Origin of the sequence: Confluentibacter flavum (assembly GCF_002843175.1) — a bacterium.
Taxonomy (GTDB): Bacteria; Bacteroidota; Bacteroidia; order Flavobacteriales; family Flavobacteriaceae; genus Confluentibacter; species Confluentibacter flavum.
In genome coordinates, this window is record NZ_PJEO01000016.1 from 57,672 (window position 1) to 115,342 (window position 57,671).

Consider the following 57,671-nt stretch of genomic DNA (forward strand, 5'->3'; position numbering starts at 1 on the left):
TGACATAAGATGCTGGAAGTGCCATAAAGACAAATGAAATATAAGAAGCAGATGCCACTAAATACGATTGAGCATCGGTTAATTCATTAATGGTTTTCATGAATGGAATTAATGCTCCATTAATCCAGGTTACAAATCCGAAAATCAAAAATAATCCTGCTATAATGATAATGGGAATAAATGTGTTGTTTTTTTGTGGCAGTGTTTGGTTTATTTCTGACATATATTAAGGTTGATTACACTTTTTTTATCACGTTGGTAACAATGCCCCAAATAATAAAATCATTGTCTTTCGTGATTTTTATAATGGGATAATTAGGGTTTTCTGGTTGTAACCAAACCTCATCTTTATCAACCTTTAAACGTTTTACCGTGAACTCTCCGTCCAAAAAGCAAACGGCTATTCTATTGTTTTTGGGCTGTAAACTCCTATCAATAACCAATAAATCATTATCATCTAGTCCTGCGCCAATCATAGATTGACCACTTACGCGTGCAAAAAAAGTAGCTTCTTTGTTTTTAATAAGTTCTTTATCCAAAGACAAACGCTCTTCTTTAAAATCTTCGGCTGGTGATGGAAATCCCGCAGAAATTCCAGTATCAAAAAACAAAGCTCCTAAATGGTTGGTTTCATCAGGAGTGAAAAATGCTAGCGGTTGAGCGTTGTGTAATATCATCTTTTATCATTCCTGCGAAAGCAGGAATCTAATTTATAATTAATTCTATATTTTCTGGATTCCGGCCTTCGCAGGAAATCAAAGATTCGACGAAGTCAATGACAATACTATTTCACTTTAATAATATCATTAATATTCGTTGTATATCTTGGCGATAAACGTTCTTGACGCATTTTCCAAGTTCGTTTTAAATCTTGATTTCCCAATTTCACTTTATAATCTGCATACTTTTTATTTAAACCATCAATAGCATGCATAAGTGGTTTGTGCTTTGGGTTTTCGCTTTCAAATAAATCTATTTGATGATTATTTGTAGGCACCAAACCCATAACTATAACGCCTGCCCGTTTATATTTAATCCCTTCTTTAAAAATTGTTGCTACGGCACTCACTGCTTGTTGACTAATAATCAATGTGGAATCCGTTGGAAAAGGTAAGCTTATTATTTTACTTGCTCTGTGTTGTTCTAAATCTTTTTTATGCCTATCGCTACTTAAGGTCACATAAATAACATGGCAGCTGGATTTTTGTTTTCTTAGCTTTTCGGCGCAACTTGTCGCAAATGTTGAAATGCGTTCTTTTATATTCTCTAAATCCGAAAATGTATATTCAAAACTTCTGGTGGTGGCAATGGCATGTTTTGCCTTTATTTCATCTAGTTTAATTTCTGAAACACCTTCTAAATCCTTCTTTAATTTCCACTCGGTGATTGAAAAAGTTTTACGAACCCAATCATCTGAAAGTTGTACAAAATCGAATGCTGTATGACAGTTTTTCGCTTTTAATCGCTTTTGAAGATTCCAACCAATGCCCCAAACATCTTCTATTTTAGTCCATTTTAAAGCTTTCATTCTTTTTTCTTCAGAATCAATCACATAAACCCCATGGGTTTGATCTGGAAATTTACGCGCAATTTTATTGGCTACCTTGCTCAAGGCTTTTGTTGGCGCGATACCCACACAGGTTGGAATGCCCGTCCATTGTAAAATACGTTGCCGTATTTGATTACCATAATCATTAAAATCATAATCCTTAAACCCTCTAAATTCCAAAAAAGCTTCGTCTATACTATACACCTCAACATCTGGTGTGAAGTGTTCTAATATTTTCATAACACGATTACTCATATCACCATATAACGGATAATTTGATGAAAGTACGTGGATATTTTTTTCTTTACAAAACGTTTCCCATTTAAAGATGGGTGCGCCCATGGGCAATCCTACAACTTTAGCTTCATCACTTCGTGAAATAACACACCCATCATTATTACTTAAAATAGCAATGGGTTTATGGCGTAAATTAGGATTAAAAACGCGTTCGCAAGACGCATAAAAATTGTTACAATCTACTAGGGCATACATAAAAGTAAATATACGAGAAAGACCTTAAAAAAATAGAGTGTAACTATTAAAGAAAACTTAATAATTAAAGAAATTGTCCCTTCTTCACAACAGTATGTCCGTTCCGCTTATAAGACACTTTCGTGCCATTAGCACAAAAATCGTAGGCTCCTTTGGCTTTATCTTCTGTTGCAGATAATAATACCACATCTTCTACCTCACATTTATATTCCTTAGCCACTTTTTTCTTTATGTCTTCCATAGTCGCTCGTCCTCTTTTTAATTGTATTTGAATGTTTTTATCTAACTCAGGCTCTACAAAATCTTGAGCTAAATTACATCCACTACTTTCAGCAGGTTGCAATTTTTCTTTAACGACACTATTTAACACAGGAGATTCTGCATCAATATATTCCCATGTATAATCTGTTTTTAGCAAAACACGTCTGCCATCCTCTGTTTTTACAATGTAATTATTTTGTGAAAAACCAATAAACGAGATAAAAAACAATAAGATTAAAAGATGTGTTTTCATATGTAGATATTTATTTAGTTCACTAAGTTGATATTTATGAGCTGTGTTCACTGATGTGCTTCGCAGTTGTTTTTTAATTGTCATATGGTATCGCTATTATTTTCATTGGTTTTTTTGCAAAAAACTTGTTGCTAATGGCGATTTCATAATAGATATTATATTGAATGAAATCAAAAGTACAAATTTTGCATACATTTGTTCTATGGAATTCCCTAAAAAGTTACAGCAAAAACTTGAGGACCGCCAAGAGGCAAATGCTTTACGACATCTTGCGTCACATAACTGTACAATAGATTTTTCGTCCAATGATTATTTAGGTTTTTCGAAAAATGAAACTATTTTTAACAATTCCCGTGATTTTTTAATAGGTCATAATATCAAACAAAATGGGGCTACTGGCTCTAGATTACTCTCAGGAAACCATTCTTTGTTTCCTATTATTGAAAGCATTATATCAAATGTCCACAAGGCTGAATCGGCATTGATTTTTAACTCAGGATACGATGCCAATGTTGGCTTTTTTTCTAGTGTGCCACAGCGTGGTGATATTATTTTATACGATGAATATGTGCATGCTTCTATAAGAGATGGTATTGCCATGAACCATGCAAAAGCGTATAAGTTTAAGCATAATGATTTAGAGAGTCTTGATGAGATGCTGAAACGAGTTCAGCATGACAGCACTATTTATATTGTTACAGAATCTGTATTCTCCATGGATGGTGATTCTCCCGACTTAAAAAAACTAGTAGACATCAGTAAAACCCATAAAGCCCATTTGGTGATAGACGAAGCTCACGCTATAGGTGTTTTTGGGAACCGTGGCGAAGGCCTTGTTCAAAATTTGGGCTTAGAACAGGATGTGTTTACACGTATGATTACCTTTGGAAAAGCCATGGGATGTCATGGTGCCGCCATTTTAGGAAGTGATACCTTAAAACAATATTTAATTAATTTTTCACGAAGTTTTATTTACACCACGGCCTTACCGCCCCACTCGTTGGCAAGTATCCATTCAAGCTACAATGAGCTATTTGTAACTAATAATCGTCGTCTTTTACATGAAAATATTCAATTTTTTAAATCTGAAATCAAACGATTAGGTTTAGAATATTTCTCTTTTGGGGAAACATCCGAAGGACAAATGGGATTTATTGAAAGTTATTCGGCCATCCATTGTTGTGTTATTTCAGGAAATGAAAACTTAAAAACCATAGCGCAAAAGCTTCAAGAACAAAGCTTTGATGTAAAACCAATTTTATCGCCGACAGTTCCTAAAGGCCAAGAACGTTTACGCTTTTGTATGCATGCTTACAATACCAAAGAAGAAATTTCGGAAGTCTTAAAACTACTTGCAATTTTTGTTGATATATGAATGACACATTTATAACCATAGCAAGATTTCAATATTCATCTGAAGCGGAAATCGTTAAAGGAAGATTAGAAGCTGATGGCATTCAAGTCTTTCTATTAGATAATCTAACTATTGACTCAAATCCTTTATATAGCAATGCTATTGGAGGAATAAAACTCAAAGTGTTATCCATTCAAGCTGAAGAAGCGGAACACATTCTTAAATTCATTAAAAAATACTCCATTGATGATAAAGGAGATACCATAAAATGTCCAAATTGTAACAGTGAAAAAATAGACCTTTTTTCAACAATTAAAGATGTAAAATCATTATTCTGGTTCATATTCGGAATATTGTTTTCTGTTTTTCCCTTTTATACAAAGCACAAATATAGATGTGAAGATTGTAAAACTGAATTTGATTTAAAATGAAAACATACTTCATAACAGGAATCTCTACGGATGTTGGCAAAACCATCGCTTCAGCCATTATTACGGAAGCTTTGGAAGCTGACTATTGGAAACCCATTCAAGCTGGGGATATTGATAATAGCGATACACATAAAGTCAAAAAATTGGTATCTAATAAAAAGTCTGAATTTCATCGAAGTTCTTATATATTGAATTCCCCTATGAGTCCGCATGCAGCGGCCGAAATTGATGGTATTTCTATAGATATTTTAAAAATAAATTTACCTAAAACAAAAAATAACTTGGTTATTGAAGGAGCTGGCGGTTTATTAGTGCCTTTAAATGACACACACACTGTTTTAGATATCATAAAACCAACTTATAAAGTTATTGTGGTTTCTAGACATTATTTAGGAAGCATCAACCACACACTTTTAACCGTAAACACGTTGAAAGAAAAGGGTTTTGATGTGTCTATTATTTTTAGTGGGAATGAACATAAAACAACCGAAGATATTATTAAAAAAATGACAAACGTTCCCATTATTGGGCGTATTGATGAAGAACCGTATTTTGATAAAAATGTGGTTAAGGAATATGCTGATGAATTCCTGCAAAAGCAGGAATCTCATAATTTTTTTAAAGAATGAACTATCGACGCAAAGCATAAGAGGTCTCAAAGTGGAATCTATTTTCATTTGACGCAGAGCGTCGGGGATTAAAACCCTACTTTGATTAAATTTAACGTATAACAAAAATGAGATTTCCGCCTTCGCGGAAATAAAAATTATGACATTAAAAGACCGCGATAAAAAACATCTTTGGCATCCATTAACGCAACACAAATTGCATCCAAATACTATTGCCATAACCAAAGCAAAAGGATGTGTGTTGACCGATGAGGATGGCAACGACTATATAGATGCCATTGCCTCTTGGTACACCAGTATGTTCGGACATTGCAATCCGTTTATCACCAACCGTGTTGCTGCGCAAATGCAGCAGTTAGACCAAATTGTTTTTAGTGGATTTACACACGAACCAGCTATAAAATTGTCTGAAACCCTCATCACAATCCTTCCTGAAAATCAAAATAAAATTTTCTTTAGTGATAATGGCTCAACGGCTGTTGATGTTGCCATTAAAATGGCATTGCAATTTCATTTCAACCAAGGTGAAAAACGCAATACACTCATTGCCTTTGAAGATGGTTTTCATGGTGACACATTTGGTGCCATGAGTGTTTCAGGATTATCAGTTTACAATGGTCCTTTTGAAGATTTCTTTTTAGACGTAAAACGTATTCCCACACCTAACGGAGACAATCATGAATACATTCTAAAAACTCTAAAAACTATTACAGCCAACCATAAAATAGCAGGATTTATTTACGAACCCTTGGTGCAAGGTGCTGCCGCCATGAAAATGCATGATGCCTCTGGTTTAGAAATGATCTTGCAATTCTGTAAAACCCATAACATTGTTACCATTGCCGATGAAGTCATGACTGGCTTTGGTAAAACAGGAAAACACTTTGCATCACTGTATTTAAAAACAAAACCAGACATTATGTGCTTGAGCAAAGCCCTAACAGCTGGTTTAATGCCTATGGCAATAACCTCTTGTGTACAAAAAATCTATGATGCTTTTTATAGTGACGACATTAGTAAAGGGCTGTTCCACGGGCATACCTATTCTGCAAATCCGTTAGCGTGTACGGCGGCTTTAGCAAGTATCGAGTTGCTACAATTGGAAGAAACACAAAACAATATCCTGCGGGTTATAAGCGCTCATAATGATTTTAATGAAAGAATTAAGCACCACCCAAAAGTAAAATCTACACGGCAATTGGGCATAATTTTCGCTCTCGATTTAAATGTAGATATGGAACGTTATGGCAATTTACGTGACCGATTATTTAAGTTCTTTATGTCTAAAGGCGTGTTTTTACGTCCGCTTGGTAATACTATTTATATTCAAGCACCTTACGTCATTACGCAAGAACAGTTGGAAAAAATTTATAAAACCATCGAAGAATCTTTAGCAATCATCTAAATTTGCGGTAAAACTAAACTATTGCAAAAACCAATCTCCATAACTGCTATTGTGTCCATTTCTCCTTTAGGAACATCGTTGGAAGATGCTTGGAAAATGTATCAAAACAACCAGCATTGCATTACTAAAAAACAATTTGGTGATGCCATAGCTTTCGTTGCTGAAATTACAAAAGAAGCAAAAGAAACCATTGAGGTTTTAAGACAATCAGACACTAAATATAAATCGTTAGATGATACCGTTTTATATGCCATATATGCTTCAAGAAAAGCGATAACTTTAGCTGAATGGAATGGTTCAGACAATTTCGGCATTAACATAGGCTCTTCCCGGGGAGCAACACGTCTTTTTGAAATCTATTATGATGATTTCTTAAAAAATAATAAGGCAGAAACGTTAACATCGCCCACCACCACCTTGGGTAATATATCTTCTTGGGTGGCTCACGATTTACAAACACAAGGCCCCGAAATTAGCCATTCCATTACCTGTTCTACAGCATTACATGCTATGTTAAATGGTATTGCTTGGATTAATTCTGGCATGAGCAACAAATTTCTAGTGGGTGGTAGCGAAGCTCCTTTAACAGGGTTTACCATAGCGCAAATGCAGGCTTTAAAAGTATACGCTAGAGAAGATAATCCATACCCTTGCCGTGCGTTAGACCTCGATAAAAAACAAAACACCATGGTTTTGGGCGAAGGCGCTTCCATGGCATGTTTAGAATCTGGAGAAATAACCAATGCTTTAGCCATTATAAAAGGATTTGGTTATGCCACCGAAATTTTAGAACACAATATTTCCATTTCAAGTGAAGCCAAGTGTTTTCAAAAATCCATGACAATGGCTTTAGGTGAGACGAATCCAGACGATATTGATGTGATTGTCATGCATGCACCTGGTACCATAAAAGGTGATATATCTGAATATCGTGCTATTGAAAAAGTATTTTGCAACAAAATGCCCGCATTAACTACCAATAAATGGAAGATAGGACATAGTTTTGGTGCTTCTGGGATGTTAAATATTGAAATGGCCATTTTGATGCTGCAGCATCAAGAATTTATTAGCGTTCCATTTTTAGAACATCAAAAAACACCTGAAAAAATTCAAAACGTCATGATCAATGCTGTTGGATTTGGGGGAAATGCCGTAAGTATTTTATTGAGCAAAAATAATATTTAACTTTTTAATTAGTATTTTTGAATTTGAACAACCCATAGATACATGAGCGAGACAAGACACAATTGGACAAAAGAAGACATTTTAGAGATATACAATAAACCTTTTATGGAACTGCTTTACGAAGCAGCTACCATCCATAGGCTACATCACGACCCTAATACCGTGCAAGTATCTACATTGTTATCCATAAAAACAGGAGGTTGCCCAGAAGATTGTGGGTATTGTCCGCAAGCAGCTCGTTACCACACCAATATTGAGGGTAACGATTTAATGAGTGTCCAGCAAGTAAAAGCCCAAGCTTTACGTGCCAAAGCCAGTGGAAGTTCTCGTGTTTGCATGGGTGCTGCATGGCGAAATGTAAAAGATGGTGAAGAATTCGACCAAGTATTGGAAATGGTACGTACCATCAACAAACTAGATATGGAAGTGTGTTGTACTCTAGGTATGATTACTGAAAACCAAGCACAGCGTTTGGCTGAGGCTGGATTATATGCCTATAACCATAATTTAGATTCTTCGGAAGAATATTATAAAAAAGTAATTTCTACACGTGGGTTTGAAGATCGCTTACAAACCATTGATAACGTTCGTAAAACCAATGTGACCGTTTGTAGTGGTGGTATTATTGGCATGGGCGAAAAAATTGAAGACAGAGCTGGCATGTTGGTGGCACTTTCAACATTAAATCCACAACCAGAATCGGTGCCCATTAATGCGTTGGTTGCCGTGGAAGGTACACCGCTTGAAGACCAAGAGCCCATTTCTATTTGGGACATGGTTCGTATGGTAGCTACAACGCGTATTGTGATGCCCGAAACCCAAGTACGATTAAGTGCAGGGCGTACGCAAATGACCCGCGAAGGACAAGCCATGTGCTTTTTTGCAGGTGCTAACTCAATTTTTGCAGGTGATAAATTATTGACTACACCAAACCCAGACGTGAATGAGGACATGAAAATGTTTGAATTACTAGGGCTACATCCGCAAAAGCCATTTATTAAAAAAATGCAGCCTCAAACGGTGGAAGCTACAGATTCTCAATACCAAGCCTTGGGCGAGAAACCTAAATGGAGCCGTCCAGAACATACTATTGAGCGAAATGTCGCTGCTAAAGAAAAAGCTAAGGTTGTAAAGTAGACGTCATTGCGAACGCAGTGAAGCAATCTGTATTATTAGTAGTTTAGAATTATGCAATGCTTCTAACTCTATTCTGTGCTTCTAACTATACTTCCGATAGCCCAAAACATCTTAAAACTATCTGTTTTTATTAAGCGGTTTGCCTGTATTTTAGTACCTTTGCAGGCGTAAAAACCAACCTCATGTTTAAAGTAAGATGCTTTATTTTTGCCTCGTTTTTGATGGCGAATTTTATATACTCACAAGATTCCCTTACGGTTCAAAATATTGATGAAATTGAAATTACTTCTACAAGAATTCATTTGCCTTTTAAAAAAAATTCGAGAACCATTTCCATAATATCTGCTATAGACATTAAAAATAGTGCAGCTACCAATCTTGCCGATTTATTACAACAAGAAGCTGGTATTGATATACGTCGAAGAGGAACGTCTGGCATGCAAGCCGATTTATATATTCGTGGCGGTAGTTTTGACCAAACCTTGTTGCTTATTGATGGTATAAAAATGGACGATGCACAAACTGGCCACCACACCATGAATGCCGCTTTACCTATGGAGGTTATAGAACGCATAGAAATTATAAAAGGTCCTGCCGCTAGGGTTTTTGGACAAAATGCCTTTACTGGCGCTATTAATATTGTTACTAAAAAAGTGACGGAAAATGAGGTTTCCGCAAACTTAGAAGCAGGCTCGTACAACCAGCTAAATACGTCTGTTACTGTGGCTTCAAGCCTTGAAAATTCATCACATTTGGTGCATGTAAGTCGGTTAACATCGGATGGATACCGCTATAACACAGATTATGACAACAGTAATTATTTTATTAAAAGTACCTTCAATAAAAAGGGGCAAGCTTTTGACATGATTACCAATTTTTCTGAACGTAAATTTGGTGCCAATGGATTTTATGCAAGTCCAACGGCCACCAATCAATACGAGGAAACCCAAAATAGTTTAATAGGTTTTTCAACGCAGTTTTCTTCGGAAAAGTGGCTGATTAAACCACGAGTTTATTGGAAACGTAATCAAGATGAATATGTTTTTGTTCGTCAAGATCCATCTATTTACAGAAATTTACATATTACTGATAAAATAGGCGCCGAAGTTAATGCCTCTTACACTTCAAGCCTAGGTGTCACTGGTTTTGGTATTGATATGTCTAAAATATACCTGAGAAGTAATAATTTAGGTAATAGAAATCGATTTATGACGACCTTCTTTTTGGAACATCAATTTAAATTAGCCGATAATAAATTGGATATTACGCCCGGTGTGGCTGTTACTTATTTCTCAGATTTTAAATTTCATGCCTTTCCAGGAATTGATATTGGATACCGCTTGAATGACAATTTAAAAGCTTACGGAAACATAGGCTATACCTATAGAATCCCAACCTATACCGATTTATATTACAGAGACCCAACCACCAATGGAGACGAAAATTTAAAACCAGAAGAAGCACTTTCAGAAGAAATTGGTATTAAATATTTTACGCCAACGTTTACCGCTTCGGCAGCTATTTTTAATAGAAATGCCAGTAAGTTGATAGACTTTGTAAAAGACAATGCACCAGATTTATGGCAGGCAACCAATATTAGGGATTTAAACACTAAAGGCTTTGAAATCAATACGTCTTACTACTTTAAAATAAACACATTTAACCAAAATCTTTCGTTAGGTTATACCTTTTTGGAAGATGAAGTTAAAGCCCTTAACGTCAACTTTTCCAGATACGCCATAAACTCGTTAAGGCATCAATTTACAAGTCGTTTAAGCACCCAATTGTTTAAAAATGTAAGTCAGAATATTGTTTATAAATATGCGGAAAGAACTTCGGGCGAGAGTTATAATGTTTGGGATGCGTCCATCATAGTAAGTTTAAAACAGTTTGAAATTACGGCCACAGCAAGCAATATATTTAATGCCGAATATTACGAAACAAACTTAGTGCCCATGCCCAAAGGCAATATGCTTTTTGGCCTGCGATATCATTTTAATTAAATCTCGCACATACAATAAGCGAGAGATCGATAACGTTTTCTTAACTTTGGCTCACTAAACTATTTTGGCCTTGGCACTAAACTTATCGGAGATTCCTCGTGTAAAAACCATTACAAAAGAGGATTTTTTAAAACATTACTTTAAACCACAAAAGCCCGTGGTTATTGAGCGTTTTATAAACCATTGGCCGGCGTATAGTAAATGGAATTTAGACTATATGAAAACCATTGGGGGCAATATTACCATTCCGCTTTATGATGATAGACGTGTAGATTATAAAGATGGTTTTAACGAACCGCATGCCAAAATGAAATTGGGGGACTATATCGATTTACTTAAGCGTGAGCCTACAAAATATCGTATTTTTTTATGGAATGCCATTAAGGAAATTCCGCAATTGCAACAAGATTTCTCGTTTCCGGATTTTGGGTTGAAACTTATGAAAGGGGTTCCTATGCTGTTTTTTGGTGGACAGGATTCTTATACCTTTATGCATTACGATATCGATTTGGCGAATATTTTTCATTTTCATTTTGAAGGTAAAAAACAAATTATTTTGTTCGACCAAAAACAGAATGACTTTTTATATAAAGTACCACATTCATTAATTACTAGGGAAGACATAAATTTTGCAAACCCCGATTTTGAAAAATGGCCGATACTTAAAAAAGCTCAAGGTTATAAAACCGAACTCAACCACGGCGAAGTGTTATATATGCCCGAAGGTTACTGGCACTATATGCGCTACATAACCCCAGGATTTTCCATGAGTTTAAGAGCTGTAGCGAGAAATCCTAAAAATTTTAGTAAAGCTGTTTACAATTTACTCATCATGCGCTATTTTGATAATGCCATGAGGCAATTAAAAGGTCAGAATTGGATTGATTGGAAAAATGAGCAAGCCATTGTACGAACACATAGAAAAAATGGTGTTGCCGTTTAAAGCTTTATTGCGAGGCACGAAGCAATCTCATCATCGGAACTAATCAAGAAACAGATTGCTTCGTCGTGCCTCCCCGCAATGACGATTACTTTATCAATTCATTGGCCTTATCGTAAACCAAATACGATTCCCACCCAAGACGGATGAAATAATCTACAAATTTCTTTTTTTTCTTCCATTTATCCGATTCTTTGATCAAATCAACCTTTTTATTAGCCAAACTGTTAAAAACATCGATGTATTGCTTGTCGGAAATTCCATCAATAGCGAGATTTATATTACATTTGCTTACGCCTTTTTGTTTAAGTTGATAGGCTAAACGGCTTTTACCCCATTTCTTAATATTAAACTTACCACTTACATATGCTTTGGCAAAACGTTCTTCATTAAGAAAGTTGTGTTCGAAAAGATGTATGGTAATCACATCGATAGCTTCGGGTATCATGTACATGTCCATTAATTTTTGCCTGACTTCTTGATGACTACGTTCTTGGTACGCACAATAATGCTCCAGTTTTTTGGTAGCTTCTTGTAACGTATATGTTTTTTTGGGTGGCTGCATGGTTTTCCAAAAATAATAACTAAAAATTTTAAAAGACCAAATCTAATCAGATTTTAAAATATTAATGCAATGGTATATAAAACGACTTTAAAATCATTATTTGCTTTTTTAATAACTTTCCTGTTTTTTGTAGGGTTTGGATTTGGGCAAAGTATATTTGACAATCCAATAACAGGATCTGACCCTAGCGCTGATAATCCTTATATAATCAATCAATATAAAAACCCAAATATTACAGTTTCCGGAATTGGTAGAGGCTCTGGTTTGATTACATTGGCAACTCCTCCAGTCAATAGGTATGCTGCAAGAACTTGGAGCACAGGCAGTTTGGATGTGAATGATTTTTTTGAATTTAAAATTACACCTAACTCGGGGTACAAAATTGATTTTGTAAGTTTTGTTTATACTGGACAGGCTTCCAGTACAGGCCCGATAAACTTTGCTTTTAGAAGCAGTCTCGATAGCTACACAGCTAATATAGGATCCCCAACTGCTACCGGTACAACAATAGATTTATCTGGGGTTGATTATCAGAATATATCAACTTCCGTGACATTTAGGCTTTATGGGTGGGGAGGCAGTTCTGGTCAAGGTAGTTTTAGTATCAATGATTTTACTTTCAATGGAGTTGTTTCAGCGTTACCCGTTTGCAATAGCACCCCAACCACTTGTAGTTCAGGTGCTTGGGATAATGGTGAGCCGGATTTAGCAACACCAGCCATTATAAATGGAGATTACCATACAGGAACCAACGGTAGCTTTTCTGCATGTAGTCTTACTGTAAATGCTGGAACAACATTAACAATTAGTGATGAAGACAATGGCGCTCCTATCAATACCTATGTTGTGGTTCAGACAGATGTTACTGTTGATGGTGCTATCGAAATGGAACCCAAGGCTTCGTTTGTACAGTTAGACGACGATGGTATCGTGAGTGTTATAGGGTCTATAAAGGTTTCAAAAAACACAGCTCCCATGAACGCTTGGTATGAGTATACCTATTGGAGCTCTCCTGTATCAGGCGCTCAAATTGGAACCGCTTTGGCGGACTCAAATGCAAATAGACGTTTTCTGTTTAATGCCAAAAACTATTTGGATGCCAAGATGGAGACAGGAAACAATAACGCACAAGTAGATGGACAGGATGATATTGATGATGATGGTAATGACTGGCAACGAGTAAATGGAACTACCGTTATGCAACCTGGTGTTGGTTATGCCGCAACACATTCTGAAGCGGCGTTTGTAATTCCTCCAGGCCCATTTTCACCTCCACAATTCAGATATACTTTTGATGGTCCATTTAATAATGGAGAAATAATAGTTTCTGTATATAGAAATGATTTTGAACCCAATGACAATAATTGGAATTTAATAGGAAACCCATATCCTTCTGCCATTGATGCCGATTTGTTTTTAGATACCAATAGTAATATTGATATTAACATCAATACACCATATACTTTAGATGGTGCTATATTTTTATGGTCACAGAACACACCTCCATCTAGTACTGCTAATGGCAACGAACAGCTGAATTTTTCTAGCTCTGATTATGCTATTATTAATGGTATCGGCCAAACTGCCGGTGGTGATGGATTAATGCCCGAAAGAAAAATTCCTTCTGGACAGGCTTTTTTTGTTTCATATTCTAATGCTGCAATACCTTTATCAATCACTCCTAATGCTGACGGACATGACATTGCCCAAGGCGAAGTTGTTTTTAATAATTCAATGCGAGTTATAGGTGCTTCAGACAATGCTCAATTCTTTAAAAGCTCAACTTCAAAAAGTAACCCATCTTCTGTAGCAAATAAATTATGGATTAATTTAACGTCTGATAATGGCGTGTTTAACCAGACTCTTATTGGATACGTAAAAGGTGCAACCAATACTGATGACGGCTCATATTTTGATACTCGAAAAAATGCCTCAACAGGAACTTCTGCCATATTGTATACTACGATGGATGGTTCCAACAAAGAATTTGCTATCCAGGGAAAAGCTGAGAATAGCCTTAACTTTAGCGAAACCATCAATCTAGGTTTTAAAACAAGTATTAATACATCAACCTTGTACACCTTATCTATGGCACAACTACAAGGTGAATTTTTAACGAATAACACCGTTTATTTAAAAGATAACTTATTGAATAAAGTTCATAACTTATCGGATGCTGATTATACATTCACATCGGAAGTTGGTGAGTTTAATGACCGTTTTGTAGTGATGTTTAATAATCAATCGCTATCAACAGATGAACTAGTAGCCGACGCCAACACACTTAAAATCATTGATTTGGATAACGACCGTGTTACGTTCTCAATCACCAATAATTTAAAGATTAAAAATGTAACTGTTTTTGATTTGTTGGGAAGAGAGTTATACCAATTTAAAGGACAAAATAGTGAAGAAACATATCTTCTTAGTTCTTTAAAAAACACCATTTATATTGCTAAAGTGGAACTTTCAAACGGTGCTACTATTACTAAAAAGGCTGTTAAAAAGTAAGCTTGAAAACTAAGGCATAAACTATTCTAACTAAAAACTTGATTAAAAATCTGTAATGATTTAGGTGTTTTAAAACTTCCTAGATGCAATTCGAAATAAAGTAATAACATATTTAAAAATAATTGCCTTTGTTTAGCGTTTATTTTGATTTCGGATAAATTATCAAAACTTGTGTTTAAAAGTATTTTTAAAAGTCCCAAATTTTCGCCAGAAATGGCATATTTGCTAGACGGGTTGAATTCAAATTTGCCATCTTGAAGATTAAAATAATCGTATTCCAGATTATTAACTTCTGGATAAAACCCTAAATATTTTGTTAGCTTTAATAAAAAAAGTAAATGAAAATTAGCATATTCTTCATGGGAATCAAACCATAACAAAGAGGTTTCTAAATAACTAAAAAGGGTTTCGTTTTGTTCTTCTTCTTTCAAAGTGCTTGACAATACTTCGGACAAAAACATAACGACCGCACTTTTCACAACATTAGTGTGCAAACTGCTATACAAATGATTTAATTTTACTTCTTTTATGGTGTGCAGGGAACGATTGGTTTTATAATCTACCACAATCGTTAATTGGGAAAGCAATTGAAAATATGCCGTTTGAACCGCGCCTTTTTTGCTTTTTAAAACACCTTTTAATAAAAAACTGAGCATGCCATAGTGCTGTGTGTAGCATTTTACAATGAGATCGTTATCGCTATACTTTAATTTGGAAATAACAATGGCATTTGTAGAGACTAACATTACCTAACAACCATTAATTTTAGCACTTTTGTTTCAAACGTATCCAAATCTGATAACATAACCAGATACACTCCCGATTTTACCACATTATTAGCAAGATTTTTACCATTCCAAAATGCTGTACCACCATCAATTTCTAAATTATATCCTCTGTATCTCAAATTTATTCTTGATTGAGCTTCAGCTACCAGATTGCCTTCTATATCGGTGATTTTAATATTTATGTTTTCAGAAATATCTTTAATTTTTACACGGTCTTCGGTAATATTAAATGTTGGTCTTACTGGATTTGGGTACACATGAGCTGCTTGCAATGTTTCCTGTGTTCCAGAACTTCCAGAACGAAAGGACAACAATCCTTTGCTTGTTGCTATATAAACCGTACCATTGGTTTGGTCTATCGACACATCGGTTATTTCATTTGATGGCAAAGGGGAATTGTCTGTTGTAAAATGAAAGATGGTTTTTTGTCCATCAGACGACAAATAAAAGATTCCGGAGCTTACTGTTCCTATCCATTTATTGTTGGAGCCATCAACTTCTATATCTGTAATTATCTGTTGAAAAAGAAGTTCTTTAGCAATCCCATCTTCAGAAATAATAATCTCGTCAACGCTTATATCATCATCTTCAAAAAAACTGGTTGTATTATAAAGCACCCTTAATCCTCTATAAGTCCCTATCCAAAGCTGATTTCTTTTATCCAAAGCCAATGCCGTTACATAACTAGAAGGCATATTTTCTTCTTCTCTAAATAATTTTTTTATATTGAAACTATTGCCGCTTTCTTTAAATCCAATAAAGCCATGTTCGTAACTGGCTATCCATTTGGTGCCATTATCTCCAATAACCATATCGCCATAACCTAAGTTTCTATCTTGAATAATATCTGTAAAACTGTATGATCGCCATTGACTAGTTGTTGGGTTATATGATTTTAAAGGTTTATCGATTAGACTCGTCACCGTCCACAATAGCCCTGCGCTATCAAATTTAGAAGGCCCAACTCTAATATCAACGTAATTGGGGTCTGAGGGCAAAACTAAAGATTCCAAATCACTATTGGTTTGATTGTATAATGTGGTAGGGACTTCTTCATTAACTTCTAATAGCCCATTGAAAAAGGAACTTATAAACACTTGGTTATTATTAAAAGGATTTATAGAAATAGCATTTAAACATCTAGCATTTAAAGCGGCACTATATGGTGTGTTTATCCATTCATCTCCTTTTAAATGACTAAAGCCAAGACTGTTTAAGGGATACGGATTGAAAAAAATGTCATAATCACCAAAAGTAACCCAAAGATTATTGGGCGTTGCCTGAATTGAAAAAGGTGTATTAAGTAATGGCCCTTCGGGATGTACCTCTTCAAAATCCACTGGGCTTGATATCAAGGTTTTTAACACACCAAAGTCTTTGGTTCCTATATATATATATTCAGAATCTGTAGTAGCCGATGTAAATTGTGTATTAAATGAAGGTATAACCGATGCTTGGGATAGCAAGTCAAAATTAGAATCATAAATAAAAACATTGTTTATTGTAGTAAGTATTAAAAGGCCATTAACCGCTCTAACATCTAGGGGAGGATTAGCATATTGAAACAATTGTGACAATGTGTTATTGGTAATTTGAAATATCCTGTTATCAGTTCTTGTTGTGAACAATTTGTCTTCTAAAGTTTCAATGGCTGAAAAACTTCCTGAAACAATGGTTTGCCAATTTTGATAATCTATTAAATTAGGACTGGAAACCTGAGCTTTTCTAATTCCATTACTTCCTAAACACGAGGCATAAATCTCGTCACCAATAATAGCTGTTTGACTTACTTGGATTTGCGCTCCTGAATTCCCAATAAAATACGTGTCGCCAAATTCCAATCGGTCTAAATTAAAAACAGAAATACCATAATTTGTAGATATATAAACCACGTTTTGATATGCATTAAAATGGTTTATTCTTTTACTATTGGGCGGTATAGTTGGTTTGTCCACAATGTCATTGATTGTAAGTACGTTTTCATCATTATCAAATACAATCTCAATTAACCCGTTTTCATAGCCAACGATTAGCAATTCATACGTATCACTATAATATATGATTGATATATTTTCACCCGATAATCCGTGGATTGTTGTTAGCTGCTCTAGTTCATTGGTTTGCTTGTTATAACTAAAAATGGCATTTTGAGCAGCTGCATAAATTTTAGTATCGCTTTCTACGATATCTTTTATACTATAAAAAGAAAAATGACCTTCCCATAAGGTTGAAAAATCTTGGGCAAATTGTAAAAATGGGAAAAAGTAAATTACTAAGACAAAAACTCTTTTAAACATAGGTTATTTTTCTACACCCAAATATATTTATATATAACGAGTTTTGCTTTAAAATTATATAATTTAAATGAAATAGCTCCCTGTTTTATAGGAAGCTTTTGACAATAAATAACTTTTAGTTTATCATTTTTAAACGATTCCTTGAGCAAGCATGGCATCGGCTACTTTAACAAAGCCAGCAATATTAGCTCCTCTTACATAGTCAACATAACCATCTTCATCTTTACCGTACTTGATACAAGAATCATGAATATTAGACATGATTTCCTTTAATTTTAAGTCAACCTCCTCTCTTGTCCAATTAAATCGTAATGAATTTTGGGTCATCTCTAACCCAGACGTTGCTACGCCACCAGCATTAGAAGCCTTACCGGGCGCATATAAAATCCTCGCTTTTTGAAATACATGAACAGCCTGAATAGTTGATGGCATATTAGCGCCTTCACTCACACATATACAACCATTTTTTAAAAGTATTTCAGCATCGATTTCGGTAAGCTCATTTTGTGTGGCACATGGTAATGCAATATCACATTTTACTTCCCAAGGTGTTTTTCCTTTTACAAATATGGCATTTTTATATGTTTCCAAATAATCGCTTATTCTACCCCTTTTTACATTTTTAATCTGCATTATATGGGCTAGTTTTTCAGTATTTATGCCTTCTGAATCATAAATATATCCTGAGGAATCGGACATGGTTAGTACGTTTGCTCCCAATTGAATACTTTTCTCTACAGCATATTGAGCTACATTTCCCGAACCAGATACAACAACTTGCTTTCCATTAAAACCTTCCCCTTTAGTTTCAAGCATTTTTTGCGCAAAATACACGGTTCCATAACCTGTTGCTTCGGGTCTAATTAATGATCCACCCCAAGACAATCCCTTACCAGTTAATACGCCAGTAAATTCGTTTTTCAATTTTTTATACATCCCAAAAAGGAATCCTACCTCTCTAGCACCAACACCAATATCTCCAGCGGGGATGTCTGTATTTGGTCCTATGTGCCTAAATAGCTCACTCATAAATGAATGGCAAAAGCGCATGATTTCACCATCACTTTTTCCTTTAGGGTCAAAATCGCTTCCTCCTTTTCCACCGCCCATGGGCAATGTGGTTAAACTGTTTTTAAACACCTGTTCAAATGCTAAAAATTTTAAAATACTCATGTTAACCGTTGGATGAAACCGTAAGCCACCTTTGTAAGGTCCAATAGCAGAATTCATTTGAATTCTATAACCTCTGTTAACTTGAATTACACCCGAATCATCAACCCAACAAACCCTGAATGTTATGGCCCGTTCTGGCTCAACCATTCTTAATAAAATGTTTTTTCCATAATAAATTTCGTGCTTAACAATGTAAGGTAGTACAGTCTCTGCGACTTCCTCAACAGCTTGTAAAAACTCTGGTTCATCACCATTTCGTTCTTTTACAAGATTTAAAAACTCATTAATTATATTTTTCATAGAAAAAAAATGTATTGCATTTATTGATTTTATAATTTTTATGTGCAAATATACGTTGTATTTAAAAAATTACGATTTTTATTTGTGAAATTCATAATCAAAATTTCAATAGCTGATCCACCAATTTATTTAAATTTGATTATAGTATGAGTTTTTATATATTTGTTCGGGTAATGCCCCAAAAAACAAAACCTTATTATGCTTAACTTGAAATGTTTAGCTTTACTTGTTTGTTTACTTGCTATTAATCAGGTTTCCTTCTCTCAATTAGGGTTTTCCCATGAATTAGGGGTTATTGCTGGTCCAGTACAATTCCGTTCTGATTTTGGAGGTAGGTTTGAGGAACAAACAAACATGGGTAATTCTGGAATTGGTATTGGAATTATTCACTATATAAACTTTGCTTACAGCGCGGACTGTAACTGTTATACCACTGAAACCTATTTTAATGATCATTTTAAATTACGCAGTGAAGTATCTTGGAATAAAACAGATCTAGATCATCACGGTTTTTGGGTACAGGCTGATAAAGTCAGTATTAATGCTGATAAACTTAGAGCACATTCTGGAGTCGCTGAAAATTTTGATATTGGGATGCAACTGGAATATTTTCCTTTAAGTATTCGTTCTTTTCAAGCATTTGCTTATAGAATTGCCCCTTTTGTAAGTTTAGGCGTTCATTACACCTCATCCTCGCCCCAAGCAATGACAGCATATGGAGATGGAAATATTTACAATCCAAATAACATATATTCTTTTTGGTATAGTGATGATTCTTATCTTCCCCCAATCCCAAGTGGCCAGCAAAGAGAATACCCAATCAATTTAGACCAGCGAAATAATTGGTCTTTGGTTACTAGCGTAGGAATTCGATACAAACTTACCAAGCTTTCAGATTTAATGTTAGATTTAAGATGGCAATACTACTTTAGCGATTGGATCGATGGATTCAATCACGAATTCGATAACTATAATAAATATAACGATTGGCTTGTATGGCTTAATTTCGGTTATATTCTATACCTCTAGCACTCAAGTTCTCCTAATTAGCAAAAATTCAAATTAATTTAATAGTGCTCAAGAGTAATATTCATACCTTTAAGGTTATTATGTACAACACGAAATTTATTTTAACACTACTCTGTTTTTTGTTTCTATTTTCTTGTAATGAAGAACCTAAATTGGTTTTTAAAGAGTCTAGCTTTACAACCGAAAAAAACACGCTTGTTGAAGTTATTATCCCTGTCGCAACAGGAGATATAAGCATTATTGACAATATAAACTCCATTATTAAAACTCATGTTATAGAAATGCTCCGTTTGGATCCTTCAGAACCTATTACCATCAAAACCATTGAAGAAGGTATTGATACTTTTAATGATGAATACAATCGCTTTAAAGCTGATTTTCCTGAAAGCTCACAACCTTGGGAGGCACAAATAGATGGAGAAATTATGTGTCAATCAACCGAATTGATTAGTATATCACTTACATCCTATGTAAATACAGGTGGTGCCCATGGAAATTTAACCATATCCTTTTTAAATTTTGATGCCAAAACAGGTATGCCAATTAAATCCTCAGATTTATTTAAAAATATGGAGGATTTTAACGCCTTGGCAAATCGCTATTTTGAAAATACTATTGAAGATAAAGATATTCTTTTTGATCCTCAATCATTTAAATTACCTGATAACATAGGCTTAAATGACGAAGGCGCTGTATTACTTTATAATTCTTATGAAATAGCACCTTACTCGGAAGGCATCATTGAGTTTACCATCCCTTTTGAAAAGATAAATTCCCTTTTAAATTTTGATAGCACGCAATAAAGCCATAATGTAACCTATGTGCAACCCTTCATGAAATAGGTTAAACTGAAGGGCATCTTCAACATTTTTAAGTGTGTTTCCTGTTGTAACAACGGTGTATTCCTGATAATTTTGAAATACATCATTAAAATAATCTTCTTGGGTTTTTTGAATCGTTGGAAATAACAGTCCTTTGATTTCTTCTACTTCAGATAAAGTTACAGGAGCTTCTGGTTTAGAGCCCTTTCTATATTTTTCAACAAACTCATCACTCACCATAATAGGCAGTCCCGATAATTTATAAACAAGTATTTGTTGCGCAACTATCACATGTGCAATGTTCCAAATAATGTTATTATTAAACCCTTTAGGGATTTTGTTTAAATCTTCTAACGAATTGTTTTCTAATACGTTGTTTAAGTATTTTCTTGTATTTGGTAAAACTTCAAATATAAAATCCATGAATTTTAGTATATTATTTTCGATAAATATACTTTTTTATAGAATCATTTCTTTTATATTGTGGTTAAATTTTCTAGAATCCCATCTTCCAGTAAATGATAATATAAATAATATGAAAAAGGTATATTACCTAAAAAATTGCAGTACATGCATTCGGATTTTAAAGGGGTTAAACCTTACTTCAGACTATATTTTACAGGATATTAAAACTGAAGAGATTACAGTGAAACAACTTGAAGACATGAAAAAAACAGCGGGTAGCTATGAAGCTCTTTTTAGTAAACGTTCAAAACTTTATAAAGAAATGGATTTGAAAAATCAGGAGTTAACCGAACGCGATTACAAACATTATATTTTGGAACATTATACGTTTTTAAGTAGACCGGTCATCATAAGTGATGATGCTATTTTTATAGGAAATTCAAAACAGGTTATAGATGCAGCCAAAAACCACATAAACAATTAGTGGCACCCACAACCGTCATCGCCTCCACAAGATTTTTTTGATTTAGCAGGTTTCCAAAAAAACTTTCTAATGATAAAGGCCAAAGCGAAAACAATTGCAATAACAACTAATATGTTTTGTATTATAGTGTTCATAAGTCATTATTAGTCGGAAATCATTTTAATTCCTTAAACTATTTTAAAAATTGAAACGCTACCAATGCTACTATATAAGCAAAAGTGCTCATAATTATCAATTGTAATGCAGGCCATTTCCAACTGTTTGTTTCACGTTTAACAATAGCCAAAGTACTCATGCACTGCATGGCAAATGCATAAAAAAGCAACAGCGAAACTCCAGATGCAAACGTAAATAAGGGTCCACCAAGAATGGGGTTTACCTCGCCTGCCATTCTATTTTTAATAGTCTCTTCTTCATTGCTCCCTACGCTATAAATGGTTGCCAGTGTGCCCACAAATACTTCGCGAGCAGCAAAACTACTCACTATGGCAATACCAATTTTCCAATCGTAACCCAAAGGTCTTATCGCTGGTTCTATAGCACGACCTGTTATACCAATAAACGAATATTCTAGTTTTTGAGAAGCTACTTTACGTTGCAAATCATCTTCACTTAAATTTTGGGCTGCAAATTCTTTTTTCACGATCGCCTCTGCATCATTAAATTCTGGCCCGGGGCCATACGATGCCAAAACCCAAAGTAAAATAGAAATAGCTAAAATTATTTTTCCTGCTCCAAAAACAAACGATTTTGTTTTTTCAACAACCGTTAACACTACATTTTTAAATAAGGGCAACTTATAATTAGGCATCTCGATAACAAAAAATGTTTTGCCTTTAATTTTCAATATTTTGTTTAAGATGTAAGCGGAAATTATAGCTGTACCAAATCCTATCAAGTACAACAACATGAGCGTAAGTGCTTGGTATCCTAAACCCAAAAAACGACCTTCTGGAATAACTAAAGAAATAATAATTAAATACACGGGGAGTCTTGCCGAACATGTTGTAAAAGGTGTTACCAAAATGGTAATTAAGCGTTCTTTCCAATTTTCAATATTTCTGGTAGCCATAATAGCTGGAATTGCGCAAGCTGTACCAGATATAAGGGGTACCACACTTTTCCCACTTAAACCAAATCGCCTCATAACTCTATCCATTAAAAATACCACGCGACTCATGTAGCCACTTTCCTCCAGAACAGAAATAAATAAAAACAAAAACGCGATCTGCGGAATAAAAATAACAATACCTCCAAGCCCAGGTATAATACCTTCAGCTAATAAGTCAGTAAAAACGCCTGATGGCAACGCGTTCTTTACCCATTCACTTAAGGATGCAAAAATGCTATCAATAAAATCCATTGGTACACTGGACCAATCGTAAATAGCTTGAAAAATGGTAAGTAAAATGATAAAGAAAATGAAATAGCCCCAAACTTTATGGGTTAAAACCCTATCCAATTTTGTTCGTAAATCCTTAGCTTGAGAGAGATCTATAGTTTGTCCATTTTTAAGAACACTATTTATAAACTGATATCTTTTAATAGTTTCCTTTTGCTGTAATCGTTTTAAATCGGCTTTACTTTTGGTTTTAAAATTAGCTATGGCATCAATTTCATTTCTGTCTACTTTTCCGAAGTTAACATCTTGTGTAATAACCAACCAAAGCTTATAAACAAGCTGATTAGGGAATGCTTTTCGTAGATTATCAAAGTAGTCTTTGTCAATTTCAGACGTATCTAAACAAGGCGTTACAGAGATGTCTTTATAATTGGTTATTAAATTTTTTAAATGGTCTATCCCTTCATTTTTCCTAGTGCTTATTAAAGCTACTTTGGTGTTAAGACGCTCTTCTAAATGGTCAATATCCAAAGAAATACCTTTATATCGCATTCTATCTGCCATGTTAATGACTAGAATGGTTGGTATCTCTAAATCTTTAATTTGAGTGAAAAGTAATAGGTTTCGTTTTAAATTTTCGACATCACTAATCACAACAGCAACATCAGGAAAATCCTTATCGTTTTTATTAAGCAGTAGTTCTATAACTACGTTTTCATCAAGTGAAGACGCATTTAAACTATAAGTTCCCGGTAAATCTATAATATGAGCCTTAACCCCGCGAGGTAATTTACAAACACCTTGCTTTTTTTCAACCGTAATACCAGGATAATTACCAACTTTTTGATTAAGTCCTGTTAATGAGTTAAAAACAGATGTTTTTCCAGTATTTGGGTTACCAATTAAGGCCACATTTATTTGCTTACTCATAGTTCAATTTTATCAATTAGGATATGAGAAGCCGTTTCCTTTCTGATGGCCAAATGAGTTCCATTAATATTTAAATACATGGGATCTTTAAACGGTGCCAACTGAACAAGTTCAACATAATTACCAGGTAAGCAACCCATTTCAAGTAACTTTAAAGGTATGTGAACTGAAGAAACATCAGTAATAATACCGCGTTCGCCACGTTTAAGATGTGCTATTGTAATTTGCAAGCTTATTTAGATTGATTTTAAAGAAGCAAAAGTAATGTAAAAGTTTATAGTTACAAAGTTTCAGAGTTGCAAAGTTTCTAAGACTAAAAAACGCTTTATGAGAAAATTTACAACTTGAAGAATAAACAACATTCCACTAAACAACAAACCTTACTTTTCTTCTTTGAGAATTTCAATATCATCAAGCAAGCGTTCAATATCTTCAGCTTTTGTGCCATCATAAAAGCCTCTTATTTGTTTCTTTTTATCGATTAGCATAAAATTTTCAGTGTGGATCATATCAAAAGGCCCTCCATCTCCATTGCTTTTTACAGCTAAATAGCTTTTTCTTGCCAGCTCATAAATCTGTTTTTTATCGCCAGTCACTAAATTCCACTTCGCATCATTAACGCCTTTATCATTAGCATATCGTTTTAACTGTTCCACAGTATCAATTTCTGGGGTAACGGTGTACGACAGTAGCATGACTTCATCATCAGTCATTATTTCTTTTTGAACATCAGCCATATGACTCGTCATAATAGGGCAAATAGTTTGACAAGTGGTAAAAAAGAAATCCGCCACATAAATTTTATCTTTATAATCATCTTGGGTAATTGTTTTTCCGTTTTGATTAATAAGTTTAAAATCTCCTATTTTATGATATTTTCTTTGGCTTTGAATGGTGCTGTCAACCAACTCTGCATTAACCATCTCAGGTTGATATACAGGTAAAGGCTTATAAACATTAAGCGTCTTATAAATTATGGTCACAATTATGATAGAAATAACCCCAAAAACAATAGCAAAAATTTTATACTCTTTGAAAAATAACAGCATTAAGACAGATAAAAATTAAATTAATGCAAAAATACAATGAAATTGAAAGATGTACTACCGCATAATGGCTTAATTTCTTGTTAAAACACCTCACTATTTATAATTAGCTTTTTAAAGTTGGTTTAAAAGATTACTTTTGTGCGGTTATAAAAAATCGATTGCAGATATATGGAGTTTGTTATTAAAATATCACAGTTTTTACTAAGTCTTTCTTTGCTGATTGTCCTTCATGAGTTAGGGCATTTTATCCCTGCGAAATTATTTAAAACGAGGGTAGAAAAATTCTATTTATTCTTTGATGTTAAGTTTTCATTGTTTAAAAAGAAAATAGGAGAAACGGTATATGGTATAGGCTGGTTACCATTAGGTGGTTATGTGAAAATATCTGGAATGATAGACGAAAGCATGGACACCGAACAAATGGCGCAACCGCCACAACCTTGGGAATTTCGTTCTAAACCTACATGGCAACGTTTAATTATTATGTTGGGTGGTGTCACTGTTAATTTCGTTCTAGCACTCATTATTTACATTTTTATGGCATTTGCCTATGGAGATGAAGATATATCTGCTGCAAGTATTAAGGATGGTTATTGGGTTGAAAACCCATTACTTATTGATTTAGGATTTAAAACGGGTGACAAAGTTGTGGCGGTTGGAGACGCTAAAGTAGTTAATGAATCTGATATAAAATCTAATTTTTTAGCTGCTAAATCGATAACAATAGAGCGAGATGGTGTAGAAAAAACCATTGATTTGCCACAAGACTTTTTGGGCCAACTTTCCACAAGTAAAGACCGCAGTCTATTTGAACTTAGGGTCCCTTTTATGGTAGGCCAAGTCACTGACAGTTCAAAAAACAAAAGTGTAGATTTAAAACAAAGGGACGTTATAACCGCTATTAATGGTAATGAAGTAAAATATTTTGATCAATTTTCTGCTGTTTTGGCTACTCTCAAAGGACAAACCGTTACTGCCACGGTTTTACGCGATAATGAAACGCTATCCAGAGAATTATATGTAGATGAAAATGGTAAGTTAGGTATTTTTCCGGCTAACAGTCCAAGACGTTTTAGTGAATTAGGCTATTTTGATATTGTAAAAAAAGAATATTCGTTTGCTGAAAGTTTTGGTGTTGGATATGATAAATTTACTGGTCAGATAAGCTCTTATTTCGGACAATTAAAATTAATTTTTAGCCCGAGTACAGGTGCTTATAAAGGAGTTGGTGGTTTTAAAGCCATTTTTGATATTTTTCCAGATACTTGGAGTTGGCAGGCATTTTGGTCTATTACAGCCTTTTTATCTATCATGCTTGCTGTTTTAAATCTATTGCCAATTCCGGCTTTAGATGGCGGACACGTTATGTTTTTATTATATGAAATGATATCAGGCAGAAAACCAGGAGACAAGTTTATGGAATATGCACAAATGGTTGGTTTCTTTATACTTATAGCTTTGGTCCTTTTTGCCAATGGTAACGATATTTTCAAAGCTATTTTTAATTAATATTTTTTTAATTTTTGTATTGCAAAGTATAAAAATATATATATATTTGCGCTCGCAAAAGCGAAAAGCGACACTCCTCCTTAGCTCATCCCGATAGCTATCGGGAGGTTAGAGCAAAAGCGAGATAACGTTCTTTAAAATAATAAAACAAGTATGAATTATGTTTACATACTTTTTTCTAAAACACTAAACCAATTTTATGTTGGAGAAACTGTGGACATAGAAGATAGGATAACCCAACATAATTCTGGTTTTTATGATTCAGCTTTTACCAAAAAAGCTTCTGATTAGACTTTATATCATTTAATCGAATGTATAGATAGAGAACAAGCTAGAAAAATAGAAACCCATATTAAAAAAATGAAAAGCAAAACATACATTCAGAATCTTAAAAAATATTTTGAAATGAATGAGAAGCTTAAAAATAAATATAGTTAACACTCCTCCTTAGCTCAGTTGGTTAGAGCATTTGACTGTTAATCAAAGGGTCCTTGGTTCGAGCCCAAGAGGGGGAGCAAAACAAGAAAAGACTTTACAGAAATGTAAGGTCTTTTTTGGTTTAAAGCTTATTGTTACTGCGTTATCTGCACTCTTGCATTTTCTTCTAAAACGCAACTTGACACGTTTTTTCTATAAAAAAGGCACACTTTTCGGTGCGCTCCAATCTGAGCGGGTATTTATTTTCCTCAACAAATCGTCTAAAAGAGTATGCTTATCATAGTTAAAGGACATTTGGTTTATTCTAAGCATATTGAAAAACGACTACTGTTTTAAAGTTGGCGTTATTGAAAATAATTGAATTTTAATAGAAAATGTGATTTTAAGATTTTGAACCTAACCCATTTATTGAACTTGAAATACAAATATATTCCGTATGAAGGGAATAAATAGGCTAAAACCTTGTTCCTACTATATAGGGTGGGCTTTATTTTTACTAAGTACCTAAAAAAGCGCTCTGGTCTTAATAAAGCACCAAAAGTATATTTTATTGGGCTACCCATTTTTATTGGCTGATAAGAGATGCCCACCTTATTTTCTCCTATGTTTTGATAAAAGCCAGAACTTAATGTTTGTAAAAAAACCAGTTTTCTTCGGTTTTCTAAGAGGCCTGTTTTTAAAGCAAAATTACAAAGGACGTCATTTAACATTTGGTCTGAATAACAAATTGGAGCCATCGTTTTTAAAAGTTCTTGATGTATTCCAAACATTTGCTCTTGGTGTAATTTAATATAATTATCGTAAAGCCACTTTTCTTCTGTTTTATGAACTTCTATTGTGAAGTCTTCCGCTTCTTTACTATATCCCAAAACGCATCCATGATTGGCTGCTGAAAATTGTTCATATAGCTGTGTATTTGCCATGAGCACATGATCTGAATATGTGGCATAAGGTAATATTGAAAATAATAATCCGGAACGTTTGGTTTTCTCTTCAATTGTATAAATTTCTTTTAAGCCTAAATAATACCCAGAAATAGCTTTCTCTTTGTTGTAAAATTTATAAATGGATTCTTGCATGGTACCTCCCCAGCCAATGTCTACCAAAACCATTTCATTATATGTTTTACCATCCAACAAACTATTAACATACTTATCGAATACTTCCCTATTGGAAGCCCTATTGGTTTCGTAGAATGTTTTGAATTTACTATTACCCTTCAAAAGCTCAAAGGATTGAGAATTAAAGAAATTTTGAATAGTTTTATCAATATCTAATTGAAGATCTTGGGCTAGGTCCATTTTAAAATTTTCAGTACAATTGAATGTGTCTAGAAAACGACTAACGGACAAATTTTTATAATTCTTTTTTAAATAATTAAAATTTTCTTCCTCTAAAGGTTTAAATGAAATTTGTAAAGATGCTTGCCTAGAAATTTTAAGATAGTGTGTTTTAATAGCATTATCTGGTGAAAGCACAACGGATTCTTGATAAGCATCGAATAACTTCTTTAAAAATTGACCTTCACGTGATAGAAAAAAGAGGTCTTTAATACCTTCTTTAGTGCAGTTTTCGAACAACCGTATAATGAAAACATGATAAAAAATAATGTATTCCGTAAATGGCATGTATGGTTTTTTCCTAGTTTTCTTTCTAATGGACTCTATGGCGTTATTGAGATCTGTTTTATCGTTACCTAAATTGTTGATTTTATTCTTTAACAAATATTTTTTATGAGGCAATCTAAAGGCATTCATGCCTGCTTCTTTGGCTTTTAAGAAATCGCTACGTTTGTTGTCCCCAACCATCATAGCTTGATGGGCTTCTAATCCCAAACGATTGAGAATATCCGAATAGATGTTCCCACGGTGCTTACTTTTCCCAAGTTGAGAAGACGTGTAAACATCATCAAATAAGTGCTTTATGCCATGGTGTTCTAGAAGACTCTCAAAAAGTGATTTTGGACCATAAAAATCAGATATTAAAATAATCTTAATTACCTGAGCTTTGAGCGTTTTTAGGAATTCAATGGTATTTGGATTAAGATATTGAACCATTTGTTCCGATTCTAAATCGGCAAGTTCAAAAATCTGTAAAAAGGGCTCCTTTTTATTGGGAGGCAATACATTAGAATTAATAAGTCGTAGTGCTATTTCATTTTTTAAAACCTCATAAGGCAGTTCAACATCATCTAAACCGTGCTTTTTTGCAAGGTATTCTGAACTTGAAATCCTTGTAAAATAGAGATTTTCGATCGTTGTGTCTAGGCCCAGCTCTTTAATAATAAGTTTGGCCCAAATCCTTAATGTTTGGTTTGGGTGCACTTTTCTGTGAACTATAGTATCATAGTAATCTATAAAAAGTGTTTCAATGTTTTTACCTTTAACCTCCGAGAGTATGTTTTCAAATAATGACAATAATCAAAATATTAGATTGGTCTTTTAAAATTTCATTTACTTCAAATAATCGTAAAACAAATCATTTTGCTTTTGCTAAAAACTTTTTCTGTCAATAATAACTACTTACACGAACATTCAAAGCGAAATTACAATCCTTTAAAGAATGTATGAATTTTATTCATTAAAAGTAAACAAAAAACTCCCATAGAACATTAAGTTCTCGTTAAACTTAGATATTTAACGTTTACATAAATTTTATCTATTAAATATTCTGCAATTTGAATGGCACGCGTTGCGACTCCATTTCTCAAGCTTGGTTCAGGCTCAAGAGGGGGAGCAAAACATGAAAGACCTTACAAACATGTACAGCTTATTTAGTTACCTACAACCCTACTAAAATCTTAAAAAAGATTATAATAATATATGGCATTCCATTTAAACCTTTGTGCTAAATCTTTATCTAAGTATTATAATCATTAACGACATGTATACTACTCTAAAAAAAAAGACATTGTTTTTATTGTTCTTTTTTGCAATTATCACATTAACTAGTTGGAAACTTCCAATAAAAAATAAAGAAAAAAATAGCACCGTTTTTATTTCTCATTTTGAAAATATATTGGGAACCTCTTTTGAAATGAAAATAAAAACAACTTCAAGCAAACAGGCTGCCATTGCAGAAAAAACTGCTTTAAACGAAATAAATAGACTTTCTAAAATATTAAGTGCTTATGATGCACAAAGTGAATTCAGCATTTGGATGCGTACCCAAAACACTCCTGTGAAAGCATCTAAAGAATTTATAGAGGTTTTAGGTTTATTTGACACATGGAAAAACAATACCAATGGCGCCATAAATCCTGCTTTTGAAGTAGTAAGCCAAGTATGGAAAACTGCCGAAAACACTCAAATTTTACCCTCAAAAAACGATTTGCAAACGGCTTCAAATACAGCCAATCAAACGCACTGGAACATTGATTATAAAAATGGTACAATTACACATCTTACAAACGCGCCATTAAAACTAAATACCTTTGTGAAAAGTTATATTATAAATCATGCTACAAAAAAAGTAATGGCAAACACTGGTGTGGAAGGTATGGTTATGAATATAGGAGGCGATATTTTTGTTTCTGGCAATCAATATGAAACGATTGAAATTGCCAATCCAAAGGCTAGTGCCATTAACGATGCTGCTCTGGATATTGTTAAAATTCAAAATAAATTTATTGCAACCAGTGGAAATTACAAAAGAGGCCATCTCATTAAAGATGAATGGTATTCACACATCATTAATCCAAAAACTGGTTTGCCGGCAGATAACATTATCTCTGCTACTGTTATCGCCAACAATGCCACGGATGCCGGTGCATTAGCCACCGCTTTTAATATCATGACCATTGAGGAAAGCACACAACTGGCCAGACAGTTTCCAGATGTGGCATATCTAATCATTAACAAAGATGGCAACCGCATTGAAAGTGATAATTGGGAATCAGTTGAAGTAATAAAACAAAGCAATACTAATATTACCATTACAAAAGATGGCCAATGGGATCCAGCATACGAGTTAATCATCCATCTTGAATTGGCACAATTTAATGGCCCTTACAGAAGATCATTTGTCGCTATTTGGATAGAAGATAAAGACAAAGCCCCTGTGAGAAACTTAATGATTTGGTATAACAAACCAAAATGGTTGAGGGATTTGAAAGCGTGGTACCGAGCTAATTATGCAACTTTTAATGTGGAATCGCAAACCATTAATTCTATATCGAGTGCCACAAGGCCTGCTGGCAACTATGCTATTAAATGGGATGGTAAAAACGATAATGGGGAGTATGTAAATGAAGGCACCTACACGGTGAATATTGAGGTAGTAAGGGAACACGGAACCTACCAATTAATAACCCAAGATATTAAGATAAATAATAAAGCGAATAAAATTGAATTGGCTAAAAACCCTGAAGTAGCTTCTGCTTCTTTAGAAATTAAAAAGAAATAAAATGCCTAAGAAGTTTATAGCCAAATATTCAAGATGGCTACATATTTACCTTTCAATGATTAGCTTTATAATTGTATTGTTTTTTTCAATTACAGGGCTAACGTTGAACCATGCCGATTTTTTCCAAAAAAACACTTCCATTACACAACACAAAGGCATCTTAGAGCCGAGTTGGGTAAATGCCACGGACACACTTAAAATTAAAAAATTAGACATAGTAGAACACTTCAGAAACACATATAAAGTAAAAGGTGCAGTTGCCGATTTTAGTATATACGATAGTGAAATAAGTGTTACTTTTAAAGCACCGGGTTATGCTGCGGATGTGTTTATAAATCGGTCTGATGCCAATTATTCTTTAATGGAAACCAATCAAGGATTAATGGGTTTTATTAATGATTTACATAAAGGAAGGGATACTGGTAAAGCATGGCTGTGGGTCATTGATATATCTGCGATTTTAATGACTCTAATTTCGCTATCGGGTCTTATCCTATTATTATATATTAAGAAAAAAAGGTTGGCAGGGATTGTATTGCTTTTTACTGGATTGGTTATAATTTATGTTATTTACCATTTTTGGGGACAATAAAACCCCTTATAAATAAGAGTCAAAAACATAACCAAAACACAACATCAACCCTAAATCTGGTGAAGCTATAGTGTTTTTGCGGTTTAAATATTCCTTAGGATATTCTAGTTTACTTTTTAATTATCCTTTAATTTTTTCATTTGTTTTACTAGGCAATGCTTTAAAGCCCATATTAAACAGTGTAAATCCAAAAATATCGGCATATTCCTCAATCGTTTTGTTTACAGGAGTTCCTGCACCATGACCCGCATCGGTTTCAATACGTATTAATGTTGGATTATTCCCAGATTGCTTGCTTTGTAATTCGGCTGCAAATTTAAAACTATGTGCTGGTACTACACGGTCATCATGCTCACCAGTCGTTATTAAAGTGGCAGGATATGCTATGCCAAGTTTCACATTATGCACAGGGGAATAGCCCTTTATATAATCGAACATCTCTTTGCTTTGTTCAGCTGTACCATAATCGTATGCCCAACCTGCTCCTGCGGTAAATGTATGATAACGTAACATATCTAAAACCCCAACGGCTGGCAATGCTACTTTGGCTAAATCATGTCGCTGGGTCATGACGGCGCCAACCAATAAACCTCCATTTGAACCACCTCTTAAAGCCAAATAATTTGAAGAGGTGTATTTGTTATTTTTTAAATATTCTGCCGCTGCAATAAAATCATCAAATACATTTTGTTTTTTCAATTGTATTCCTGCATCATGCCATGACCGGCCATATTCGCCACCGCCACGTAAATTTGGAACAGCTAATATGCCACCTTGTTCCATCCAAATAGCATTTGTTATACTAAAGGTTGGTGTTAAACTGATATTGAAACCGCCATAACCATAAAGGATCGTCGGGTTTTTTCCATTAAGTTCCAAGCCTTTCTTATAAGTAATCATCATCGGGATTTTTGTCCCATCTTTTGAGTTATAGAAAACCTGCTTGCTTTCATAATCATTACTGTCAAAATCTATTTTTGGTGACCAATGCAAATTAGCTTTGCCTGTTTGCGGATGTAACGAATAAATACGGGTTGGCGTTTTGTAATTAGTGAATGAAAAGTATAGTGTTGTATCTTCCTTTTTTCCGGAAAAACCAGAAACTGTTCCTAATCCTGGTAATTCTATATCTCTTATTAATTTACCATCATAATCGTATTGCTTTACTTTAGATATAGCATCTACCATATATTCTGCAAAAAAATAGCCACCCCCAACTGAAACGTTTAATACCTTGTCTATTTCAGGAATAACATCTACCCAATGCTCTGGAGTTGGGTTTGAAGCATTAACAGTAACAATTCTTTTGTTAGGTGCATTTAAGTTTGTTACCAAATATAATGTGCTGCCATTGTTTTCAATAATGGATGTATTGGTTTCAGTATGATTTAAAACTGTTATAAATGGGCTGTTTTTAACTGATAAATCTTTAATTAAAAGCTTATTACCAGATGTTGAAATTCTAGGTGTTATAATTAAATACCTATTGTCTTCAGTGACATGAGCATATATATAACGATGCTTTTCTTCTGCTATCCCTCCAAAAATCAATGTATCTTCTTTTTGGGGCGTTCCTAATGTATGGTAATACACTTTATGCTGATCTGTTTTTGCTGAAAGTTCACTTCCTTTGGGTTTATCGTAACTAGAATAGTAAAAGCCTTCATTTTTGTACCAAGATAGTTGAGTGAATTTTACATCAATAAGGGTGTCTTCTGTAATCTTTTTAGTTTCGGCGTCCATGATTAGAATTTTTCTCCAATCACTACCTCCTTCAGAAATGGAATATGCTACAATACTACCATCTTTTGAAAAGCTCAAAGCATCTAAAGATGTTGTTCCTTCTATGGAGAACGTATTTGGATCTAAAAATAGCTCTTCTTCTTCACTCCCAATTTTTTTTCTGTAAACAACATACTGATTTTGCAAGCCATTATTTTTAGAAAAATACATATAGTTTCCTTCTTTAAAAGGGGAACCTATTTTTTCGTAATTCCATAAATTTGAAAGACGCCCTTTAAGTTCTTTTCTAAACGGAATATTATCTAGATAACTATTGGTAACCTCATTTTGGGCTTTTACCCAAGCTTCAGTGTCTTTACTTCTGTCATCTTCCAGCCAACGGTAAGGATCGTTAACTTTAACATCAAAATAGGTGTCTATACTGTCTACGGTTTTAGTTTGAGGGTAGTTTATTTCAATCACTTTTTCGTTTGATATTTCTTTATTACAAGCTAACAATATTACAAGAGCAAACATAGATAGGGGTATCTTTTTCATTATAAGTAGGTTTACAACAAAAATAAACAAAAAAAAGCTCCTATGTAACAACATAGAAGCTTTAGTTAACTAAGATAAATAAAGGTTTACACTAATTTTTTATCTATTAAATATTCGGCAATTTGAATGGCATTTGTTGCGGCGCCTTTTCGTAAATTATCGGCAACAATCCACATATTCAATGTGTTGGGTTGCGATTCATCTCTACGCAAACGTCCCACAAAAACCTCATCTTTATCATGCGCAAACATAGGCATAGGATACGTATTGGTTGCTGTGTTATCTTGTAAAACAACACCAGGCGTTTCACTGATTATTTGTCTAACATCCGTTAAATCAAAATCGTGTTCAAATTGAACGTTTACTGATTCTGAATGGCCACCGGACGTAGGAACACGAACAGCCGTAGCCGTTACCGAAAATGTTTTGTCATTAAATATTTTTTGAGGCTCTCTAGCCAATTTCATTTCTTCTTTGGTGTAACCGTTTTCTAAAAATACATCGCAATGCGGTAACACGTTTCTGCTAATTGGGTATGGATAAGCCATGTCTCCTTCTATACCTGCAATCTCGTTTTCTAATTGTTTTACGGCTTTAACACCTGTTCCTGAAACGGATTGGTATGTTGAAACCACAATACGTTTCATTTTATATCTTTTATGAAGTTGGGATAATGCCAAAACCATTTGAATTGTTGAGCAATTAGGATTTGCAATAATCTTATCGTCTTTTGTTAATTCATTGGCGTTAATTTCTGGAACTATTAATTTTTTGGTAGGATCCATGCGCCATGCAGACGAATTATCAACCACAGTAGTACCAGCTTCAGCAAACTTAGGGGCCCATTCCAAAGAAGTATCGCCACCAGCAGAAAAAATAGCAATTTGCGGTTTTGCAGCTACAGCATCAGCCAATCCAATAACAGTATACTCCTTATTTTTATAGATTAATTTTTTCCCAACAGAGCGCTCTGATGCTACCAATAATAATTCGGTAACAGGGAAATTGCGTTCTTCCAATACTTTTAACATCACTTCGCCCACCATTCCAGTGGCGCCAACAACAGCTACTTTCATCTTTTTATATTTATTATTTTTTAATGGTAAGATGAACATTCAAAATAATCATTTTAGATAATGACTGATTTTTTCTTATGAATGTTTCATCTATTTATATTTTTATTTCCTAATTGTAGGATGTAACTTTTTAATAAAAATTCACAGGACAAAACTACTTATTAATTCTATTTTAGAATCAAAAAAAAGCCCCTGTTTTCATGAATCAAGGGCTTTTTAACAACAAATAACACGTTGTTATATATTTAACAATTTGTTATTTTTTTAACAAATCTCTAATTTGAATCAATAATTCTTCTTGGGTTGGCCCAGCTGGTGGCGTAGGGGCAGCCTCCTCTTTCTTTTTCATTTTGTTAATCGCTTTTATAATCATAAACATGACAAAAGCCACAATAATGAAATCTATTAAGTTGGTTATGAAACTACCATAAAGAACCGCAATTTCTCCAGTCAAATTTCCTGCTTCATCCAGAGTCCCTGGTTTAAGGACATATTTTAAATCATTAAAGTCTGAATTGAAAATTAATCCAACAAGTGGAGAAACGATCCCTCCAGTAAATGAGGTTACTACTTTGTTAAAAGCAGCTCCCATAACAAAAGCAACGGCAATATCTACCAAGTTGCCTTTCATTGCAAATTCCTTAAATTCCTTTAGCATTACCATAATTAAAATCGGTTTTATAGTTAGTTGACTACTAAAATATGTAAAAAGCAGCAAATGTTAATGTTATTATTTTAACAAAATACGTTTAACTCTTTGAGAAATAGAAGTTATAAGTTCGTAAGAAATAGTACTGGCAGATTCCGCTAAAGATTCAGCTGTATTATGTTCTGGTCCAAACACAATAACCTCATCACCTTCTTCACATTCAATATTGGTGATGTTCACCATAATCATGTCCATGCACACATTGCCTACAATGGGGGCTTTTTTCCCATTGATGGTAACAAACCCTTTGCCTTTACCATATATTCTACTAATACCATCGGCATGACCAATTGGAAGTGTAGCCGTCTTCAGCAAAGATTTACTTTTAAACGCTCTATTATAGCCAACAGATTCTCCTTTTTCAATAGTATGAATTTGCGAAATTATGGTTTTTAATGTGGCAATGGGTTTAAGATTTTTGCTTTCCTTTTCAGAATTCCCAAAACCATACAATCCGATGCCTGTTCTAACCATATCAAAATGTGCCTCTGGATAATTTAAAATTCCCGAGGTATTGCACATATGGCGAATAGGAGCATATCCCATTAAATTAATAAGCTTTTCTGAATATTGTTTAAATGTATTGATTTGGTTTAACGTAAATTCTCTTTCGTTCAAATCTTCGCTTGCGGCTAAATGAGAGAACAAAGATTTGACTTTTATACCAGAAGTTTCCTTTAATGTATTGGCAATAAAATCTATATCTCTTTCATCAAAACCCAATCGGTTCAATCCAGTGTTGAATTTTATATGAACAGGATAATTGGTTTGATTTTCTTGCGTAGCTACTTCAATAAATGTTTCTAAAATTTTGGAACTGTATAAATTTGGCTCCAAACAATATGCTATTAAAGTTTTAAAATTAATGGCTATGGGATGTAGTACCAAAATAGGTTTAGTAACACCAGCTTGTCTTAACGCAACGCCTTCATTCGTGTAGGCAACCGCAAAATAATCAACGTCTAAGGTTTCTAAATATTTAGCTATTTTGCAAGCATCACTTCCGTAAGCAAACGCTTTAACAACCGCTAAAACTTTGGTATTATCTTTAAGTTTGGATTTAAGGTGCTCAAAATTATGTTTTAGGGCGTTTAAATCTATTTCTAAAACGGTTTCTTGTGCTTTAGGCATTCGTATCTTTAGGTTTATTCAAGATTTCTTCTGGGTCGTTCACTTTCATGTTTCTTACTTTGTCACGCATCATGGCTTTATAAAAAGCGGCTCTGCTTAAAGGCTCATATTCATCGGTTTCTCCTAAAAGCACCAAGTTGTCGTTTTTAGATTTTCTATAACTATACTGTGCTAAATTGCCCGTTCTAGTACAAACCGCGTGTACTTTAGTAACATAATCGGCCGTAGCCATTAAATTAGGCATGGGCCCAAATGGGTTTCCTTTAAAATCCATATCCAATCCAGCAACGATAACACGCACGCCTTTATTGGCCAAATCGTTACAAACACGAACAATTTCATCATCAAAAAACTGGGCTTCATCAATGCCCACGACATCACAACCGTCGGCTAGAATAGGGATGTTTGCCGCTGCGGGAACTGCTGTCGAACGTATTTCGTTGGCATCATGCGACACCACTTTGTCTTCGTTATAACGTACATCAATAGCAGGTTTAAAAATCTCAACTTTTTGTTTCGCAAATTGTGCACGTTTGAGCCTGCGGATTAATTCTTCCGTTTTTCCAGAAAACATGGAACCACAGATAACTTCAATCCACCCAAATTGTTCTTTATGATTTACCGTATTTTCAAGAAACATTTCGTAATTTTAACACTAAAACAAAGCCTTTTTTCGTTCGTATAAAGGTGACATAAATTTATTAAAAATCAAAAGCCCAAATAGCATTAATTTAAAAATTAAAAATAATGAAACATCCATTACTCGAATTAGCATATTGGTTGCAAAAGAGTATGGATGTAGGATATGACCATAAAAAACAATAAATAAAAAACAAATGAAAAAGAAGCTGGAATCTGAGCTTGTTAGTATTGCACACAGAATTCTTAAATTAAAAGGAAAGGAAGATGTTATTAAAATGCATGATGAGGCCAAAGTGCTCTTTGAAAAACTATCGGTTTTAAAGTTTGCCCATGAAAATTTTGAAGAAGACATGCCCACTATTGGCAGCGATACCTCGTTTTTTGATATGCTAGATGAATCTTTTAACAACAAAATAAGCGACTCTATTGAAATTGAAGACAAAATTTATATTAATCTTGATGAGGTTGAAGATGATAATATTATGGAACGAGGTATGGAAACCATTAAAGACATGGTTTCGCAAATGCCTGATAAACCAGAAGACGTTGATGCCATACTAGAATCCCTTACTCAAAAAAAAGCCCATTTAAAAAACGATTTTGATGATATTACTGCCGACTTTAGAAATATGCCCATTTTTGAACCTGTTTCAAAAGCACAAAACGGCTTGGATAAAAAATCTTTAAATGATAAGCTAAAAATTGGCGGCATGAACATTGGCCTTAACGATAAAATTGCCTTTATTAAACATTTATTCAATAGTAAACATGAAGATTATGAGCGTGTACTATCACAGTTAAACACCTTTGATTCTTTAGAAGAAGCCTCTAATTTCATTCAAAATATTGTAAAACCCGATTATAACAATTGGACAGGCAAAGAAGAGTTTGAAGAACGTTTTATGGGTATTATTGAAAGTAAGTTTTAAATAATGGGTAAACTTTATATCGTACCAACGCCAATTGGAAATTTAAAGGACATCACACTTCGGGCATTGGAAATTTTAAAAGAGGTTGATTTAATTCTTGCGGAAGATACCCGAACCTCTGGAAAGCTTTTAAAGCATTTTGAAATTTCCACACACATGCAATCGCACCACATGCACAATGAGCATAAAACGATTGAAAATTTAATTAATAAATTAAAAAGCGGCACCACCGTCGCTTTAATCAGCGATGCTGGGACACCAGCTATATCCGATCCCGGATTTCTATTAACCCGTGCCTGTATAGAAAACGATATTGAAGTAGACTGTTTGCCAGGAGCGACGGCCTTTGTACCTGCCTTAGTGAATTCAGGATTGCCAAACGACAAATTTGTTTTTGAAGGCTTTTTGCCCGTAAAAAAAGGACGGCAAACGCGATTGCAATTACTTGCTGAAGAAACCAGAACCATTATTTTTTATGAAAGTCCGCATAAATTAGTTAAAACTTTGGCCCATTTTTGTGAGTTTTTTGGCGAAGACAGACAAGTGTCTGTTTCTAGAGAACTTACCAAATTATACGAAGAAACCATCCGCGGCACAGCCAAAGAGGTTTTAGAGTATTATACCAATAGGCCTCCAAAAGGGGAGATTGTGATTTGTGTTTCTGGAAAAAATAAATAATTATGACATTAGAAACATTCCTAAGTAAATTAAAACACTCTCCTGAAGCCATCGAGTTTAATGAAACCATAAACATTATTGAATCTCATTACGAGTTCATCCCTATTGGGTTTAAAAATGGCGAGTTATATAATAAAGCAGGTGAGAATTCGGGTTCTTGTAAATTATTGGCATTTACTAAACTACAAGGTTTTACTAAAAACGAAACTTTAGCATGTTTTGGTAAATACTATTTTGAAGATGTATTAAACGACCCAAATGGTAACAGCCATCAAAATATTAGAAACTTTATGAAAACGGGGTTTGAAGGGTTGGTGTTTGATAGTATGCCTCTTAGAGAGAAGTAATGTTTTAAGCTTGACAAGGGGAGCCTCCAAATATCAAATCATTAATTGAAGACATCTTTATAACTTCATTAGAAATCCTCCACTGCCGCAAAAGAAATCAATAACATCATAAAACTTGAAGAATTTTTATCAATTTATCAATATGATAAATAATAAGAAAAGCAATAAACCTACAATAAAAACAACAGCAATTGCTATACACTGAATGCTTTTATGGAAATATTTTCCTTTTAATTTTGATAGTATTTTAACATCTGTATTAATCATCAATGACAAATTATAGTTTTATTTATAAGCTATTGTGAGCTGTATGTAATCTAAAAATAATTCAAGGTTTTTCAATTTTATTTTTTCTTCCTAGCCAAATTTTATAATTGAATTTAGTCTTTTTAGCATAACTTTCAATCTGTTTAATAGTTGCTTTTGGGTATGAAATTCTTAATAAAATAATTTGCAGAATATTTTTAATTCCAATTGATTTGAACATAAATGCCAATGCTATAATGTTTAAATATGTTTCCATTATTTCTGATATTTTTATTTAATGTAAATCTGTCTTTCCAAATGGTTTAAGACATGAACCGTCTTCATTAGATATTTTGAAACTAAGGTATATCAAGAGCTATTAATTTAAAAGGACAATAATTTTTTTAATGAAAAAACTTACTAATTTTGTAAAATATTATTTAGTGCATTCGTGGCAAAACCCCAACCTTCCAAAGCTTAGATAAGAAACCAAATCACAAACGACTAATAATAAATTAATCCGTAATTTTGTATTATAAATCGTAAAGAATTCTAACATGATAAATCATATTACAACAACCTGGTTGGGCGGGATGAAGTTCGAAAGCACAAACCCTTCTGGAAACAAACTATATATTGAAGCCACTCCAGAAAATGGGGAACAAGCCGAAGGCTACAGGCCAAAAGCCTTGATGCTTTCAGCATTGGCTGGCTGTTCTGGCTTAGATGTAGCATCACTTATAAAAAAAATGAAACTGGATGTTGATGATTTTAAAATTGAAATCGATGCAGACCTTACCGAAGAAGACCCAAAATATTACCACAAAGTTGGTGTGCATTTTCATTTTTCAGGAAGTGATTTAAATGAAAAAAAATTACAACGTGCCGTTGATCTATCAGTAGAAAAATATTGTGGGGTTATGGAAATGTTCCGTCAGTTTTCTGAATTGAATGTAGAAACCCATTTTCATAAAAAATAAGTTTTCTACTAAGAATTATGCGCTGGACACTTAAGCCAAAACCAGATGCCACAAAATTGGCAGATTTAAAAACATCGCTTCAAGTCGATGATGTGATTGCTACCTTGTTATTACAGCGTGGCATAGAAACCTATGAAGATGCTAAACGGTTTTTCCGTCCGAGTTTAAGTGATTTACACGATCCATTCTTAATGAAAGATATGGATAAGGCTGTTGAACGCATTGAAAAAGCGATTGCAAACAAAGAAAATATTTTGGTGTATGGTGATTATGATGTAGATGGCACTACGGCCGTTGCCTTAATGTCTTCCTATTTAAAAACCATCCATCCGCTGGTTTACACCTATATTCCAAACAGATATGATGAAGGTTATGGTGTTTCATACAAAGGAATCGACTTTGCTTTGGAAAATGATTTCTCGCTTATTATTGCGTTAGATTGCGGTATTAAAGCCATTGAAAAAGTAGATTATGCCAAAAAATTAGGAATCGACTTTATTATTTGCGATCACCACCGTCCATCTGCTGAACTCCCAAATGCTATTGCTGTTTTAGACCCAAAACGAGAAGATTGTAATTATCCTTATAAAGAATTATGCGGTTGTGGTGTTGGTTTTAAACTCATTCAAGCCTTGGCTTTAAAAGAAGGTAAAACAGCAGAAGATTTAACCAAATATTTAGATTTAGTTGCCACCGCCATTGGTGCCGATATTGTCCCCATTACTGGAGAAAACAGAACGTTGGCTTATTTTGGTTTGGAAGTAATAAATACAAACCCAAGACCCGGAATTAAAGCCATTTTAAATCAGATTGAAAAATCAGAACTCACTATTACCGATGTTGTTTTTATTATAGCGCCCAGAATCAATGCGGCCGGCCGTATGGAACACGGTAATTTTGCCGTAGCATTATTGACTGAAGAAGATGCCACTTTAGCCGCCAAACAAGCCTTAGGAATTAACACTTATAATTTAGACCGCCGTGAAACCGATAAACTCATTACACAAGAAGCTCTTAAACAAATTGAAGAACAAAAAGAACAGGAACGCCTTACTACTGTTGTTTATAACGAAAACTGGCATAAAGGTGTTATTGGTATTGTGGCTTCTAGATTAACCGAAACCTACTACCGCCCTACTTTGGTCTTCACCAAAAGTGGCGACAAACTAGCTGCTTCGGCGCGTTCCGTAAGGGATTTTGACATTTACAATGCCTTGGAAAATTGTAGCGAATATATTGAACAATTTGGCGGCCATAAATATGCTGCCGGATTAACCCTTAAAGAAGAAAACTACGAGGCTTTTAAACAAGCTTTTGAAGATGAAGTTTTTAAAACAATCGATAGAAACTTATTAATTCCCGAAATTAAAATAGATACCCAAATAAATTTAGAAGATATCACACCTAAGTTTTATAGAGTTCTAAAACAATTTGCGCCTTTTGGTCCAGAAAACATGACGCCTGTTTTTATGACCGAAAACTTAAAAGACACTGGTTTTGGCAAATGTGTTGGTGAAGACAAAACCCATTTAAGAATCACTGTAACGCAACCTCAATCCAATAGTTTTGTCGCCATCGGTTTTGGAATGGGAGAGAAAGTAGCTGTCATTTCTGAAAAAAAATCATTTAAAGCCGTTTATTCCATTGATGAAAATGAATGGCAAGGGAATGTGTCTTTACAATTAAAATTAAGAGATGTCGAAACACAACAAATCTCTTAAACTATAAGGTTCCTAATCTTTAGGATGTATATGGCAAAAACAGATCCTTACGCAGCACTACGCTTTAAAGAATTTAATATTTTTTTATTGGTTAGATTTGTTCTGATATTTGGCTGGTCCATGCAGTTTATTGTTATAGAATGGCAAGTATATTCTTTAACTAAAGATCCTCTATCTTTAGGCATGATTGGTTTAATGGAAATAATCCCAGCTTTTACCATGGCATTATTTGCTGGCCACATTGTAGATCAGAAAGAAAAACGAAATCTTTTAGCCTTATGCATTGCTGCTTTTTCATTAATCAGTTTAGGTTTATTTTTACTTACTTGGCCTAAAATAGTCGCAGATTGGTCTACAAAAACCATTTTATACAGCATTTACGCACTCGTTTTTTTTGGTGGGTTTTTACGTTCCTTTTTCGGTCCAACCATCTTTTCTTTAATTGCTTTAATTGTCCCAAAAAGAGCCTATCCAAATGCCGCCACCTGGAACAGTTCTACATGGCAAATGGCATCGGTTTTAGGGCCTGCTTTTGGAGGGTTTTCTATTGGATGGATAGGTGTTCACTGGTCACTTTGCATTATTTTTGGCTTAGTCCTTTTATCACTTCTTATTTTATTTCAAATAAAACGCAAGCCCATTTTAAATCCTAAAATTGGAGAACCCGTGATTGAAAGTTTAAAAGAAGGCGTGCGTTTTGTTTTTAAAACCAAGGCCATTTTAGGAGCCATGACCTTGGATATGGTTGCCGTTTTGTTTGGAGGCGCCATCGCCCTTTTGCCCATTTTTGCACAAGATATTTTAAAAGTTGGTAGTGAAGGATTTGGTATATTACGTGCCGCCCCCGCTGTTGGTGCTTTTATAACCTTGCTCATTACGGCCTACATACCTATTAGTAAGAATGCGGGGATGAAACTGTTAGTTGCGGTTTTTGGCTTTGGCCTTAGTATTATTGTTTTTGGAGTATCATCTGTGTTTTCGATTTCGGTCGTTGCCTTGTTTTTTAGCGGTGTAACCGATGGTGTATCTATGGTGGTGCGTCAAACGATTTTACAAATTAAAACCCCAGACCATATGCGTGGACGTGTGTCATCGGTAAATTCTATGTTTGTGGGGTCTTCAAATGAATTGGGCGCTTTTGAAAGTGGCTTAACCGCAAAACTTTTTGGAACCGTTAATGCTGTGGTTTTTGGAGGTACGATGACGTTAATCACCGTTTTAACGACAGGCATTGCATCACCTTCCTTTAGAAAACTGGATTTAACTAAAGATATTGAGGAACATCAAAGGGAAAGCTAAAAGGTCTCCAACTCAAAATTCTCCCCATCAAAAACACCGAAAGTGTAATAAGTTATCCAATCACCAAGGTTGATGTATTTTGATGTGTCATTTAATTGAATTTCTAAAGGCAAATGGCGGTGGCCAAACACAAAATAATCTCGGTGTTTGTTTTCCAATTTCTTTTTGCTGTACTGTACCAACCACTCATTATCTTCGCCTAAAAAGGCGGCATCGTCTTCACCCGAAATCAATTTGTTTTTTACTGATAAGTATTGCGCAATACGCATACCAATATCTGGATGGGCCCATCGAAACACCCATCTAAAAAACGGATTGGTAAATACTTTTTTCATGCGCTTGTACCCTTTGTCCCCAGGACCTAAACCGTCGCCATGACCAATAAAGAAAACCTTGTCATTAAACGTGAATTCTTTTGGTTTATGGTAAACGGGGATGTTAAGTTCTTCTTCAAAATAACCGTGCATCCATAAATCATGATTACCAACAAAATAGTAGATTGGGATTCCAGAATCGCTAATTTCTGCCAATTTGCCCAAGGTTCTGGTAAACCCTTTTGGCACTACTTTTTTATATTCAAACCAAAAATCGAATAAGTCCCCTAAAAGGAAAATAGCAGCCGCATCATCCTTTATGGTATCTAACCACGCTACAAACTTTTTTTCACGCGGACGTGAAGCTTCTGTGGTTGGAGCTCCTAAATGATTATCGGATGCAAAGTATATTTTCTTGCCTTTAGGTATTTGCATGATGTAAATATAGAAAATGTTTTTTTGCGTTAAGCATTATCTGACGCATACCATTCGGCAAACGATGTTTCGGTTTCTTGAAGCTTTAATGAATGTAATTTTATATGACTAGGTAAGCGTTTAGATATTTTATTTGAAAAATCAATCACCATCATTTCGCTGGTTGGTTGGTAATTTACCAATAGCACATTGTGCCCCCTGTTTTTCAATTCTTTAGCAAGTTCTACATGAGGGGTGTTTTTATTAAAAACGGTCGCATGGTCGAATACATCTACAATCTCTTCTTTGACGATTTTTTTTAAATCGCTAAAATCAATCACCATCCCAAATTTTACATGTGTGGTATCTGTAATGGGCGTTCCTATAACAGTTACTGAAAGTTTATAACTATGCCCATGCACATTTTTACACTTACCGTCGTAACCATAAAGGGCATGCCCAGTTTCAAAAGAAAATTGTTTTGTAATGCGTATGTTACTCATTAAAATGGTATTTATTTCGCAAAGATATTCATTTTGTAAAAGCAATTTGTTTTTAGATTACATTTGGCGACTATTTGGCATTTATTATTTGATGGCGAACTGCTTAATTTTATAAATTATGAGTCATCTTTTTGAGGATATTGAGTTTGTTGAAAATCCACTTTATGAAGCTATTATTTCTGATATCTTATCAAAGAAATATAGCATTGTTGAAGATTTTTTTTCTACGGAAGACGTTACTATTTTAAGGCAATCTTTACTTAAAAAACATGAAGAGAATGCTTTTAAAAAAGCAGCTATTGGCAATCGTTTTGAAGAAACCGTTGTAAGGTCGATTCGAGGCGATGTGATTTTATGGATGGAAGAGGCCAAGGCAGATGCCTCTGAACTATTGTTCTTCAATAAAATAAATAGCCTAATAAACTATCTTAATAAAACCTGTTTTTTGGGTATTTTACATAAAGAATTCCATTATGCTTTATATCCCAAAGGCACTTTTTACAAACGGCATATTGATACCTTTCAAAATGACGACAGACGAAAATTATCGTTTGTTTGCTATTTAAATGAAGATGGCTGGTTACCAGAAAATGGTGGCGAATTGGTCTTGTATTTAAACGAGAATGGTGAAGAAACCGAAAAAATTATTTATCCTTTTCCTGGTCGTGTGGTTATTTTTGAAAGTCAGATTATCGAACACGAAGTAAGACCTGTAAACACTGAACGGTTAAGTATTACAGGTTGGTTAAAAACCAGATAATTATTTTCTTTTTCTTCGGTTCATAAAATAAACAACAATTAACACGATCCCTAATAAAAGAAAAAGGCCGTTACCACTTATAAAACTTAAAATATCCATAAATTACTTGTATTAAATTTGCTTTTACATTTTTTGTTTAGAATCAACTCTTTATTTTAAATAGGTCTCGATACTCCCGATAGCTATCGGGATTCTACTGAAAATCACTCGCCCTGACATTTAGTTTATAAGAAACAAAGTTAACAAAACTTAGCCTTAATTTTATCTACAATGGTTTGAGCCAATTTTTCTTTACTTTCTAAGGTCCACCCCGCTACGTGTGGGGATAAAATAACATTTTGTGCATTTATTAAATATTGAAAAGCTTCTGGCATTTCAGAAGAAAACAATGCTTCAAACGATGTTTTTTCATATTCTAAAACATCTAATCCAGCACCCAATATTTTCTCGGATTTTAATGCGGAAACCAAATCTGCTGTCACCACACTTTTACCACGTGCCGTATTAATAAACCAAAATGGGTTTTTAAATTGATTAATAAAATCTGCATGAATCATATGCAACGTTAAGGGCGTTTGTGGCGTATGTAAACTTACCACATCTGCTTGTTCTTGTAATTCTTGAAGTGACACTTGTTTGGCATTGTCATCGGCAACTTTCTCTAAAATATCATAGCACAATACGGAAACATCAAAGCCTTTTAATTTTTTAGCAAAGGCTTTCCCCGTATTGCCATAGCCAATAATACCCACGGTTTTTCCATCCAATTCCACACCACGATTGTCTTCGCGCGACCATTTGCCTTGCCGCACTTCAGCATCAGCCTTATTAAGTTTATTAAAAAGCGATAATAACATGCCCAGAGCGTGTTCGCCAACGGCATTTCTATTTCCTTCTGGTGCTGCAATCAACTCAACGCCTTTTGTTTTGGCATAATCACCATCAATATTTTCTAATCCTGCGCCAACACGCGCAATAAATTTTAGGTTTTTGGCAGCATCCAGAAATTGTTTATCTATGGTAAATCTACTTCTTAAAACAATCCCATCATAGTCTGATATTTTTGCTTCAATAGCTTCTTTTGAAGATGTGTAATCTTGATGATTGATAAACCCTAAATCGTTTAGTTGATTGATTAAAAGCTCGTGATTGGTATCTAGGTGAAGGATTTTCATGTGATGCAATTTCAAAAACCAAATATAACTATTATGAGATACTGAAGCAAATTCTGTTTGAGGGAGAAAATTAAAACCCTAAAATAGCCTTAGCAATTAAAAAGTACATTAATATACCAAACACATCGTTACTCGTGGTAATAAATGGCCCTGTGGCTACGGCGGCATCTATACCACGTTTGTCTAAAAATATAGGTATAAAGGTGCCTACCAATGCTGCCATAATGATAACCGAAATGAGGGCTACACATATGGTTAAAGACTCTAAATAAGTTGTTTGAAATACGAAGTGGCTAATGATTAATACTATAAATGCAATGGCAAGTCCGTTTACCAAGCCTAATAAAAATTCTTTTAGGAGGCGTTTTAAAATACTGCCATCAATAGAATCGTTAGCCAAACCTTGCACTATAATGGCGGAAGATTGTACGCCTACATTTCCTGCGGTTGCTTGTATTAACGGAATAAACATTAAAAGTGCTGGAAATTTTAGCATAGCATCGCTAAACCCGTTAATAATACTTGCGGCTCCTATACCCCCAAACATACCAATAAGCAACCAAGGCAAACGTGCTTTTGTGAGTTCCCAAATAGTATCATCGGCTTCTACATCGGCAGTAATACCTGCTGCTAATTGATAATCTTTTTCGGCTTCTTCTTTCATGACATCCACAATGTCATCAATGGTAATTCTTCCTAATAAAATCATGTTTGCGTCTACTACAGGGATGGCTTCCAAATCGTATTTAGCCATGACTCTTGCAACGTCTTCAACATCATCATGAACATTTACATAATCGACACTAGGAATATAAATCTCGGCAATTTTTTGATCACTTTTGGCAACTATAAGGTCTTTTAAAGAGAGACGACCCACCAATTTATTTTTTTTATTGACCACATAAATAGAGTGTACTCGGGTGACTTCTTTGGCTTGTCCCCGTATTCTTCTCATACATCCAGCAACGGTCCAGGTTTCGTAAACCTTAACCAACTCTTTTGCCATGAGTCCACCCGCGGTATCTTCGTCATAAGCTAACAGCTCACGGATTTCGGCTTTATGCTCTTCGTCCTCAATATGTGAAATAACTTCTTGCTGACGTTCTTCAGAAAGTTCAGAAATGATATCGGCTGCATCATCGGTATCCAACTCTTCAATTTCTTCGGCAATTTCTTTTGAAGACAGATTTCTTAAAACCTTTTCCCTGTTATCTTCATCAAGTTCCATTAAGATGTCTGAGGTCGTTTCAGAATCCAGTAACTTAATGATATAGACAGCCTCTTCTAGATTAAGTTCATCTAAAATTTCGGCAATATCGGCGTGATGAAAGTCATCTAATAACTTTTTGAGTTCCTTATCTTTTTTGGTTTCGATAAGTTGCTCAACTTGTTGAATGAGTTCATTGGTAAGCTCGAATTGTATATTATCTTTTTCTTCCGACAAATTGAATCGTTTTAAACATCCTTTTCAATACGTGTTGTAAGCTCTAGAAATTGCTGAACACTTAACTGTTCCGGACGCTTGTCAAAGATACTATCTTCTCTTAAATTATCACTTAAATTGAATGTTTTTAAACTGTTACGAATTGTTTTTCTTCGTTGTTGAAATGCTGCTTTTACAACCTTAAAAAATAATCCGACATCGCAGGGCAATGAATAATCCTCTTTTCGTGTCAGTCTTAAAACGCCAGAATCTACTTTTGGTGGTGGAGAGAATACTGTTGGTGGCACCGTAAATAAATACTCTGCCTTGTAAAACGCTTGGGTTAGAACCGATAAGATACCATACACTTTACTTCCTTCTTTAGAGCAAATGCGTTCTGCGACTTCTTTTTGAAACATCCCGGAAAACTCTGGAATTTGATCTCTCATTTCCAAGACTTTAAAAACGATTTGTGTTGAAATATTATAGGGAAAGTTTCCAATAACAGCGAAAGGTTGTCCTTTAAAAACAAGGTTTAAATCGTACTTTAAAAAATCTTTTTCTATGATTCTGGACGCCAGACTAAGATAATTTGCTTTAAGGTATTCAACAGATTCTGGGTCTATCTCAATGACATGCGTGGTAACATCTTTTTCTAATAAATACTTTGTTAAAACACCCATTCCTGGGCCAATTTCCAAAACTGATTTATAGTTTTCAAAAGATAAGGTGTCAGCAATTTTTTCTGCAATGCTTTCATCATTCAGAAAATGTTGCCCTAAATACTTTTTGGCTTTTACTTGATGTTGATTGGGGTTGTGTGCCACGGATTCACGAATTTATATGCTAAATTACATTTTAAAATGGATTCCAACCTCAGCAGGAATGACAAAAGCTATTTGAACGTCACCGAATATTCATCTAAAATTTCCAGCTCGGTTCTAAATGCCAACATTTTGTCTCCAAATTTTTTTGAAATTTCAGCTCTAAAAGCAGGAGCATCCTCTCTATAAAAAGCATCTAACGCTTCCCGTGAATAGGATTTATACTGAACAGAATAGGTAACGCCTCCCATCTCCTCATCAACCAAAACTTTGGTGAGGGTTGCTTTTTCAAACTTTCCGGTTGCTAATACTTGTGGTATATGTTCTTTAATCCATATAAGCCATTCATCGTGAATGGTTTCGTCTATATTTGATGTTACGTTGTATATGATCATTGGGTGTTGGGTTTTAGGTATAGGGTTCTGGGTGTTGGTTCTAACTATCTAAGAATCTAATTGTCTAAAAAATCTAATTAATAGCATCCCCCCGTAAAGCCCTATATTTTTTTCGAGCCTCAACAAAGTAGATACTATCTTGATGGTTAAAAATAATTTTTTCGTATAATGCTTTTGCTTTTTCAGGCTGGTTTAAATGGTTTTCATACAATTCTGCCAGAGCAAAATAAGCATTATCGATTAAAATACCGTCACTATAATTATCTATAAGGGCAGTGTAATTGGCTTCTGCTTTTGTGAATTCTTGTTTAATTTCAAATAGTTGTGCTTGTTTAAATAAGGCTTGTGCCACGATTGGCTCTGTTTTATGTTCTTGCAATATTTTTTCTAAAAGCGAAATAGCTTCATCATTTCTGTTTTGAAATGCTAATAAATCGGATTTTGAATAAAGCTTTAACGCCGTTTGGAGTGAATCTTCATATTTATAATCCGAAATAAGTAATTTTAAATCCAATGCGTCATTGGCAATAAGTTGCGACGTTGAAGCTTTTAATATTTTAAGCTGGGATTCTGCCCATTTAAAATCGCCCTTATAATAACTCGCTTTGGCAACTTTAAACCGGGCTTCTTGAGAAATGGTGCTGTTTTTTAAGTTGCGTTGAATTTGTGTGTAATAAATTAAAGCTTTATTGAAATTTTCCTGTAAAACAAGAATATCTCCTAACTCTAACTTGACTTCTGCTTTTTCTAATTCGGTTAGTGGAAGTTCTAAAGTTTTCTCTAAAAACACAATGGCTTTATCGGTTTCGTTCATATAAAACGCTAAAAAATGACCATAGGCAATTTGAAGATTTAATGTTTGGGCATAGGTTCCAAACTTTTTAAATAACTCTAAATATTGATTATTAATGGTTTGAAAATTGCTTTTTGAGCTGATTTCGGTTTCCAGTTGAAGTAAGTTATAGTGCGCATTAAGCAAAGTATCTGTGTCTTGTGCGGTATCAATAATATAAGATAGAATCTCTTTAGCAATATCGTTTTCATTTTCACTTAGGGCTATTTGAGCCAATTCTTCAATTCTATTTAGACTTTCTGGTTGTCTATTAAAAATAGCTTTTTCTTGAATAAATGCTTTGCCAAATTCTTTTTGTTGAATGAACAACCAACTTAATAAATCGTTCCAAATCAAATCTTGGTCTTGTTGCAGGTTTTTAAGTAAAATTTTTCTTAGTAATACATTATTTTCATTAGTACTGTTTTCACTTATAAAATCATTGATAGATCGTTTTATTATACTTAAAGCTGCTTGATTACTTTTGGCAAAATCTATATAACTAGTAAACATTTTTTCTATGTTACCTTGCTCTCCATATATTTGAGCCAATTGCAATTGAAAATTTAAATCTGGTTTTAAAACCATTGCTTTTTCGTATGCAGCAATGGTTTCGCTCAAAAGCGAGTGGCTTTGAAAACTTCTTGCTATTGAAAAAACATTGTTAACGTTTGTATCTATGCTTGACAGTGCTTGGTTGTAATAATTGGTTGCGTTTTGTAAATCGTTTTTTAACTGATAATTATACCCCAGTTCAACAAAAAAAGCAGGATAATTTAATCTTTCCAATAGTTTCAACAAAAATGTTTCCGATGCGTCATACTGTTCTAACTGTTGATGCGTCGACACTATTTGGCTTATATAATTAATGTTTGAAGGCGATTGCGCATATAGTTTTTTATATTCCAATAATGCTTTCTCGAAATCACCATTTTTATAATACTCGTTAGCCAAGGCATCATTTTGCGAAAATGCATTGGTACAACATATCATTAAAAATATTATTAAAATAACCCTCATGTTGTAAAGATATGAAATGTGGTTTGTAGAAATTGTGAATCTTTTTATAAAAAATGCCCGAATAAAATTCGGGCACTAACCAATCAAAATAAATGTCTATTAACTATTTATCCATCATTATTAAAAACGATAGCATGAATCGATTGGGGACAATCTTCTAATAAACTTATTATTTACTTACAATTGCAGTTATTTTATTTTCAGTTTTAGTGATTTCAAAATCTGAAAATAAAACCTTGCTAGCGAAGAAAATTAATGTAATTAAAAGGATAATTCGCTTAAGATTTTTCATGGTTAGTAGGCTTGTATAGATTTGGTTCAGCTAACTTGAGAAATATCTTTTAAAACTCCAAGAAAAATTAAGAATAATCGTTAAATAACGTCAATAAAGCGCACTTAATCGTTAAAACACGGTTTTATAATTAATATATGTAAGATTTATGTTCCTTTTTTAGGTTGATTAATTAATTATTTTAAAACCTGTGTAAGGTTGTAAAACGTCTGGTATAACGATGCCTTTTTCGGTTTGATAATTTTCCAAAATACCGGCCAATACCCTTGGAAGCGCTAACGAACTTCCGTTAAGTGTATGTGCCAATTCATTTTTACCCTCGCTATTTTTAAAGCGTAATTTTAAACGATTGGCTTGGAATGTTTCAAAGTTTGATACTGATGAAATCTCCAACCATCTATCTTGCGCTGTAGAAAACACTTCAAAGTCGTATGTCAAAGCTGATGCAAATGAGGTATCCCCACCACACAATCTTAAAATTCTGTATGGCAATTTAAGTTCTTTTAAAATGTCTTTTACATGTTCAATCATCACATCTAATGCATTATACGAATTATCAGGGTGCTCAACTCGTATAATTTCAACCTTATCAAATTGATGCAATCTGTTCAATCCTCTTACATGCGCGCCATAACTTCCTGCCTCACGGCGGAAACATGGTGTGTAGCCTGTAATACCAATTGGCAAGTCGCTTTCATTAAGCAATACATCCCTAAAAATATTGGTTCCAGGCACTTCTGCCGTTGGTATTAAATACAAATTGTCTTCGGTAACATGATACATTTGCCCTTCTTTATCTGGCAACTGACCCGTACCAAAACCTGATGCTTCGTTTACCAAATGTGGTAATTGATATTCCGTATACCCTGCTGCTGTATTTTTATCTAAAAAATAGGTGATTAAGGCGCGTTGTAATTTGGCTCCTTTGCCTTTGTAAACAGGAAACCCTGCACCTGTAATTTTATTACCAAGTTCAAAATCTATAATATCATACTTTTTTGCCAGTTCCCAATGTGGTTGAGCGCCATCGTACAGAACAGGAATATCTCCTTCTCTATACACTTCTTCATTATCTGTTTCTGAACTTCCTTTAGGAACAATGCTATTTGGAACGTTTGGTATTTTATAAAGTAATTGGTTTAATTCATCAACTTTATTATTAAGCGAATCGTTAAGTTCTTTTGAAACATCCTTTAACTGGCCGGTTTTTTCTTTTAAAATAGTGGCTTTTTGTGTTTCTCCAGATTTGTAAAAAATGCCTATTTCTTTTGATAGGGCGTTTGATTCTGCTAAAGTATTATCTAATTCGGTTTGAATACGTCTTCTATCTTCATCTAAGGAAATGACTTGATTAATGATGCTTGTAGCGTCTATATTTCTTTTTGCTAACCCAGCAATTACCAAATCTTTATTCTCTCTTATAAAAGGAACTTGTAACATCTATTGAATTTTTAAGCGACAAATTTAATGAATTGCGATTATAATTGGTCTTATTTTAAATGTAAAATAGCATAGATATTGTAGTTAACTGTCTTGAGACTGAATATATTTAAGCGATGCTTGTTTGTCTTTTAGTAATTGATTTTTTAAAGCCTCAACCGACTCAAATTTTTGTTCGTCACGAATGCGATTCAACAAATTAATCTGAATTTTTTTGTTGTAAATATTGTCGTCAAAATTAAAGAAATGAACCTCTATGCTTTCTGTTTCTCCATTAACAGTTGGGTTCATGCCAATATTCATCATACCGTAAACTAATTGTTCATTAACTAGGGAACTTACAACATAAGACCCGTATTTAGGAATGAGTTTATAGGCTTCTTCAATAATTATATTTGCCGTAGGAAACCCTAATTGTTTGCCCAAACCTTTTCCTTTGGCCACAGTGCCAGTAAGCATGAAATTATAGCCTAAAAATGAGTTTGCTTTGATAATGTTTCCTTCGTTTAAAGCGGTTCTTATTTTTGTAGAGCTAACCGACACGTCGTTAATATCTTTCGCTGAAATTTCCTCAACTTCAAAAGCATATTTTTCCCCAAACAGTTTTAAATCTTCAAAATTGGCATTTCGGTTTCTTCCAAATCTATGATCGTAACCAATAATCACCTTTTTGGCGTTTAGTTTGTCCACCAAAATTTTCTTTACAAAATCTTCTGCCGAAAGCCTAGAAAATTCCTTGGTAAATTTTTTAACCAACAAAAAATCAAGACCTAACGAGTTTAAAATCTCGCTGCGCTCGTCAATGGTGTTAATAAGTTTTATCCCTGTGTCTTTTTGTAAAACCATTCGCGGATGCGGGAAAAAAGTAAGGATAACTGATTTTAAATCACTATTAATGCCAGCATTCACTAAACGTTTAATTATTTTTTGATGTCCTACATGAACCCCATCAAACGTGCCTATGGTTACTACTGTTGGTTCTTTAGAGTTATAAGTTTTAATATTTTGAAGAATTCCCATGTAAAGAATAAATTGCTAATCTGAATTAAAAAAATTAGATTTGTTTGACAAAGGTTAAAAAAATTGCCCTAATTATTTTTATGAAATCGCCATTAATAAACATTTTAAAAAACACCAGTAAATAGAAGGCGATACCATATGACCTATGAAAAAAAAATAATTTCTACTTATGAAAGCAAAACTACATTATGTTTTTTCAATAGCAATGTTTTTGTTTGCCTTTTCAGTTATAGCACAAAATTCTTCTTGGAAAAAATTACAAAATGTTAAGGATTCTGAAAAGATTTCTAAATATCATTTAAACGAAAACAGAGTTGAGTATTTTGAACTAAATGATGTTTCGCTGAAACAATCCATAGCGGGAGCGTCACGAAGAACTGCTAAAACGAAACGAAACAACACGATTGTAACGATTCCAGGGCATGAAGGCGAATTAGAATCATTCAATATTTTTGAAGCTTCTGTATTTTCTCCAGAATTAGCTGAAAAATTTCCTGATATTAAATCGTATGTTGGTTACAGTCTTGAAAACCCCAATACCAGAATACGAATGAGTATCTCTCATCTAGGTATTAAAACCATGATTTCTTATGTAGGTAAACCAACTATTTTTATGGAGCCAACTGCTAGAAATTCCAACCAATACATTTTATACAGCAAAGACTCTAAAAATAATAGCGTTAATACATTTGAATGTCTAACTATTGATGACTTAAACGAATCCCTTAATAAAAATAGTGGAAATTCAAAAACAACGATTAATGAAGGTGGCGCGAATAACCAAACCCTTCAAAAATTTAGAATAGCTATTTCTGTTACGGGAGAATACACGAATTATTTTGGTGGAACGGTTGCTGATGCGCTTGCTGGTATCAATGCTACTTTAACTAGGGTGAATGACATTTTTGAGACCGATATGGCTGTTACTTTCGAACTTGTAAATGCTCCAGAATTAATTTATACAGATGCTGTTACAGATCCATACTCTGATGCTGATATTGGTTCTCATGAAGATAATTTCAACAATGCAAGCGGTTGGAGTCTTCAATTACAAAATAACTTAACCAGCACTATTGGAAATGTTGCCTATGATATTGGCCATTTATTTGGGGCAACTGGCGGAGGTGGAAATGCAGGATGTATTGGTTGTGTTTGTACCAATGATACAGCTTCAACAACAGATAAAAACAAAGGAGCTGGATTCACATCTCCAGCAAATGATGTTCCGGAAGGAGACACCTTTGATTTAGATTTTGTGGTTCATGAAATTGGGCATCAAATGGGGGCTAGTCATACCTTTGCTTTTGAAAATGAAGGCTCTGGCGTGCAATCTGAACCAGGAAGCGGCAGCACTATTATGGCGTATGCCGGTGTTACTGATTTGGATGACGTTCAGTTAAATAGCGACCCTTATTTTCATTACCAAAGCATCAAACAAATATTAGATAATTTAAGTACCAAAAGTTGCCAAACAACTACTGCGATTTCCAACAGTTCCCCAATAGCGAATGCTGGAGATAATTATACCATTCCTCAAGGCACTGCTTATATTTTAAAAGGAATTGCCACTGATAGTGATAGTGGTGACAACCTGACTTATTCTTGGGAACAAATTGATAATGGCGTTGTTACTAGTTCCAATTTTAGTTCAAGTTTAACTTCTGGCTCCATCAATCGTTCTTTACCACCAACTACATCACCTGATAGGTATATTCCAACCCTTAAAAGCGTGCTTAACGGAAAATTAACCGAAACTAATCCAACTATTGGAAGCGCATGGGAATCGGTATCTTCAGTCTCAAGAACCCTTAATTGGGCGTTAACGGTTCGTGATAGAGACCCCTTAACCGTTGTTCAAAATGGCCAAACAAGTTATGATACCATGAGTATTACAGTAAATGCTAGTTCCGGCTCCTTTAAAGTGACCTCTCAAAATGTTACAAATTTGAACTTAACTCCAGGAACCATTGAAACGATTACCTGGGATGTTGCCAATTCCAATGTTGGCCCTGTTAATGCTGCGAATGTAAACATCCTTTTATCAACCGATGGTGGTTTAACATTTCCAACCATATTAGTTGCAAATACCCCTAATGATGGCAGCCAAAATATTAGTGTGCCTTTTATATATGCGCCTCGTTGTAGAATCATGATAGAACCTGTAAACAATATTTTTTATGCAGTAAATGACGAAGAATTTGCTATTAATTATACGGTAAGCACCACTTGCCCACCAACCTATGATTCTGCTTTAAATTTGAATTTACCTGTAAGCGACAGTCAAGAAGCTAATCATACCATAAATGTTCTGGATTCTGGTGTTATTAGCGACGTGACGGTCAATGTGAATATATCCCATACGTATGTAGAAGACTTAGTGGTAACCGTAACACATCCAAACGGAACAGCAGCTTCCAAGCTGTGGAACAGAAATTGTTCTTCCCAAAGTAATATTGTGATGACCTTTGAAGATTGGACAAATAATATAAACTGCAATTCTACTGGAGCAGGAAACACCTATGCCCCTACTGAATTATTGGATGTTTTTAATGGGTTGGATGCAGCAGGTGGTTGGAAAATTAATGTGAAAGATTTAGGTATTGGAGATAGCGGAACCTTAAATTCATGGTCTTTAGATATTTGTACTCAAACCGATACGTTAACAAACCCCTTTATTGAAGAAACTATTATTGGTATAAAGGTGTTCCCAAATCCTAATAACGGTAATTTTTGGGTGGCTTTCAATTCTGAAACCAATAACGATGTTACTATGGCGCTATTTGATATTAGAGGCCGATTGGTATTTAGTAGCGTTCACGCTAATTTAGGAGGTGTTTTCAGAGAAGAAATAAAACCAATGGGACTTCAATCGGGAATGTATGTATTGACTGTTAATGACGGAAATATTGCAACCAAACAAAAAATTATTATTGAGTAATTTTATT

The 57,671-nt window shown here is 34.3% G+C and carries 54 protein-coding genes and 1 tRNA gene (2 of these 55 cut by a window edge); 25 read left to right on the top strand and 30 right to left on the bottom strand.

The genetic code is table 11. The features are described 5' to 3' along the window. The 4 genes from CSW08_RS05380 to CSW08_RS05395 all read right to left on the bottom strand — a co-directional run. Nucleotides 1–223: the 5' portion of a sugar MFS transporter gene (locus tag CSW08_RS05380; RefSeq protein ID WP_203226851.1), read on the bottom strand. The gene continues 1,103 nt to the left of window position 1, outside the view; the window shows 223 of its 1,326 coding nt (coding positions 1–223); it begins with the start codon at nt 221–223; its stop codon lies off the left edge, out of view. 13 nt (nt 224–236) lie between these two features. Beyond that, nucleotides 237–677 (bottom strand): LexA family protein, encoded by a 441-nt coding sequence (locus tag CSW08_RS05385; protein WP_106658888.1) that lies wholly within the window; start codon nt 675–677, stop codon nt 237–239. Nucleotides 678–784: 107 nt separating this feature from the next. Continuing rightward, nucleotides 785–2,041: a Y-family DNA polymerase gene (locus CSW08_RS05390; RefSeq protein WP_106658889.1), complete on the bottom strand. Its 1,257-nt coding sequence runs from the start codon at nt 2,039–2,041 to the stop codon at nt 785–787. Between the two features lie 64 nt (nt 2,042–2,105). Then, nucleotides 2,106–2,555, bottom strand: coding sequence for a DUF3157 family protein (locus tag CSW08_RS05395; protein ID WP_106659015.1), 450 nt, complete (start codon nt 2,553–2,555; stop codon nt 2,106–2,108). A gap of 202 nt (nt 2,556–2,757) precedes the next feature. On the opposite strand from CSW08_RS05395, the gene CSW08_RS05400 reads away from it, so the two are divergent. The 8 genes from CSW08_RS05400 to CSW08_RS05435 all read left to right on the top strand — a co-directional run bounded on the left by CSW08_RS05400 (nt 2,758) and on the right by CSW08_RS05435 (nt 11,642). After that, complete coding sequence (locus CSW08_RS05400; RefSeq protein WP_106658890.1) at nt 2,758–3,930, top strand: aminotransferase class I/II-fold pyridoxal phosphate-dependent enzyme; 1,173 nt, start codon at nt 2,758–2,760, stop codon at nt 3,928–3,930. Next, nucleotides 3,927–4,340 (top strand): putative signal transducing protein, encoded by a 414-nt coding sequence (locus CSW08_RS05405; protein WP_106658891.1) that lies wholly within the window; start codon nt 3,927–3,929, stop codon nt 4,338–4,340. Before CSW08_RS05400 ends, CSW08_RS05405 begins: the two co-directional genes overlap by 4 nt. Then, nucleotides 4,337–4,969 carry a dethiobiotin synthase gene (gene bioD / locus CSW08_RS05410; RefSeq protein WP_106658892.1) on the top strand — a complete coding sequence of 211 codons (633 nt, stop codon included), beginning with the start codon at nt 4,337–4,339 and terminating at the stop codon, nt 4,967–4,969. The genes CSW08_RS05405 and bioD overlap by 4 nt, the downstream gene beginning before the upstream one ends. 139 nt (nt 4,970–5,108) lie before the next feature. Further along, complete coding sequence (gene bioA, locus CSW08_RS05415; protein WP_106658893.1) at nt 5,109–6,374, top strand: adenosylmethionine--8-amino-7-oxononanoate transaminase; 1,266 nt, start codon at nt 5,109–5,111, stop codon at nt 6,372–6,374. Nucleotides 6,375–6,395: 21 nt separating this feature from the next. Then, a complete protein-coding gene (locus CSW08_RS05420) occupies nt 6,396–7,559 on the top strand; it encodes a beta-ketoacyl synthase N-terminal-like domain-containing protein (protein WP_106658894.1) in 1,164 nt (387 codons plus the stop codon). A 42-nt stretch (nt 7,560–7,601) separates the two neighbouring features. Next, a complete protein-coding gene (gene bioB, locus CSW08_RS05425; protein WP_106658895.1) occupies nt 7,602–8,696 on the top strand; it encodes a biotin synthase BioB in 1,095 nt (364 codons plus the stop codon). 182 nt (nt 8,697–8,878) lie between these two features. After that, nucleotides 8,879–10,699, top strand: a complete 1,821-nt coding sequence (locus CSW08_RS05430; protein ID WP_106658896.1) for a TonB-dependent receptor plug domain-containing protein — start codon at nt 8,879–8,881, stop codon at nt 10,697–10,699. A gap of 70 nt (nt 10,700–10,769) precedes the next feature. After that, nucleotides 10,770–11,642, top strand: coding sequence for a cupin-like domain-containing protein (locus CSW08_RS05435; protein WP_106659016.1), 873 nt, complete (start codon nt 10,770–10,772; stop codon nt 11,640–11,642). 85 nt (nt 11,643–11,727) lie between these two features. Here the strand turns inward: CSW08_RS05435 and CSW08_RS05440 are convergent, their stop codons facing one another. Further along, the gene (locus CSW08_RS05440; RefSeq protein ID WP_106658897.1) at nt 11,728–12,204 is read right to left on the bottom strand and encodes a regulatory protein RecX; all 477 of its coding nucleotides are present in this window, start codon (nt 12,202–12,204) and stop codon (nt 11,728–11,730) included. Between the two features lie 69 nt (nt 12,205–12,273). Between CSW08_RS05440 and CSW08_RS05445 the strand changes: the two genes are divergently transcribed. Then, nucleotides 12,274–14,715 carry a T9SS type A sorting domain-containing protein gene (locus tag CSW08_RS05445; RefSeq protein ID WP_106658898.1) on the top strand — a complete coding sequence of 814 codons (2,442 nt, stop codon included), beginning with the start codon at nt 12,274–12,276 and terminating at the stop codon, nt 14,713–14,715. A 26-nt stretch (nt 14,716–14,741) separates the two neighbouring features. Here CSW08_RS05445 and recO read toward each other — a convergent pair whose 3' ends face one another. The 3 genes from recO to gdhA form a co-directional block, all read right to left on the bottom strand. Then, nucleotides 14,742–15,461, bottom strand: a complete 720-nt coding sequence (recO, locus tag CSW08_RS05450; protein ID WP_106658899.1) for a DNA repair protein RecO — start codon at nt 15,459–15,461, stop codon at nt 14,742–14,744. Then, entirely contained in the window at nt 15,461–17,800 is a 2,340-nt protein-coding gene (porZ, locus tag CSW08_RS05455; RefSeq protein ID WP_106658900.1) for a type IX secretion system anionic LPS delivery protein PorZ, read from the bottom strand. Before porZ ends, recO begins: the two co-directional genes overlap by 1 nt. Before the next feature lie 129 nt (nt 17,801–17,929). Next, nucleotides 17,930–19,273, bottom strand: coding sequence for an NADP-specific glutamate dehydrogenase (gene gdhA, locus CSW08_RS05460; RefSeq protein ID WP_106658901.1), 1,344 nt, complete (start codon nt 19,271–19,273; stop codon nt 17,930–17,932). 198 nt (nt 19,274–19,471) lie between these two features. On the opposite strand from gdhA, the gene CSW08_RS05465 reads away from it, so the two are divergent. Further along, entirely contained in the window at nt 19,472–20,302 is an 831-nt protein-coding gene (locus CSW08_RS05465; RefSeq protein ID WP_106658902.1) for a THC0290_0291 family protein, read from the top strand. An 80-nt stretch (nt 20,303–20,382) separates the two neighbouring features. After that, on the top strand, nt 20,383–21,105 hold the full coding sequence (locus CSW08_RS05470; protein ID WP_106658903.1) for a DUF3298 and DUF4163 domain-containing protein: 723 nt from the start codon (nt 20,383–20,385) through the stop codon (nt 21,103–21,105). Here CSW08_RS05470 and CSW08_RS05475 read toward each other — a convergent pair. Beyond that, on the bottom strand, nt 21,082–21,546 hold the full coding sequence (locus CSW08_RS05475; RefSeq protein ID WP_106658904.1) for a DinB family protein: 465 nt from the start codon (nt 21,544–21,546) through the stop codon (nt 21,082–21,084). The two genes, CSW08_RS05470 and CSW08_RS05475, sit on opposite strands and share 24 nt — an antisense overlap. 112 nt (nt 21,547–21,658) lie before the next feature. On the opposite strand from CSW08_RS05475, the gene CSW08_RS05480 reads away from it, so the two are divergent. Then, nucleotides 21,659–22,012: an arsenate reductase family protein gene (locus CSW08_RS05480; RefSeq protein ID WP_106659017.1), complete on the top strand. Its 354-nt coding sequence runs from the start codon at nt 21,659–21,661 to the stop codon at nt 22,010–22,012. Here CSW08_RS05480 and CSW08_RS05485 read toward each other — a convergent pair. The 4 genes from CSW08_RS05485 to CSW08_RS05500 form a co-directional block, all read right to left on the bottom strand. Further along, complete coding sequence (locus CSW08_RS05485; RefSeq protein ID WP_106658905.1) at nt 22,009–22,146, bottom strand: FeoB-associated Cys-rich membrane protein; 138 nt, start codon at nt 22,144–22,146, stop codon at nt 22,009–22,011. The genes CSW08_RS05480 and CSW08_RS05485 overlap by 4 nt on opposite strands. 38 nt (nt 22,147–22,184) lie before the next feature. Continuing rightward, on the bottom strand, nt 22,185–24,284 hold the full coding sequence (gene feoB, locus CSW08_RS05490; protein WP_106658906.1) for a ferrous iron transport protein B: 2,100 nt from the start codon (nt 24,282–24,284) through the stop codon (nt 22,185–22,187). Continuing rightward, the gene (locus CSW08_RS05495; RefSeq protein WP_106658907.1) at nt 24,281–24,514 is read right to left on the bottom strand and encodes a FeoA family protein; all 234 of its coding nucleotides are present in this window, start codon (nt 24,512–24,514) and stop codon (nt 24,281–24,283) included. The genes feoB and CSW08_RS05495 overlap by 4 nt, the downstream gene beginning before the upstream one ends. A 150-nt stretch (nt 24,515–24,664) precedes the next feature. Then, a complete protein-coding gene (locus CSW08_RS05500) occupies nt 24,665–25,333 on the bottom strand; it encodes an SCO family protein (RefSeq protein WP_106658908.1) in 669 nt (222 codons plus the stop codon). 168 nt (nt 25,334–25,501) lie between these two features. On the opposite strand from CSW08_RS05500, the gene rseP reads away from it, so the two are divergent. From rseP to CSW08_RS05515, 3 genes are all read left to right on the top strand, one after another. Beyond that, nucleotides 25,502–26,842 (top strand): RIP metalloprotease RseP, encoded by a 1,341-nt coding sequence (gene rseP / locus CSW08_RS05505; protein WP_106658909.1) that lies wholly within the window; start codon nt 25,502–25,504, stop codon nt 26,840–26,842. Nucleotides 26,843–26,995: 153 nt separating this feature from the next. Then, a complete protein-coding gene (locus tag CSW08_RS18355) occupies nt 26,996–27,133 on the top strand; it encodes a GIY-YIG nuclease family protein (protein ID WP_238987203.1) in 138 nt (45 codons plus the stop codon). 150 nt (nt 27,134–27,283) lie between these two features. Next, nucleotides 27,284–27,357, top strand: a tRNA-Asn gene (locus CSW08_RS05515). 267 nt (nt 27,358–27,624) lie between these two features. On the opposite strand, the gene CSW08_RS05520 is transcribed toward CSW08_RS05515, so the two are convergent. Continuing rightward, a complete protein-coding gene (locus tag CSW08_RS05520; protein WP_106658910.1) occupies nt 27,625–29,697 on the bottom strand; it encodes an HAD family hydrolase in 2,073 nt (690 codons plus the stop codon). Nucleotides 29,698–30,163: 466 nt separating this feature from the next. Between CSW08_RS05520 and CSW08_RS05525 the strand changes: the two genes are divergently transcribed. Beyond that, nucleotides 30,164–31,684, top strand: a complete 1,521-nt coding sequence (locus tag CSW08_RS05525; RefSeq protein ID WP_106658911.1) for a DUF2271 domain-containing protein — start codon at nt 30,164–30,166, stop codon at nt 31,682–31,684. Between the two features lies 1 nt (nt 31,685). Beyond that, on the top strand, nt 31,686–32,276 hold the full coding sequence (locus CSW08_RS05530) for a PepSY-associated TM helix domain-containing protein (RefSeq protein WP_106658912.1): 591 nt from the start codon (nt 31,686–31,688) through the stop codon (nt 32,274–32,276). 120 nt (nt 32,277–32,396) lie between these two features. On the opposite strand, the gene CSW08_RS05535 is transcribed toward CSW08_RS05530, so the two are convergent. From CSW08_RS05535 to CSW08_RS05555, 5 genes are all read right to left on the bottom strand, one after another. Beyond that, entirely contained in the window at nt 32,397–34,556 is a 2,160-nt protein-coding gene (locus CSW08_RS05535) for a prolyl oligopeptidase family serine peptidase (protein ID WP_106658913.1), read from the bottom strand. Nucleotides 34,557–34,642: 86 nt separating this feature from the next. Next, nucleotides 34,643–35,632 (bottom strand): aspartate-semialdehyde dehydrogenase, encoded by a 990-nt coding sequence (locus CSW08_RS05540; RefSeq protein WP_106659018.1) that lies wholly within the window; start codon nt 35,630–35,632, stop codon nt 34,643–34,645. Between the two features lie 256 nt (nt 35,633–35,888). Further along, on the bottom strand, nt 35,889–36,296 hold the full coding sequence (gene mscL, locus CSW08_RS05545) for a large-conductance mechanosensitive channel protein MscL (protein ID WP_394337026.1): 408 nt from the start codon (nt 36,294–36,296) through the stop codon (nt 35,889–35,891). A 66-nt stretch (nt 36,297–36,362) separates the two neighbouring features. Beyond that, a complete protein-coding gene (gene alr / locus CSW08_RS05550) occupies nt 36,363–37,472 on the bottom strand; it encodes an alanine racemase (protein WP_106658914.1) in 1,110 nt (369 codons plus the stop codon). Beyond that, nucleotides 37,465–38,112: a thymidine kinase gene (locus tag CSW08_RS05555; RefSeq protein ID WP_106658915.1), complete on the bottom strand. Its 648-nt coding sequence runs from the start codon at nt 38,110–38,112 to the stop codon at nt 37,465–37,467. The genes alr and CSW08_RS05555 overlap by 8 nt, the downstream gene beginning before the upstream one ends. A gap of 196 nt (nt 38,113–38,308) precedes the next feature. Between CSW08_RS05555 and CSW08_RS05560 the strand changes: the two genes are divergently transcribed. Genes CSW08_RS05560 through CSW08_RS05570 form a run of 3 tightly spaced genes read left to right on the top strand, consistent with a single transcriptional unit; the run spans nt 38,309 to nt 40,068 of the window. Further along, nucleotides 38,309–39,043, top strand: coding sequence for a hypothetical protein (locus tag CSW08_RS05560; protein WP_106658916.1), 735 nt, complete (start codon nt 38,309–38,311; stop codon nt 39,041–39,043). Nucleotides 39,044–39,046: 3 nt separating this feature from the next. Further along, nucleotides 39,047–39,721, top strand: coding sequence for a 16S rRNA (cytidine(1402)-2'-O)-methyltransferase (gene rsmI, locus CSW08_RS05565; protein WP_106658917.1), 675 nt, complete (start codon nt 39,047–39,049; stop codon nt 39,719–39,721). 2 nt (nt 39,722–39,723) lie between these two features. After that, nucleotides 39,724–40,068: a HopJ type III effector protein gene (locus tag CSW08_RS05570; RefSeq protein ID WP_106658918.1), complete on the top strand. Its 345-nt coding sequence runs from the start codon at nt 39,724–39,726 to the stop codon at nt 40,066–40,068. 328 nt (nt 40,069–40,396) lie between these two features. Here CSW08_RS05570 and CSW08_RS05575 read toward each other — a convergent pair whose 3' ends face one another. Then, nucleotides 40,397–40,591, bottom strand: coding sequence for a hypothetical protein (locus CSW08_RS05575; protein WP_106658919.1), 195 nt, complete (start codon nt 40,589–40,591; stop codon nt 40,397–40,399). Between the two features lie 280 nt (nt 40,592–40,871). Here CSW08_RS05575 and CSW08_RS05580 point away from each other — a divergent pair, with 280 nt between their 5' ends. The 3 genes from CSW08_RS05580 to CSW08_RS05590 are packed head-to-tail and all read left to right on the top strand — an operon-like array spanning nt 40,872 to nt 44,314. Continuing rightward, on the top strand, nt 40,872–41,294 hold the full coding sequence (locus CSW08_RS05580; protein ID WP_106658920.1) for an OsmC family protein: 423 nt from the start codon (nt 40,872–40,874) through the stop codon (nt 41,292–41,294). Nucleotides 41,295–41,311: 17 nt separating this feature from the next. Next, a complete protein-coding gene (gene recJ / locus CSW08_RS05585) occupies nt 41,312–43,015 on the top strand; it encodes a single-stranded-DNA-specific exonuclease RecJ (RefSeq protein ID WP_106658921.1) in 1,704 nt (567 codons plus the stop codon). Nucleotides 43,016–43,045: 30 nt separating this feature from the next. Further along, a complete protein-coding gene (locus CSW08_RS05590; protein WP_106659020.1) occupies nt 43,046–44,314 on the top strand; it encodes an MFS transporter in 1,269 nt (422 codons plus the stop codon). Here CSW08_RS05590 and CSW08_RS05595 read toward each other — a convergent pair. Together CSW08_RS05595 and CSW08_RS05600 are read right to left on the bottom strand one after the other, a co-directional pair. Next, nucleotides 44,311–45,063, bottom strand: coding sequence for a UDP-2,3-diacylglucosamine diphosphatase (locus CSW08_RS05595; RefSeq protein ID WP_106658922.1), 753 nt, complete (start codon nt 45,061–45,063; stop codon nt 44,311–44,313). The two genes, CSW08_RS05590 and CSW08_RS05595, sit on opposite strands and share 4 nt — an antisense overlap. Before the next feature lie 29 nt (nt 45,064–45,092). Continuing rightward, nucleotides 45,093–45,545 (bottom strand): 6-pyruvoyl trahydropterin synthase family protein, encoded by a 453-nt coding sequence (locus CSW08_RS05600; protein ID WP_106658923.1) that lies wholly within the window; start codon nt 45,543–45,545, stop codon nt 45,093–45,095. Between the two features lie 118 nt (nt 45,546–45,663). Between CSW08_RS05600 and CSW08_RS05605 the strand changes: the two genes are divergently transcribed. Continuing rightward, nucleotides 45,664–46,305, top strand: a complete 642-nt coding sequence (locus tag CSW08_RS05605; RefSeq protein ID WP_106658924.1) for a 2OG-Fe(II) oxygenase — start codon at nt 45,664–45,666, stop codon at nt 46,303–46,305. Nucleotides 46,306–46,544: 239 nt separating this feature from the next. Here CSW08_RS05605 and CSW08_RS05610 read toward each other — a convergent pair whose 3' ends face one another. From CSW08_RS05610 to CSW08_RS05640, 7 genes are all read right to left on the bottom strand, one after another. After that, a complete protein-coding gene (locus CSW08_RS05610) occupies nt 46,545–47,480 on the bottom strand; it encodes a 2-hydroxyacid dehydrogenase (protein WP_106658925.1) in 936 nt (311 codons plus the stop codon). A 70-nt stretch (nt 47,481–47,550) separates the two neighbouring features. Next, complete coding sequence (gene mgtE / locus CSW08_RS05615) at nt 47,551–48,924, bottom strand: magnesium transporter (protein WP_106658926.1); 1,374 nt, start codon at nt 48,922–48,924, stop codon at nt 47,551–47,553. A gap of 11 nt (nt 48,925–48,935) precedes the next feature. After that, nucleotides 48,936–49,730: a 16S rRNA (adenine(1518)-N(6)/adenine(1519)-N(6))-dimethyltransferase RsmA gene (gene rsmA / locus CSW08_RS05620; RefSeq protein ID WP_106658927.1), complete on the bottom strand. Its 795-nt coding sequence runs from the start codon at nt 49,728–49,730 to the stop codon at nt 48,936–48,938. Nucleotides 49,731–49,798: 68 nt separating this feature from the next. Continuing rightward, nucleotides 49,799–50,122: a DUF4286 family protein gene (locus CSW08_RS05625; RefSeq protein WP_106658928.1), complete on the bottom strand. Its 324-nt coding sequence runs from the start codon at nt 50,120–50,122 to the stop codon at nt 49,799–49,801. A gap of 73 nt (nt 50,123–50,195) precedes the next feature. Next, on the bottom strand, nt 50,196–51,947 hold the full coding sequence (locus CSW08_RS05630; protein WP_238987204.1) for a tetratricopeptide repeat protein: 1,752 nt from the start codon (nt 51,945–51,947) through the stop codon (nt 50,196–50,198). A 487-nt stretch (nt 51,948–52,434) separates the two neighbouring features. Continuing rightward, complete coding sequence (gene serS / locus CSW08_RS05635; protein ID WP_106658930.1) at nt 52,435–53,706, bottom strand: serine--tRNA ligase; 1,272 nt, start codon at nt 53,704–53,706, stop codon at nt 52,435–52,437. 84 nt (nt 53,707–53,790) lie between these two features. Beyond that, nucleotides 53,791–54,726: a bifunctional riboflavin kinase/FAD synthetase gene (locus CSW08_RS05640; protein ID WP_106658931.1), complete on the bottom strand. Its 936-nt coding sequence runs from the start codon at nt 54,724–54,726 to the stop codon at nt 53,791–53,793. Between the two features lie 169 nt (nt 54,727–54,895). Here CSW08_RS05640 and CSW08_RS05645 point away from each other — a divergent pair, with 169 nt between their 5' ends. Further along, complete coding sequence (locus CSW08_RS05645) at nt 54,896–57,664, top strand: zinc-dependent metalloprotease (protein WP_106658932.1); 2,769 nt, start codon at nt 54,896–54,898, stop codon at nt 57,662–57,664. 2 nt (nt 57,665–57,666) lie between these two features. On the opposite strand, the gene pth is transcribed toward CSW08_RS05645, so the two are convergent. Then, nucleotides 57,667–57,671, bottom strand: partial view of an aminoacyl-tRNA hydrolase gene (gene pth / locus CSW08_RS05650; RefSeq protein ID WP_238987205.1) — the 3' portion only. The gene runs 562 nt beyond the window's last position; the window shows 5 of its 567 coding nt (coding positions 563–567); its start codon lies beyond the right edge, outside the window; it ends in the stop codon at nt 57,667–57,669.

Excerpts from the sequence above, each read along its gene's own strand:
- CSW08_RS05525 (WP_106658911.1), top strand. The coding sequence starts at position 30,164 with ATGTATACTACTCTAAAAAAAAAGACATTGTTTTTATTGTTCTTTTTT.
- rseP (WP_106658909.1), top strand. The coding sequence starts at position 25,502 with ATGGAGTTTGTTATTAAAATATCACAGTTTTTACTAAGTCTTTCTTTG.
- CSW08_RS05625 (WP_106658928.1), bottom strand. The coding sequence starts at position 50,122 with ATGATCATATACAACGTAACATCAAATATAGACGAAACCATTCACGAT.
- CSW08_RS05590 (WP_106659020.1), top strand. The coding sequence starts at position 43,046 with ATGGCAAAAACAGATCCTTACGCAGCACTACGCTTTAAAGAATTTAAT.
- CSW08_RS05610 (WP_106658925.1), bottom strand. The coding sequence starts at position 47,480 with ATGAAAATCCTTCACCTAGATACCAATCACGAGCTTTTAATCAATCAA.
- serS (WP_106658930.1), bottom strand. The coding sequence starts at position 53,706 with ATGTTACAAGTTCCTTTTATAAGAGAGAATAAAGATTTGGTAATTGCT.
- CSW08_RS05390 (WP_106658889.1), bottom strand. The coding sequence starts at position 2,041 with ATGTATGCCCTAGTAGATTGTAACAATTTTTATGCGTCTTGCGAACGC.
- CSW08_RS05560 (WP_106658916.1), top strand. The coding sequence starts at position 38,309 with ATGAAAAAGAAGCTGGAATCTGAGCTTGTTAGTATTGCACACAGAATT.
- CSW08_RS05595 (WP_106658922.1), bottom strand. The coding sequence starts at position 45,063 with ATGCAAATACCTAAAGGCAAGAAAATATACTTTGCATCCGATAATCAT.
- CSW08_RS05385 (WP_106658888.1), bottom strand. The coding sequence starts at position 677 with ATGATATTACACAACGCTCAACCGCTAGCATTTTTCACTCCTGATGAA.
- CSW08_RS05480 (WP_106659017.1), top strand. The coding sequence starts at position 21,659 with ATGAAAAAGGTATATTACCTAAAAAATTGCAGTACATGCATTCGGATT.
- CSW08_RS05485 (WP_106658905.1), bottom strand. The coding sequence starts at position 22,146 with ATGAACACTATAATACAAAACATATTAGTTGTTATTGCAATTGTTTTC.
- bioD (WP_106658892.1), top strand. The coding sequence starts at position 4,337 with ATGAAAACATACTTCATAACAGGAATCTCTACGGATGTTGGCAAAACC.
- CSW08_RS05400 (WP_106658890.1), top strand. The coding sequence starts at position 2,758 with ATGGAATTCCCTAAAAAGTTACAGCAAAAACTTGAGGACCGCCAAGAG.
- CSW08_RS05445 (WP_106658898.1), top strand. The coding sequence starts at position 12,274 with ATGGTATATAAAACGACTTTAAAATCATTATTTGCTTTTTTAATAACT.
- CSW08_RS05645 (WP_106658932.1), top strand. The coding sequence starts at position 54,896 with ATGAAAGCAAAACTACATTATGTTTTTTCAATAGCAATGTTTTTGTTT.
- CSW08_RS05580 (WP_106658920.1), top strand. The coding sequence starts at position 40,872 with ATGATAAATCATATTACAACAACCTGGTTGGGCGGGATGAAGTTCGAA.
- bioB (WP_106658895.1), top strand. The coding sequence starts at position 7,602 with ATGAGCGAGACAAGACACAATTGGACAAAAGAAGACATTTTAGAGATA.
- CSW08_RS18355 (WP_238987203.1), top strand. The coding sequence starts at position 26,996 with ATGAATTATGTTTACATACTTTTTTCTAAAACACTAAACCAATTTTAT.
- CSW08_RS05605 (WP_106658924.1), top strand. The coding sequence starts at position 45,664 with ATGAGTCATCTTTTTGAGGATATTGAGTTTGTTGAAAATCCACTTTAT.
- CSW08_RS05600 (WP_106658923.1), bottom strand. The coding sequence starts at position 45,545 with ATGAGTAACATACGCATTACAAAACAATTTTCTTTTGAAACTGGGCAT.
- CSW08_RS05405 (WP_106658891.1), top strand. The coding sequence starts at position 3,927 with ATGAATGACACATTTATAACCATAGCAAGATTTCAATATTCATCTGAA.
- CSW08_RS05555 (WP_106658915.1), bottom strand. The coding sequence starts at position 38,112 with ATGTTTCTTGAAAATACGGTAAATCATAAAGAACAATTTGGGTGGATT.
- CSW08_RS05530 (WP_106658912.1), top strand. The coding sequence starts at position 31,686 with ATGCCTAAGAAGTTTATAGCCAAATATTCAAGATGGCTACATATTTAC.
- feoB (WP_106658906.1), bottom strand. The coding sequence starts at position 24,284 with ATGAGTAAGCAAATAAATGTGGCCTTAATTGGTAACCCAAATACTGGA.
- alr (WP_106658914.1), bottom strand. The coding sequence starts at position 37,472 with ATGCCTAAAGCACAAGAAACCGTTTTAGAAATAGATTTAAACGCCCTA.
- rsmI (WP_106658917.1), top strand. The coding sequence starts at position 39,047 with ATGGGTAAACTTTATATCGTACCAACGCCAATTGGAAATTTAAAGGAC.
- gdhA (WP_106658901.1), bottom strand. The coding sequence starts at position 19,273 with ATGAAAAATATAATTAATGAGTTTTTAAATCTTGTAAAAGAACGAAAT.
- CSW08_RS05640 (WP_106658931.1), bottom strand. The coding sequence starts at position 54,726 with ATGGGAATTCTTCAAAATATTAAAACTTATAACTCTAAAGAACCAACA.
- CSW08_RS05470 (WP_106658903.1), top strand. The coding sequence starts at position 20,383 with ATGTACAACACGAAATTTATTTTAACACTACTCTGTTTTTTGTTTCTA.
- recO (WP_106658899.1), bottom strand. The coding sequence starts at position 15,461 with ATGTTAGTCTCTACAAATGCCATTGTTATTTCCAAATTAAAGTATAGC.
- CSW08_RS05475 (WP_106658904.1), bottom strand. The coding sequence starts at position 21,546 with ATGGATTTTATATTTGAAGTTTTACCAAATACAAGAAAATACTTAAAC.
- CSW08_RS05500 (WP_106658908.1), bottom strand. The coding sequence starts at position 25,333 with ATGCTGTTATTTTTCAAAGAGTATAAAATTTTTGCTATTGTTTTTGGG.
- CSW08_RS05540 (WP_106659018.1), bottom strand. The coding sequence starts at position 35,632 with ATGAAAGTAGCTGTTGTTGGCGCCACTGGAATGGTGGGCGAAGTGATG.
- CSW08_RS05575 (WP_106658919.1), bottom strand. The coding sequence starts at position 40,591 with ATGGAAACATATTTAAACATTATAGCATTGGCATTTATGTTCAAATCA.
- CSW08_RS05630 (WP_238987204.1), bottom strand. The coding sequence starts at position 51,947 with ATGATATGTTGTACCAATGCATTTTCGCAAAATGATGCCTTGGCTAAC.
- CSW08_RS05440 (WP_106658897.1), bottom strand. The coding sequence starts at position 12,204 with ATGCAGCCACCCAAAAAAACATATACGTTACAAGAAGCTACCAAAAAA.
- CSW08_RS05430 (WP_106658896.1), top strand. The coding sequence starts at position 8,879 with ATGTTTAAAGTAAGATGCTTTATTTTTGCCTCGTTTTTGATGGCGAAT.
- CSW08_RS05535 (WP_106658913.1), bottom strand. The coding sequence starts at position 34,556 with ATGAAAAAGATACCCCTATCTATGTTTGCTCTTGTAATATTGTTAGCT.
- mscL (WP_394337026.1), bottom strand. The coding sequence starts at position 36,296 with ATGGTAATGCTAAAGGAATTTAAGGAATTTGCAATGAAAGGCAACTTG.
- recJ (WP_106658921.1), top strand. The coding sequence starts at position 41,312 with ATGCGCTGGACACTTAAGCCAAAACCAGATGCCACAAAATTGGCAGAT.
- bioA (WP_106658893.1), top strand. The coding sequence starts at position 5,109 with ATGACATTAAAAGACCGCGATAAAAAACATCTTTGGCATCCATTAACG.
- CSW08_RS05465 (WP_106658902.1), top strand. The coding sequence starts at position 19,472 with ATGCTTAACTTGAAATGTTTAGCTTTACTTGTTTGTTTACTTGCTATT.
- CSW08_RS05570 (WP_106658918.1), top strand. The coding sequence starts at position 39,724 with ATGACATTAGAAACATTCCTAAGTAAATTAAAACACTCTCCTGAAGCC.
- porZ (WP_106658900.1), bottom strand. The coding sequence starts at position 17,800 with ATGTTTAAAAGAGTTTTTGTCTTAGTAATTTACTTTTTCCCATTTTTA.
- CSW08_RS05395 (WP_106659015.1), bottom strand. The coding sequence starts at position 2,555 with ATGAAAACACATCTTTTAATCTTATTGTTTTTTATCTCGTTTATTGGT.